Origin of the sequence: Hydrogenophaga defluvii (assembly GCF_042665235.1) — a bacterium.
Lineage (GTDB): Bacteria > Pseudomonadota > Gammaproteobacteria > Burkholderiales > Burkholderiaceae_C > Hydrogenophaga > Hydrogenophaga defluvii_A.
In genome coordinates this window covers 1-54673 of record NZ_JBHTBZ010000088.1, presented here as the reverse complement: position 1 = coordinate 54673, position 54673 = coordinate 1, and the positions used below count along the sequence as shown (strand labels likewise).

The following is a 54673-nucleotide window of genomic DNA, read 5'->3' as shown; positions in this document are numbered from 1 at the left end:
TACCCGTTCGCCACGGTACGGATGAGGCCGTCCGTTCTCAGGTTGCTGAGTGTGGCGTCCACAGTGGCAGACGACAGGCCGGTGATTTCCTGCAACCGCTGGCGGCTGGCCGGCTGGGAGTGTTCCGCTAGGTCCAGGATGGACTGCAAAACGATCTGACGGGATGTGCGGGGCTTGGGGTCGGTCATGCGCGTGGCCTCCTTGGCTGGGCGGGATTGTGCCGCAGGGGGGTCGGAAACTGTGTGTGCACCGGGGGTTTGGCCTGCTCGTAGGTCTTGCCGTTGCCGAAGCCGGCTGCTTTGGCGGCGAGGTCGCGGGTCTTGCCAGCCTTGAGTTCTTCCTCCACTTGCAACCGGAGATACCCGTCCAAAAGAACACATTTAGGGCATCAGTAATGGTGGAATTTTTTCCACCATTTCCGGGCCTGCCTACGCGGCCCTGCAACTCCCCCTCCAGCGCCTTGCCGATTTCCACGCGCTCGCTCACGGTGAAGTCTTGCACCGCAAGGGTTCAACAGGCGTTGACCACCCGTTGAACGGACGTTGAACAGCCGTTGCAGGTGCGTCACCTGAAACGTTACGGAGACGTTGCAGGTCCGTTTCAGGTTGCCCAGAATGTCCCGCTGCAGGACATTGGCAGCCGGTCAGGTCGAAACGGTAGACGCCACTTCCCTTTTGGCCAGCGGATCACCTTTTGATACGGCCGGGCCTCAGACTGCCGGCAAAGGAGATGCCGATGAAGCCGACAGAATTTTGGAGTTGGTCCCTCAAACGCGAGAATGGCCTTGGCCGACATGTCATGAGCGGAAAGTACACCGAAGTCATGGCCGCCACGTACTGGCCCGACCGCGCCCCGGAAAAGGTGCCCGGGTCAGTAGAGATTCGCAACCTGCCCGAGACACCCGAGGAAGTGCTGATGAACATGCCGGGGGCTTGGCGCAACTGCCCATCGGCACAGCCTCGAAACACTCAGGCGGCGCGCGAGTAAGGCAGACGGGCCATGTCATGAAGACCGATCAACCGCACCGGCTTTTCGATTTCGACCGCGAGCCGCTGGGCCTGCTGCCTGAGTCAATGAAAACCACCATCAAGGTGAACGACCAGCGAGCCATTGCCACCCTGCACGCGCCGAGGCGGCGGGCAGGGACCACAATGGAGACAAGCGGTCAGGGCCTCGGGCGGATGGCGCGGCTGCTTGGGGCTTTCGGCCGGCTGCTGCGGTGATCTGGCCTGCGGCAGACCGTTGCAAAGGGGTCACGATCCGTTTTGTCGGTATTTTTGACGGTACTCATCGATTGAAACTTGAAACAACCTAGTATTTATGCGGCCTTTAGCGATTCATTAGATTCCCATCACCGCTCCAGATCACCCCATCTGGCGCATCACAAACCTACAATCTTGTCACCATGCGCCGCTGGCTGACCGCGCTCATCGCCCTGCACTTCTTCGTTTGTGTGGGCTTTTTTGTGAACGCCCATGCCAGCACCCTGCCAGGTCCCGGGTTGGAGCAGGCGTCCCAGCAGCTCTCTGAGTTGTTGAGCCCACCCAGGGGCGACGACCTCCAGGGCCACACGCCCGATCAGGGCCTGAGTGATCCCCCGACCGAATCGCCTGAGTGGCTGGTGGTGGCCGATGCCACCCTGCCAGCCTCGCCGGCCTTGGCCACGCCCACGGCCCCATTGCGCCCACCCGTCGAGCCGCCCGCGCTTGAGGGGCCACAACGCCCGCCGCCCGCCGTCGCTCGCGTTTGACAACGGCCAGCCCGTTCAGGGCCGCGCCGATGCCGGTGGCGTTCCGCTGCCGATCACCTTTGTTTTTTTCGGGCCACTTTACCTATGGACTTCCTGCTGGATCCCAACATCTGGATTGCATTTGCCATGCTCACCGCACTTGAAATTGTGCTGGGCATCGACAACATCATCTTCATCTCCATCCTGGTGGGCCGTTTGCCACCCCACCTCAGAGACAAAGCCCGCCGCCTGGGTCTGGGATTTGCCATGCTGTCGCGCTTGGCGCTCCTGTTCACCCTCAGCTGGATCATGGGGCTGACCGCCGATCTGTTCTCGGTCATGGGCATGGGCATCAGCGGGCGCGATCTGGTGTTGCTGTTCGGTGGCCTGTTCCTGCTCTACAAAGCCTCGCACGAAATTTTTGTCGAGGTCGAGGCGCGTGAACAGGATGTGCCGCCACAAACCGATCCGGCCGCGATGAAGGCCGCCGGCACCAAGTTGTTCTGGGCCATCATCGGTCAGATCGCCATCATCGACATCGTGTTCTCACTCGACTCGGTCATCACAGCCGTCGGCATGGTGGACAACCTGTCCGTGATGGTGGCGGCGGTGGTGGTGTCGGTCGGTGTGATGCTGCTTGCCGCCAAACCGATCGGTGAATTTGTCGACAGCCACCCTTCCGTCAAGGTGCTGGCGCTGGCCTTCCTGGTGATGGTGGGCATGGCGCTGACCGCCGAGGCCTTCGACCAGGAAGTGCCCAAAGGCTACATTTACGCGGCCATGGCCTTTTCCCTGGTCGTGGAGGCGTTGAACCTGCGTGCCCGCGCCAAACGGCGGGCGCTTGAGGCCAACAACGCGGCAGGCCACTGACCCACACCGGCCTCACTTGAGAGGCTGGCCGTTGCTGTCAAACACCCGCAGCGCGATGGGCACGGCGGCACCCACGGTTTGGGTGACGGTGCAGTACTGCTCGAACGTGTCCAACACGCGCTGCAGGTGATCGAGCTGCGCGGCCGGCACGCCCAGGTGCATGTCGGCCGCCATGCTCAGCACACGCAGCCGCCCTTCGGCGTTGCGCCCGACTTCGGCCAACACCTGGGTGCGTATGGGCTCAGGCGCCTGCTTGAACTTGCGCAGCGCGAACAGCAATGAGTCGGACAGGCAGTTGCCCACCGAGGCCGCCAGCAGTTGCACCGGCGATGGCCCGGCAGAGGCACCCAGCGGTGGCGGCTCGTCGCCCACCAACGCGGGCACAGGCGCGCCGAACTCGATCAGAAAGCGGTAGTCCTGTTGTTGGGTCAGCGAAACGGAGACGGTGGTTTGGCTCATGGCGAAGGCCTGGTGGGCGCCCAAATCGCGAGCTTGTCGCTCAGCTCATCCGGGCGCATGGGTTTGGAGAGGTAGTCGTTCATGCCAGCGGCCAGGCAATCGTCGCGATCCCCTTGCATGGCGTTGGCGGTCATGGCAATGATGGGCACGGCCGGCCAACCCTTGAGCGCCTCGAGTGTGCGGATGTGGCGGGTGGCTTCGATGCCGTCCATCACAGGCATCTGCATGTCCATCAGCAGCAGGTCAAAGGGCTGGCCTGCACCCACGGCGTCAAGCGCTTCCTGGCCGTTGTGGGCCAGCGTCACCTGATGCCCCCAGCGTTGCAGCAAGTGCTTGGCCAGCTTTTGATTGACCGGGTGGTCTTCCACCAGCAAGACCCGCAGGCTGGCGGCGATGTGTGGCGCATCCACCGCCTGCGGCCCTTTGACCGGCGCCGCCGTGGCCTCGGCATCGCTCAGGCCCATGGGCAACAGCACGTCAAAGGTCGTGCCCTGCCCCGTCTGGCTCTGCACCCGCAACTGGCCGCCCATCAGGGTCACCAGCCGCTGGGTGATGGTCAGGCCCAGCCCGGTGCCACCGTATTGGCGGGTGGTGGAGGTGTCGGCCTGCGAAAACGCATCAAAAATGCTCTCCAGCTTGTCGGGTGCGATGCCTATGCCCGTGTCGCGCACGGTGAACCGGAGCAAGATGCCCGTCGCCATCGCTGGCCCCCAACCGATGTCGAGCACCACCTCACCACGGGCGGTGAACTTGATCGCGTTGCCGATCAGGTTGACCAGCACCTGGCGCAGCCGGGTCGGGTCACCCACCACCTGGCGTGGCAGCGCCTGGTCCACGCGGCAGGTCAGCACCAAGCCTTTTTCCTGCGCCCGCATGCGCAGGGCATGCAAGCCCAACTCAACACTGGCGCGCAAATCAAACGGCACCTGTTCCAGCGCCAGTTTGCCGGCTTCGATTTTCGAGAAGTCGAGGATGTCGTTGATGATGTCGAGCAGCGATTCGGCCGACTGCTTGACGATGAGCATGTGTTCGCGCCGCTCGTTGTCGCTGGGCGCCTCCAGCGCCAGTTGGCTCATCCCAATGATGCCGTTCATGGGCGTGCGGATTTCGTGGCTCATGTTGGCCAGAAAGGCGCCTTTGGCCAGGCTGGCGGCTTCGGCTAAGTCGCGGGCGATGCGCAATTCGCGCTGAGCCTCGCGCCGTTCCATGGCCTGGCCAATCTGCATCGCAATGCTCTCCAGCAGGGTCTGCTCCTCCGGCAGAAAAGGCTTGTCCACGCCCACGACGGGCTGACGAAACACCTCGACTTCGACCTGCCGATGGGCACTGGACAGCTGCGCCACCTGGCGCCATGGACTCTCGAAAAAATGGAGCGACGTGCACACCAGATCGCCCCAGCGCACCCGCGCACAGGTGGACGCCGGCACCAGCCAACCGGGCGGAATCAGGCCCACCACCGCCGACAAAGCCTGTGCATCGCTCAGCGCGTCGTCCTGCAGGGCCTGGGTCACGGCGTTGAGGCAGGTCCACTCCTTGACCCGCTCACCCAAATCCACGACCGTTTGTTGCAGCGAGCGTTGTGCCTGCTTCAGCGGTGTGATGTCGGTGCGAACCGAAACGTACTGGTAGGGCCGGCCGGATTCGTCGAGAAACGGCACGATGGTGGCGTTGACCCAGTACAGGCTGCCATTCTTGTGGCGGTTGCACACCTCACCCTTCCACACCTGCCCCGATGAGATGGTGCGCCACATGTCACGAAACAGCTCGGGTGGGTGCACACCCGAATTGACGATGCGGTGGCTGGCGCCGAGCAATTCCTCGCGGGAATAGCCACAGATGTCCACAAAGCGGTCGTTGGCGTAGACGATGTCGCCGGCTCGGTTGCTGGCGGAGGCAATGGTGTGTTGGTCGATCGCAAAGATCTGCTGCTCCTGCAGCCGCAGGATGGTTTGCAAACGCAGGTTCTCGGCCTCGACAGACTGCAGGCGCTGACGGCTTGCCTGCAGGGCGTGCGACTGCTCATCAAGCAAACGTCGCAGTTTGTCCAGCTCTTGCGTCATTGGCAGCGAGACTACACACAAGCCCCTCGGCCCGCACTGACCTTCGTCAGCCCAGGGCGTCCTTCACACACTTTTTCTCAAAGCTGTTCTTGGCGGCGCCATGCAGGTTCTTCTCTTTCGAAGCCGCCTGGCAGCTGGCCGTGGCGTCTTTTTCGCACTTCTTGAGAAAGGAGGTTTTGGCTGCGCCGGCCAGCTTCTTCTCGGCAGCGGCGGCATTGCAGGAGGGGCCTTCCGCCTGTGCGTGGGTGGACACGGCGGCAGAGACGGTGAGGGCGATCAGGCAGGCAAGGTGTTTGAACATGGGCGTGTCCCAAAAAGATCTCAAACTCCCTGTCCTTGAATTGTGGCGCAATAACGTTGCGAAAATTCGGTCAGCGGCAAGGCCTTGCTGTACAGCCAGCCCTGCCCCAGGTGGCAGCCGATGTCGCGCAGGTGGCTCAACTGCGCTTCGGTCTCCACACCCTCGGCCAGCACTTCGACGCCAAAATCACGGCCAAGCTCAACAATCATGGCCGCCAGTTTGCGCGCGCGCTCGTCATGCTCCAGCCCGCTGACCAGGCTCTGGTCAATTTTCAGTTCCTGAAAGCGCAGTTCGAACAAGCGCCCCAGGCTGGAGTGCCCGGTCCCGAAGTCGTCGATGGCAAGCTCGAAACCGTGGCCAATCAAAGCCTCCAGCGAGTCTTGCACCTGGCTGTGCTCCAGTGTGAAAGCGGTTTCGGTGATCTCCAGACGCAGGCGCCGAAACGGCACGTCGTGGGTTTCACACAAAGCCACCAACCAGTCGGCAAAGCTGCTTTCCTCCAACTGGCGCATGCTGACGTTGACCGAGATGCGCAGTGAGGATTGCGGCCAGCTCGCCAGCGTTTGAACCGCCTGCGCCGTCACGCGCTCGCCCAGGTCGCGGATGGCGCCGGTCTGTTCCGCCATGGGAATGAATTCAGCGGGCATCACCAGACTGCCGTCGCGCCGGCGCCAGCGCACCAGGGCTTCGGCCCCGATCGCCTGTCCATCGCTCAGGCGCACCTGGGGTTGCAACCACATCTCGATCCGGTTTTCCGCCAGTGCGTCCTGCAGATCGCTCAGCAAACGCACCCGGCTGCGGACTTCGTTGCCCAGCGCCTCCGTCCAGCGCCCGCTGCGCAACTGGCGCCCACCGGGCAGACGCGACACCACCAGGCCCGCCTCGTCGATGGCCTGTGTCACCGAATCGCCACCGACAGACCAACCCACCCCCATGGGCAGCTGCAGCTCCAGGCCAGCCACCGCCACGGGCCGCGCCAACACGGCCAGCACCCGTTCGCGGGCCATGCCCAGGTCGCCGGCCGGCAAGGCCAGCGCAATGCGGTCCCCGTTGACCCGCGCCACGCGGGCCTCGTGGCCCAGTTCCCGGGCCAGCCGGTGCCCGACCTCGGCGATCAGTTGTGAGGTCACGGCTTCGCCGAGCGTTCCGCGAATGTCCTCCAGTTCATCGATCTGCACCTGCGCAAACAAGCCCCCCAGCGGCTGCAGGCCACGGCGAAAACCGGCCCGGTTGGGCAACCCGGTTTCCACGTCGTGGTGGGCGAGGTGCTCCATGTCCTCGAACACTTGCACGTTGTCCAGACCCAGGGAGATGTTGTAGGCGAACACTTCGAGCATGTGGCGGGCCACGTCGTCCAGCGACGCCTGGGCGGTGAGCAGCACCACCAGGTCGTCACCGCTGACGGAATGGATGCGCACGGCCTCGAAGTCGGCGATGGTGGTGACCGAGCGGCCGAAATCCTGGCCCAGACAATGTTTCAATGGGGCTGGCAGGCGGTCCAGCGGCTGCCCGACCAGATCGCGGTAGACACCTGCGCCCGCCACCACGTGGCCGTCGCGCTGACCGGTGTCGCGCCCGCGCAGCACCACAGCCCCCTGCGGCAGGCATTCGCTGATGTCGCAGATCTGGGTCAACACCCCTTCGGCAAAACTTTGCATCGAGTGCCGCTGAGTGACCAGCGTGCCCGATGCCGCGACCACTTTTTCCAGCCCACGCTGGTGCGCCTGCAGCTTGACCAGTTGGTGGTAACCGCGAACCGCCACCGTCAACGAGGTGACCAGCCTCACCTGGCTGAGCTCGCCCTTGGTCTTGTAGTCGTTGATGTCGTAGCGGCGGATGATGTCCAGCTCCGGCGCGTAACCGGGCTGGCCGGTGCGCAGAATGATGCGCAGCGCCTCCCGCCCTGGCATGGCGCGTATGCGTTCGACGACCCTCAGCCCGGCGTCTTCGGACTCCATCACCACATCGAGCAGCACCACCGCGATGTTGGGTTCGTGGGCCACGGTCTCCAGCGCCTGGCGGGCCGAGCGCGCCTGAAGCAACTCCAGCGGGCGGTCGTCTATGTCCACGTCCCGCAGACTGAAGGCGGTGGCGCGGAACACATCCTCCTCGTCGTCCACCACCAGCACGCGCCAAGGGCTGCGGCCCTTGCTCAGGCTTTTGACCGTGATGGTCTCGTCCTCGAACAGCAAGATGTCATCCCCATCCGCCGGGGCGTCGTGGTTCGGATCGGCGCCCGCAGGGCCCAGGTCAGTGGATGGCATAGATCACGGCCTCCTGTGAATTTTGGGTGGGGTCGCGCTGAGGTGCGCTGGGCGGCAACTGGATGTCGATGCTGGTGCCGGCGCCCGCTTCGCTGCGCACCTGCAGCCGACCACCCAGCAGACCAACCACGATGTTGTGCACGATGGCCATGCCCAGGCCGCTGCCGCCGTGGCCCAGCCGCGTGGTGAAAAAGGGTTCGAAGACCCGGCTCAGGACCTCCTCACTCATGCCGCTGCCGTTGTCGCTGACGCGCAGTCCGATCAGCCCCGGCGCAGCCTCGAAACACACCAGCGAGACGCACCGCGCATGGGCTGGGTCAGGCTCCCCGTCCCCAAACGCATGGACCGCCGCGTTGTTGATCAGGTTGGTGACCACCTGTCCCAAGGCGCCTGGGTAGCTGTCGAGAGCAATGCCTGCGGGCACCTGCAGCTCCACGGCGATGCCTTTGCCGCGCAGGCTGGGCCGCAGCGAGGCCAGCACCTCATCCAGCGTGCCGGCCAGATCGAACCGCCGGCGCTGCGAGCCGGCGCGGTCCACCGACACCTGCTTGAAGCTGCGCACCAGGCCGGCCGCGCGGGCCAGGTTCTGTGTGAGCAAGTCGCTGGCTTGCTGCACGTCGGCAATAAAGCCGTCCAGCATGGAGCGCTTGATGCCCCCCTCGGCCAAGGCCGAGGCAAACCGTTTGCGCTTTTCCTCCAGGCTGCTGGCCACTTCCACCGACACCCCCAGCGGTGTGTTGAGTTCGTGCGCCACACCCGCCACCAGGCTGCCCAGCGAAGCCAGCTTTTCGGCCTCCACCAGCTCGGTCTGCGTGTCGCGCAGGCGCTGGCTGGCGGCCTGTTCCTCCTCCAGCAGTTGCTGACGCTGGCCCAGAAACTGCCGCACGCGGTTCATCTGATCCAACAGTTCGGAGAACTCGGCGCTCAAGGGGAAGCGGGGTTGTTGCACCGCCACGTCGCCCTCGGCCAGCCGCTGCAGAGAACGCGCCACCCATTCCACTGGCGCAATCACCCGCTGCGAAATGATCTTCAAAGCAAACATCGCCAGCAACAACATGAGCACCAACGCCAACGCGGCCAGCACGATGGCCCAGTGGGTCACCGTGCGGGCGCGGTTGAGGTTCTCCAGCGCCACGTCCACCTGAAGCTCGTACAAAGCCGTGAAGCGCTCATTGAAAATGCGCAGCGCGTAGACGTAGTAGGCACCGTCCTGGCCCGTGCCCAGGCTGCGGTCCAGGCCCACCTCCAGCAGGCGCTCGCGCAGGTCGTCCAGCGATGTGCGGGCCTGCGCCGCCAACGAGGCCTCCTTCGGCGTGAGATAGGTCAGCATGTAAGCACTCCACAGGGCTTCGATCTGTGCCCAATCGTCCACCGGGGACGGGCTCGCTGCGGCCTCGTATTCACCGCTGTGGTAACGCCCGGGAATGCGCACGTTGATGGTGTCGGCGATCAGCGTCAGGCTGCGCAACGGCACCACCCGGTCGTCGTAGACCGTGTTGAGCATGGCTATCTGAAACTGCCCGAACACCACCCACGCGGCAAACGCGATGATGGCCATGCCACCCAGGAGCGCGAATATCCAGCGAAGTGTGCGCTGCACCGACTGGTCCAGCCGGCGCTGTATGGCCACCATGTTGACGTCCTCCCAAACGGATATCCCGGCACGCCGCGCACTGCCGGTGTGAACCGGTGCGTCGTCAGCTCCCTGTGAACCGCAGCAAGGCGGCTCATTGCCAACAAATGTTAACAGGAAGCAGGGGAAATGGGCCCGGCCGTGGGCACCTTCCATGGGGACGCAACTCCCGGGGGTAGGACCGCTGCGCGCGAGCCACCCATCACTCGATGGCGCCGCCCGTGGTGCGGATATCGTCGCCCGCCGCCAGCGCGGCGCGCAGCGCCAGCCTCACCGCATCCACCTGCGTGGTCAAGGGCGTGTGGCTGAGCGCTGGAACATGCACAAAGCCGCAGCGCGGCGGCCTGGCCTGGGTGCTGGCCCAGTGCATCAAGCCATAAAACACATGGTTGCAGACGTAGGTGCCGGCGGTCTGGGACACCTCGGCACCCAAACCGGCAGCCTGAAGCTCGGACACCATGCGTTTGATGGGCAGGGTGCTGAACAGGCCCGCTGGTCCACCGGGCACCACCGGGCTGTCCACAGGTTGTTGCCCGGCGTTGTCGGGGATGCGGGCATCGTCGACGTTGATCGCAATTCGCTCGACAGAGAACACGGGCCTGCTGGCCGCCAGCCCCAGGCACAACACCACCGACCAGTCACGCAAGCGCAACTGCGCGCGCAGCAAGTCCAGCGACGCCCCAAAGACGCACGGCAACACGACACCAGTCACGTCGTGGCCACCCACACGTTGCCCGTTCAACGCCGTCACCACCTCCGCGGCTGGGTTGACGAGGTCACCCCCGAAGGGCTCGAAGCCCGTGAGCAACACGCCTGTCATTGCGGCAGCCCGAAGCCACCGCCGCCGGGGGTGTGGATCTCAAAGATGTCGCCTTCGGCCATCTCGGCCGAGCCGATGTGGGCCAGCGCCTCCACCCGACCATCAGCACGCACGACGCGGTTGATGCCGGGCGAACCGGGCTGCCCGCCGGCCTGGCCGAAGGCCGGGTGCACACGGCCGTTGGACAGGATGCTGGCGGTCATGGGCTCCAGAAAGCGCACGCGGCGCACGCCGCCGTCGCCGCCCTTCCAGCGCCCTGCACCACCCGAACCGGCGCGCACGGCGTAGCTCTCCAGCCGCACCGGGAAGCGGAATTCCAGCACCTCGGGATCGGTCAGGCGCGAGTTGGTCATATGGGTCTGCACAACACTGGTGCCGTCAAAGCCCCCGACGACACGGCCCGCGTCGTCGAACACGCCACCCGCACCGCTGCCGCCCGAAATGGTTTCGTAGTACTGGTGCCGCGCGTTGCCGAAGGTGAAGTTGTTCATGGTCGGCTGGCCGCCGGCCATCACACCCAACGCACCAAAGAGGGCGTTGGTGATACAGGTGGAGGTTTCCACGTTGCCCGCCACCACCGAGGCCGGCGGGTTGGGGTTGAGCATAGAGCCTGGCGGGATGATGACCTTCAGCGGCTTCAGGCACCCGGCATTGAGCGGGATGTCGTCGTCCACCAGCGTGCGGAACACGTACAGCACCGCCGCCATGCACACCGCCGTGGGGGCGTTGAAGTTGTTGGTCTGCTGCGCGCTGGTGCCACTGAAGTCAATCTCTGCGCTGCGCTCGGCCACGTTCACACGCACCGCCACGCTGATCTGCGCGCCGTTGTCCAGCGGCAAGGTGAACTGGCCGTTTTTAAGCCGTGTGATGACGCGGCGCACCGACTCCTCGGCGTTGTCCTGCACGTGGCCCATGTAGGCCAGCACCACATCCAGCCCAAACTGCGTCACCATCTTGCGCAGCTCCTGCACGCCCTTTTCGTTGGCGGCGATCTGCGCCTTGAGGTCGGCCATGTTCTGCTGTGGGTTGCGGCTGGGGTAGGCCCCACTTTGCAGCAAGGCGATCATTTCGGCCTCGCACAAGTGCCCCTGGTCCACCAGCTTGACGTTGTTGATCTGCACGCCCTCTTCTTCGATGCGGGTGGAGAACGGCGGCATGGAGCCCGGCGTGCTGCCACCGATGTCGGCGTGGTGGCCACGCGACCCGACATAAAACGTGGGCTGTGCTTCGTCGCCAATGTAGACCGGCGTGATCACCGTCACATCGGGCAGGTGGGTGCCGCCGTGGTAGGGGTCGTTGAGCACATACACATCGCCTGGTTTCATGCGCCCGGCGTTCTCCCGTATCACGGTCTTGATGCTCTCGCCCATGGAGCCCAGGTGCACCGGCATGTGCGGCGCGTTGGCGATCAGGTGGCCTTCGCTGTCGAACAGCGCGCAACTGAAGTCCAAGCGCTCCTTGATGTTGACCGAGTACGCCGTGTTCTGCAGTTGCAGGCCCATCTGCTCGGCGATGTTCATGAAGAGGTTGTTGAACACCTCCAGCAGCACCGGGTCGGCGGTGGTGCCCACGGCGTAGGTCTGGGCGCGGGCCACGCGGCGCTCCAGCAGCAGGTGGTCGCGTTCGGTCAGGCGTGCCACCCAGCCAGGCTCCACCACCGTGGTGGCGTTTTTCTCGGCAATGATGGCCGGGCCGGCAATTTCGTCGCCGGGGCGCAGGTCTTCGCGCACCACCAGGGCGGCGTCGAACCAGGCGCCTTCGCTGTAGAGACGCACGGTGTCGCGCTTTGGAAATGCGCGTTGCGGCTGCAGCGCCAGCATGGGTTCGGCCGGCGCGTCGCCCGCCAACACGGCCTCCACCGAAACGGCCTCCACCACCAGCGGCTTACCGGTCATGAGGAAGGCAAAACGCTGGCGGTAGGCGGCCTCAAACGCGAGCTGCATCGCAGCCACGTCGTCGGCAAATGCCACCACCAGCGCCGAATCGCTGCCCGCGTAGCGCACGTGCACGCGGCGGTGCACCGCGATGGCACCATCGCCAATGGCCTGTTGCTTCAGTTCGGTGCGCGCCTCGGTGGCCAGGGCCTCCAGCTGCGCGGCAATGCCCGGCAGTGCCTCGGGCGACAACGGCGCCTCCACCGCCTGTTCGCGCATCACTGTCTGATCGGCCAGGCCCATGCCGTAGGCACTGAGCACGCCGGCCAGCGGGTGCACCAGCACACGTGTCATGCCCAGGGCGTCGGCCACCAGGCAGGCGTGTTGCCCACCGGCGCCGCCAAAACACTGCAAGGTGTAGCGCGTCACATCGTAGCCACGCGCCACCGAAATCTTTTTGATGGCGTTGGCCATCTGCTGCACGGCGATGCGAATGAAGCCGTCGGCCACGTCCTCAGGGGTGCGGCCGGTCTGCGCGGCCAGTTCGGCAAACCTGGCGCGCACCACGTCGGCGTCCAGCGCCTCGGTTGCGGTGGGGCCAAACACCTTGGGAAACCAGGCGGGTTGCACCTTGCCCACCATCACGTTGGCATCGGTCACGGCCAGCGGGCCGCCGCGCCGGTAGCTGGCTGGGCCAGGGTTGGCGCCCGCACTCTCGGGACCTACACGAAAACGCGAACCGTCAAACGCTAGGATGGAGCCACCGCCTGCGGCGACGGTGTGGATGCTCATCATGGGCGCGCGCATGCGCACACCGGCCACCTGGGTTTCAAACTCGCGCTCAAAGCTGCCCGCGTAGTGGCTCACGTCGGTGCTGGTGCCGCCCATGTCAAAACCGATGACCTTGGGTTGATCCGCAATCTCCGCTGTCCGGGCCATGCCCACAATGCCACCGGCCGGGCCACTGAGGATGGCGTCCTTGCCCTGGAAGCGGTGGGCGTCGGTGAGGCCACCGGAGGACTGCATGAAGTACAGCGGCACCCCCGGCATCTCGCTGGCCACCTGCTCCACATAACGGCGCAGGATGGGCGAGAGGTAGGCATCCACCACGGTCGTGTCGCCACGGCTCACGAACTTCATCAGCGGGCTGGTGGCGTGCGAGGTGCTGACCTGGGTGAAGCCGACTTCGCGCGCCAGCTCGGCAGCGCGCGCCTCGTGTGCGGTGTAGCGGTAGCCGTGCATGAAGACGATGGCCACGCTGCGCAGGCCGGCGTCGAAGGCGGCCCACAGGCGCTCACGCAGGTGGGCTTCGTTCAAGGGTTCGATGGGTTCGCCATGTGCCCCCACGCGCTCCTGCGCTTCGATCACGCGGGTGTACAGCAGCTCGGGCAAGACAATGTGGCGGTCAAACAGGCGCGGGCGGTTTTGGTAGGCAATGCGCAGCGCATCACGAAAGCCGCGCGTTGTGATCAGCAGCGTGGGCTCGCCCTTGCGCTCCAGCAGCGCGTTGGTGGCCACGGTGGTGCCCATCTTCACGCATTCCACCTGCGCCGGCGTGACCACCTCGCCGGGCGCCAGGCCCAGCAGGTGGCGTATGCCGGCCACCGCCGCGTCGCGGTATTGCTCGGGGTTTTCGCTCAACAGCTTGTGTGTCAACAACGAACCATCGGGCCGTTTGGCCACGATGTCGGTGAAAGTGCCGCCACGGTCTATCCAGAACTGCCAGCGGGAGGTGGTGTGTGTGGTCATAGGGATGCGGCGGATCGGGCCGCCTGGTCGTAAATGCCGGAGAGCACGCGCAACAGACGCGCGAGTTCGCCGATGTCGTGGTTGAGCGCGTCGTCAGCACGCAGGGCGTTGATGAGGCAGTCCTCGCGGATTTCGCGGTAGCGCTCCACAAAAGCCCGCCCCTGCTCGGTGGGGCCGTAGGTCACTTCCTTGCCGTTCTTGCTGGACACCACCACACCCAGGCCTTGCAGCTTTTTGAGCGAGTAGTTGATGAGGTGGGTGTCTTCCACGTTCATGATGAAACACAGGTCGGCCAGGCGCTTGTCGCGCGCGCGGTGCGTCACGTGGTGCAGCACCAGCACGTCCAAAGGGGTGAGATCGCGCAGGCCGGCCGCACTCATGCAGTGCACGATCCAGCGGTGAAAGGCGTTGCCGGCCACGATGAGGCCAAATTCGAACTCGCTCATTTCGGCGCTGCGCGGCGACACCAGGTGCGCCGACGAGACGATGGGCACGGAATCTGCTCGTGTGGATTTGCGGGTCGAGGCCATGCCGGCGAGTCTAGTTATTTCACCAACAAATTGCCAACATTTTGTTGACATCAAGGGAAAATACGGAGCACACTGGCCCGCCACGCAGCTACATTCTGTGACGTCGGCGATGCCACCGAACACACACTTCACCCCATCCTTTTCTGGAGCCCTCATGAAGCGTCGCCTGTTCTCTGCCACCCTGCTTGCCTCGGCCATGGCCCTAGGCGCTGCCGCCCAAGCACAAACCAAGTGGGACCTGCCTGCCGCCTACCCGGCCACCAACTTCCACAGCCAGAACCTGGTCGAATTCGCCAACGACGTGGACAAGGCCACGGGCGGCAAACTCAAGATCACGGTGCACCCCAACGCAGCCCTGTTCAAGGCGCCCGAAATCAAACGTGCGGTGCAGGGCGGGCAGGCGCAGATCGGCGAAATCCTGCTGGTGAACTACCAGAACGAATGGCAAATGTTCGGCGCCGATGGCCTGCCCTTCCTGGCCGACAGCTACGACACCTCGATGAAGCTGTACCAGGCACAAAAGCCGCTGCTGGAGAAGAAACTGGCCGAACAGGGCATGTCGCTGCTGTACGCGGTGGCCTGGCCGCCACAAGGCATTTACGTCAAGAAGACCATCGCATCGGCCGCCGACCTCAAGGGTGTGAAGTGGCGCGCGTACAGCCCGGCCACGGCCCGCATCGCCGAACTGGTGGGCGCACAACCCGTCACCGTGCAAGCGGCCGAACTGTCGCAGGCCATGGCCACGGGCGTGGTGGAGAGCTACATGTCCTCGGGCTCCACCGGCTTTGACACCAAGACCTACGAGCACATCAAGAACTACTACGACACCCAGGCCTGGCTGCCCAAGAACGCGGTCATCGTCAACAAAAAGGCGTTTGACGCGCTCGACAAACCCACACAAGACGCCGTGCTCAAGGCCGCCGCCGACGCTGAAGTGCGCGGTTGGAACGCGTCGAAAAAGGTCAACGTGGAGTCGCTGGACAAGCTCAAGGCCAATGGCATGACCATCCACACACCGTCCGCGCAGCTCAAGGCCGACATGCAAAAGGTGGGCGAAACCATGCTCAAGGAATGGCTGGACAAAGCCGGCCCCGAAGGCCAGGCGCTGATGGGCGCGTACCGCAAGTAAGCGGCGCGCCAACGCGGCCACGGCACACAGCAGCCCGGAACACCCCCGGGCTGTTTTTTTGCAAGGATGACCCGGATGAGAAAACTGCTTGACGCTTTGTACGATGGCGCCGCCTGGCTGGCCGCGCTGTTCATGATCGGTGTGCTGTTGATGGTGCTGCTGTCCATCGTCAGCCGCCTGTTGCACTTTCACGTGCCCGGCACCGATGCCTACGCCGGCTACGCCATGGCGGGCGCGGGTTTTCTGGCCCTGGCGCACACGCTCAAACGCAATGAACACATCCGCGTCACGCTCATTCTGGGCAAGTTGCGGGGCAAGGCCAAACGCGCCCTGGAGCTGTGGTCGCTGAGCGCGGCCGTGCTGCTGGCCGGGTTGTTCGCCTTTTATTCGGTGCGTCTGGCTTGGCAATCGCACCAATTCCACGACATCTCCACCAGCAACGACGCCACCCCGCTGTGGATTCCCCAAATCATGATGGCCGTGGGCACGGCGGTGCTGTTCATCGCCTTCATCGACGAGTGGGTGCTGGAACTGCGCGGACAGCGCCACAACAACGAAGGCCAGGAGACCCACCATGAATGACATGGCCATCACCGCGCTGTTGATCGTCACCCTGTTTGCCCTGCTCGGCAGCGGCGTGTGGATTGGCCTCACCTTGGCAGGCGTGGCGTGGATCGGCATGGAGCTGTTCTCCAGCCGGCCGGCCGGCGACGCAATGGCCGTGACCATCTGGGGCAGCGCCAGCAGCTGGACGCTGACCGCGCTGCCGCTGTTTGTGTGGATGGGTGAAATTCTGTTCCGCACCAAGCTGTCGGAGAGCATGTTCCGGGGCCTGGCGCCGTGGGTGAACGCCCTGCCAGGCCGGCTACTGCACACCAACATCATTGGCAGCACCATCTTCGCGGCGGTCTCGGGCTCATCGGCCGCCACCTGCGCCACCATCGGCAAGATGACGGTGCCCGAACTCACCCGGCGCGGCTACCCGGCCGAAAAAATTGTCGGTTCGCTGGGCGGCGCCAGCACCCTGGGCCTGCTGATCCCGCCGTCCATCATCATGATCGTCTATGGTGTGGCGGCCGAGGTGTCGATTGCCAAACTGTTTGTGGGCGGCGTGTTGCCGGGGCTGATGCTGGCCGCGCTGTTCAGCGGGCACCTGATGGTCTGGGCGCTGCTCAACCCCAACAAAGTGCCCAAGGCCGATGCCAGCATGACGCTGGCGCAGAAGTTGGCCGAATCGCGCCACCTGATCCCGGTGGTGTTGCTGATCGCTGGCGTGATTGGCTCCATTTACACCGGCATTGCCACGGCCACCGAAGCCGCCGCCATCGGCGTGGTGGGTGCGCTCATCCTGTCGGCCGCGCAAGGCTCGCTCAACTGGGGCTCCTTCAAAGAATCGTTGCTGGGCGCCACACGGCTGTACTGCATGATTGCGCTGATCCTGGCGGGCGCGGCCTTCCTCACGCTGTCCATGGGTTACATCGGCCTGCCACGCCATCTGGCCGAGTTCGTCACCGGCCTGAACCTCTCGCCCGGCGTGTTGCTGATCGCGCTGGCGCTGTTCTACATCCTGCTGGGTTGTTTCCTCGATGGCATTTCCATGATCGTGTTGACCATGGGGGTGATCCTGCCCACGGTCACGGCCGCCGGCATTGACCTGATCTGGTTCGGCATCTTCATCGTCATCGTGGTGGAAATGGCGCAGATCACACCGCCCGTGGGCTTCAACCTGTTTGTGCTGCAAGGCATGACGAAGCGCGACATCACCTGGATCGCCAAGGTATGCATGCCCTACTTCTTCATCATGGTGCTGGCGCTGTTGCTGCTGTGGTGGTTTCCGGGCGTCGTCACCTGGATGCCCAGCCGGATGTAGGCCCCCACGCTCCGCCGCTGCGCAGGTCGCTGCCCCCAGGGGGGCGCGGCCTTGCTTGGGGCGGCCCGGCGCAGCGGCCCCGGGCAGCTCGTTAAGATAAGCGCCCCGCCTACCCCGGCGGGGCATTTTTTTGTTGCAAGGATTCGTGTGTTCAAGAACGTGATGGTGTACCGCCTGGGCGCAGAGTCGCTGCCCACGCTGGACGAGATGGAAGACGCGCTGGCGCAGGCACGTTTTGTCGAATGTGGCGCCTCGCAGGAAATGTCCATGGGCTGGGCCGTGCCGCGGGGCAAAGAACACGGCGCCCTGGTCGAATCCATCGCCGGCCAGCGCATCCTCAAATTCACGGTCGAAACCAAATCGGTGCCATCCACCGTGGTGCGGCGCAAGGCGGACGAGGAAATCGCCCGCATTGAGGCCACCACCGGACGCAAACCGGGAAAAAAGGAGACCCGCGATCTGCGCGAAGACGCCAAACGCGCCCTGCTGCCACAGGCGTTCAGCAAAGTGTCCAGCGTGTGGGTGTGGCTGGACGCGGAGCAGGATTTGCTGATCCTGGACGCTGGCAGCCAGTCGCGTGCGGATGCGGTGATCACCGCCTTGGTGGAGGCGGTGCCCGGTGTGGCCCCCCGCCTCTACAACACCCAGCGCACACCCCAAAGTGCCATGGCCCAGTGGCTGGCCGAGGGGGAAGCCGATGGCGCTTTCCAGATCGAACAGGAATGCGAACTCAAGTCCAGCGGTGAAGACCGCGCGGTGGTCAAGTACACCCGCCACACGCTGGACATCGACGAAGTCAAACAGCACATCGCACAGGGCAAGCTGCCCACCAAGCTGGCGCTCAACTGGCAAGGGCGTGTGGCCTTCACGCTGACGGAGTCGATGACGCTCAAAAAAGTGGGCCTGCTGGAAACCGTGTTCGAAGGTACGTCCAAAGAAAAGGAAGACAACTTCGACGCCGACGTGGCCATCAGCACCGGCGAACTCGGGCAGCTCATCCCCGAACTGGTGGAGGTGTTGGGCGGCGAGTTGCTGGAATTTGGCACCACACCTGCCGGTGTTGCCAGCGCTGGCGGTGCTGCCGGCACCGTCACCACCGGCCGCGCGCACCAGGCCACGGCGGCCGACCTGGCCACAGCCGACGACGGCAGCGCCCCGTTCTGAACGCTTGACACCCCGCAAGCCACATGAACCACGCACTGGCCATTTGTTTTGGGGCGTGTGTGGGTGCGCTGGCGCGCTGGCAGTTGGGCCTGTGGCTCAACCCCGGTGCGGCCCTGCCATGGGGCACCCTCGCCGCCAACTGGATCGGCGCCTACGCCGTTGGCCTGGCCGTGGTGTTCTTCCAGGCCCACGCCGGCATGGACCCGGCCTGGCGCCTGCTCATCGTCACCGGCCTGCTGGGCGCGCTGACCACCTTCTCCACCTTTTCAGCCGAGGCCATTGTGTTGTTGCAGCAAGCGCGTGTGGCCACCGCGTTGCTGCACACAGGCCTGCACCTGTTCGGCTCGCTGCTGCTGGCGTGGCTGGGGGTGCTTACGGGGCAGGCTTGGTGGGGCAAGCTGGGTTGATCATCCTCCGCCCCGCTGCATGTACAAGTCAAAGCGCTTCATGAACGCCTGCCGGGCTGCTTCGTCCACACCCTGAAAGTCGAACACCACATGCAGGCGCGGCATCCGCATGAGCGCGATGACACGCGGCGCACCCTCACGCCAACCGATGCTCAGCGATCCGTTGCCCACCGTGGCCAACACCACGGCACCCTCCTGTTGCCACGGCACATCGCCCATGGCGGCCGGCAGGGCGCGCAGCCATTCGGCTTCGGTGCAACCCATGTCGCGCTCCATGTGCGCTGGGTAGTGTGCAAACATGCGAGCCTGTTTCAGCCGCCGGCAATGGGTGGCCAGATGGCCAGCACATCACCGTCGTTCAGCGTGGTCGAGCCGCGCACCTCGGGCGCCACGTAGCGGCCGTTGACCAACACCAGGTGCACCAGCTTGGGTGGCAAGCCAAAGGGCTCGATGATGCGGGCGATGCTGTCGGTGGGCGCCACCTCCAGATCGAGCTGGTTGGCCCGCCGCGCTTCGGGCGGGAGGTAGTCGGTGAGAGTCGCAAACAATTTGAAGGTGATCTTCATACCCACCATCATGCCCTGCGACGGGTATCTTCAGCCCCGCTCCAGTGGCCTTGCGCCTGGGCAGCACCCAGGTAAGCGTCCATCAGGCGCGTGGGGTCGGCCAGCAGCTTGTCCTTCCAATCGCCCAGGTGCACCTGGCCCTCCACCAGGCCACGCATCACGCCCACGTGATCGGTCCAGCCCACGCTGTTGCACCCCACCAAAATATCGCCCTTGAACTGCAGGCTCAGGTGGCGGCCGGCGGCGGCATCGGTCAGCTCCACATGTTGGCCGCCGGGCACGCCTTCCCAGTTGCCAAAGCTGGTGGAGATCAGGCCCAGGGTGTCAAGCACGTTGATCTGGGTCACGCCTTTCAATTCGGCTTTCTGGCCCACCATGTTGAGCGCGGCCACACGCGCCTGCTCGGCGGCGTTGGGCTGGATGGCGCTGACGATGGTTTTGCCGCTGACCTTGTCGAAGGCTTCGGCACAGTCGCCGGCCGCATACACGCCGGGCACGTTGGTCTGCAGGTGTTCGTCGGTCAGCACACCCAGCAGGCAGGTGATGCCCGAGTCTTTCAGATAACCGATGGCCGGGCGCACGCCGGTGGCGCTGATGACCAGATCAGCCTCCACCGTGCGGCCGCCCGAGAGCTGCACCTTGAGCGGCGTGCCCGCTTGGATGGCCTCGACCTTGGTGCCGGTGAACACCTGCACACCTTGTGTTTCGCACCAGTCGCGGATCATGCCGCCGGCGGTGGGGCCCATCATGCGCGGCACCATGCGGTCGCCCATTTCCACCACGCTGAGCTGCACACCGCGCTGCTTGAGCGCTTCCATGATGATGCAGCCGATGAAGCCAGCGCCCATTTGCAGAACGCGCGCACCGGGCTGGGCCAGGCGGGCGATGGCGCGGGCGTCGTCCAGCGTCCAGCAGGGGTGCACACCCGCGCTGTCCATGCCGGGGATGGGCGGGCGCACCGGGTGCGAGCCGGTGGCGATCAGCAGCTTGTCGAAGCCCAGCGTCTGGCCGTTGTCCAGCGTGACGGTGCGTTTTGCGCTGTCCACCGCCGTGGCCTTGGCACGCACCTGGGTGATGCGCAGGCGCTCAAAGTGGTCGGCCGTTTTGCGCAGGTAGGTGCCGGGCTCGTCGATGTTGCCGATCAGCAGGTAGGGGATGGCCATGCGCGAGTACGGCGGCTCCGGCTCGTCGCCCACCAGGGTGATGGTGTCGGCAGGCGCGTGTTTGCGTAGGGTTTCGGCCGCGATGACACCGGCGGGGCCGGCGCCGAGGATGACGTGGTGGGTCATGAATCACTCCAGAAAGTGGAAGCGGCCCAGGCCCCATGGAGGACCGTGAGCCGCTTCGTGATGCGCGCTACCGCAAGATCAAGGGCAAGATCAAAGGCTCAGGCGCGCCTTGGTCTCGGCGGTCGGGCGACCCTCGCTGTCCCAGCCGCGCGCGGCATAGTACTTGGGCAGCATCTCGGGCAGCTTGCTGACCATGCCCTTGGAGCCACCGGTCTTGGCGGCTTCGGTGAGCAGGCGCTTGGGCAGCGAGTCGTCCTTGGCGGTGAAGCCGGCGGCGTTGTTGAACTCGCGTTCCATGTTCCAGATGCGCTCGCCGATCTTCTCCAGCTCTTCGGTGGTGTAGGCGTCGTCACACGCCGCTTGCAACTGGGGCGCCAGGTCGGGCAAGCTCCAGGCAAAGGTGGTGAAGATGCACAAGCCCGACGAGTCGAAAGCGGCGGTGGCATCCTGGAAGGCCTTCACCAGCTCTGGCTTGCCTTCGCTTTCGGTGGGCTCCGTCTTGACCGGGATGCCCAACACTTCCGATGCGATGGTGTAGCCCCGCAGGTGGCAGGCGCCGCGGTTGCTGGTGGCGTAGGCCAGGCCGATGCCCTGGATGGCGCGGCCGTCGTAGGCGGGGAATTCCTGGCCTTTGACGCTCATGGACAGGTCGGGGTGGCCATACTTGGCGGTCAGGCGCTTGGAGCCCTGGCCAATTTCCTTGCCAAAGCCCTCGCCCTTGGCGGTGATTTCAGCAAAGTAGGCCAAGGCCTGGGCCGAGCCAAACGGGGCCTCAATGCCCAACTGCTCCTTGGTGAGCACGCCCATTTCATACAGCTCCATCACCGCGCCCACGGTAGCGCCAAAGCTGATGGGGTCGAAGCCCTCTTCGTTGCACAAGAGGTTGGCGTATTGCAGCGCTTCCAGATCGTTCACGCCGTTGGCCGCGCCCAGCGCCCAGGCCGCTTCGTACTCCAGGCCGCCGCTGGCGCCCCAGTACTGCGGCTTGTTCTGCACGGTGAAGTGGCCTTCGTCCATCTTGCTGATGCGCCCGCAGGCGATGGTGCAGCCAAAGCAGGCCTGGTTGGTCACCAGGTGCTTCTTGCCATCGGTGGCGCGTGGCGTGGCCATGGCTTCGGCCGAGATGTCCTTGGCGCCTTCGAACTGCACGTCGCGGTGGTTGCGCGTGGGCAGGCCGCCGATTTCGTTGATGACGTTCATCAGCACCTGGGTGCCGTAGGCAGGCAGGCCCTGGCCGGTAACGGCGTTCTCGGCCAGGATCTTTTTCTTTTCCTTCGTGACCTGCATGAAGGCCTTGGGGTCACGCAGGTTGCCCACGCCCTTGGTGCCACGCACCGCAATGGCCTTGAGGTTTTTGCTGCCCATCACGGCACCCACACCCGAGCGGCCAGCCGCACGGTGCAGGTCGTTGACCACGGCGGCGTACAGCACACCCGTCTCACCCGACTTGCCGATGCTGGAGACGCGCAGCAGCGGATCTTGCAGGCTGGTCTTGAGCGCCTCTTCGGTTTTCCAAACGCTCTGGCCCCACAGGTGGCCGGCATCGCGCAGTTCGACGGTGTCGTCGTTGATGTAGAGGTAAACCGGCTTTGGGCTCTTGCCCTCAAAGATGATCATGTCCCAGCCGGCCATTTTGAGCTCAGCGCCCCAGTAGCCGCCCGAGTTGGAGCAGGCGATGGCGCCGGTCAGCGGCCCTTTGGTGATGACGGTGTAGCGCCCGCCGGTGGACGCCATGGTGCCGGTCAGCGGGCCGGTGGCCCAAATGATCTTGTTGTCCGGCGACAACGGATCGACCTTCGGGTCGATTTCGCTGATCAGGTATTTGCTGCCCAGCCCGCGCGAGCCGATGTAGGCGCGCGCCCAGTCCATGCGCAGCGGCTCCACGGCCACGGTGCCGGCGGTCAGGTTGACACGGAGGATTTTTCCAGCCCAAGACATGATGGTTCTCCTTAAGCGGCGGAAGGCTGGTTACCCAGCTTGTCGGCCCACTGCTGCATCTTGCTGATGCCGGTCCAGTTGGCGTCGATGAAGGTGATGGCGCCGGTGGGGCAGGCGTCGGCGCAGGCAGGTTCGCCACCGCACAGGTCGCACTTCTGCACCTTGCCGGTTTCCTGCACGTAGTTCACCGTGCCAAACGGGCAGGCGATGGTGCAGACCTTGCAACCCACACAGGTGGTTTCGTTCACCACCTTGGCGCCGGTGAGCTTGTCCACCGTGATGGCCTCCACCGGGCAGGCGTGCAGGCACCAAGCCTCGTCGCACTGGGTGCAGGTGTAGGGCACTTTTTTGCCGGTGTGGTGGAAGTCAAAGACCTTGATGCGCGATTTGGAGGTGGCGTAGGTGCCGTAGTTCTCGAAGGAACACGCCATTTCGCACTGCAAACAGCCGGTGCATTTGTCCGGGTTGATGTGCAGGACTTTCTGCATGAGAGGTCTCCTGGTTGGGTGGCAGCGAACCGCACCACTTATGCGCCGCTGTGCCTATGAACTTGATTGCACAAGCAATGTAAAAAACCCTCGCCCGAACACCCTTGGGGTAAACCCGAAAACCGCGTCGCCGCCCACAGAAATTCTCAAACTGAGACAGCCGGTCGCGCCAACAGACATCCGAGCGACTTGCTCAGGCTTGCGTCAACACCCACAATCGCGCAGCCAGCCGAACGCCAGCCACGCCCCCATGACCCCTTCGCCTACTGCCTCCCACGCCGAAGCCGCCCGCCTGGGGCACATTGCGCTGGCACGGCAGGCGGTGTTGGTGGAAGGGAGCTGGGCACCACACATCGAACCGTGGATACAGCGCTCTTGGCAGCGCTGTCTGGCCATTGGTCAGCGCGCTCAGGATCGCGTGCACTTTGACGCGGTGAGCGCGGCCGACATGCGGCGCATCAGTGATATCAACCAACCCCTGATACGCGCCGCCCAGCCGACACTGCACAAGCTGGCCCGCGCCATGGCCGACACGCGCTACTTCGCCATCCTCACCAACGCCCAGGGCATCGTGGTCACGGTGGACGGCCCCATCGACCCAGGAGAGCCTCGCGCCATGGCCATTGCCCGTGTGGGGGTCGATCTGTCGGAACAGGCGGTGGGCACCACCGCCATCGGTGCCGCGCTGGCCGAGCAACAGCCGGTGTGGTTGCACCGGGGCGAACATTTTTTTGAGGTCAACCGCCACTACAGCTGCGCCGGTGCCCCCGTGTGGGGGCCTCAGGGGGCGTGTGTGGGAATGCTTGACCTCACGGGTGTGGACGTGGCTGAACGCCCCGCCCTCAAACACCTGGTCACCCGCTCTGCGCGCAGCATTGAAAACGCACTGACGCTGGCGCAACCCCACGCCGTTTTGTTGCGTTTGGCCTGGCCCGGTCAGGCCTTTGGCGACGAAAGTGACGGGCTGGTCTGTGTGGACGCCGACGGCTTTGTGGTGGGACGCAACCATGCCGCCAGCGACATGCTCGCCCTGTCGCCAGCCGTCCCACAGCCACATTGCGCCGACCTGTTTGCCCTGCCTTGGGAACATCTGTTCGATGCCGCTCGCGCCCGCCGCCCCGCTGGCGAGCAGCCGCTGTGGTCGGGGTTGCGCCTGCAGGTGCTGGCCAGCCTCAACGGCGACGCAGCCGAACCGCTGTCGCACAGCGCCCCACACCACCCGCCCGCACCTGGCGCCGCACTCAAGGACATCGAAACCGCCCTGATCAAACAGGCGGTGCAGGCGGCACGTGGCAACGTGATGGAAGCGGCCCGCGCCCTGGGTATCAGCCGGGCCACGGTGTACCGCAAGCTCGGGCGGCGCGGCTGAGGGTCCGGCCCAGAGCCACCGGTGGGCGCGAGTTCTTGGGCGCCAGTTTTCGGTGCCCGCGTTATAATGCCGGGTTATCTGCACAGCCGGCCCGCATCCGCTTCCCGCCCGAGATGCCACCACCGCCACGCCAACGGTGGTCTGCCCCATGCGCAGCGCTGAGACCTGTTTCGCTCAGCGCCACCAGACATCCCACGGAACAAGCACACGAAGGAGCCACATGGCCAAGGAAGAACACATTGAAATGAGCGGCAAGGTCACCGAGGTCCTGCCCGACACCCGCTTTCGCGTCACGCTGGACAACGGCCACGAGCTGATCGCCTATTCGGCTGGCCGCATGAAGAAAAACCACATCCGCATCCTCGCGGGCGACAAGGTGTCGCTGGAAATGTCGCCCTACGACCTGACCAAGGGCCGCATCACCTTCCGCCACATCGAAGGCCGCGGCCCTTCGACCCCCGGCCCACGCCGGCGCTAAGCCGATTCACTGCGCACGAACGCGTGCGCCTGCGGGCTGATGCGCAGCAACTGCGCGTCATCAAAAAAGCGGGCCACTGGCACATCGGCCAGCACCCGGCCCCGCTCCAGATAGACCACCCGGCTGGCGAGGCGTTTCACCTGGCCCAGGTTGTGGCTGGCAAACACCAGTGTCATGGGCTGACCGGCGTGTCCGGCAGCAAATTCGGCAATCAAAGCCTCCACCTCGCGCTTGGCGTGCGGGTCCAGGCTGGCGGTGGGTTCGTCCAGCAGCAGTGCCTGCGGCTGCCGGGCCCAGGCCCTGGCCAGGGCCAGCCGCTGTTGCTGTCCGCCCGACAATTCCCTGCCCCGGCGCTGAGCCAAGTCGGCCATGCCCGTGCGCTGCAACGCTTCCAGGGCACGCACTTTGGCGTCGCGCCATGGCACGCCGGCCAGCCAAAGCCCCAGCGCCACGTTGTTGCGCGCGCTGGTGCGCAACAGAAACGGCCGCTGGAACAACATGGCCTGCGCATGCGAGGGCGGTACAAGGGCGCGGCCTTCGCTGGGTGGCAGCAGGCCATTGAGCACACGCAGCAGGCTGCTTTTGCCGCTGCCATTGGCCCCCACCAGCGCCACACGTTCGCCGGCGTGGATGTGCAAACTCACATCCTGCAGCGCCCGCACCCGGCCCAGCACCACGCACACCCGCTCCAGTTCGAACAAGGGCTTCATGCGATCCACCCCGCGCCCAGGTCGGCGGGCGACGACGCGGGGGCGCCTCGCTCACGCCAGCGCCGCAACGCCGACACGAGCGCATTGAGCAGCAGCATCACCGCCAGCAACACCAAGCCCAGGCCCAGCGCCAGCGGCAAGTCGCCTTTGCTGGTTTCCAGCGCGATGGCCGTGGTCATCACGCGGGTGAAGCCATCGATGTTGCCGCCCACGATCATGACCGCCCCCACCTCTGAGATGGCACGGCCAAAAGCGGTGATGGCCACGGTCAGCAGCGTGTAGCGCTCGTCCCAGGCCAGCAGCAGGCAACGCAGCAGCGGGCGCGCACCCAGCGAAGTCAGTTGTTCGCCGTGCTGGCGCTCGGCGTCGGCAACCACCTGCCGCACCAGCGCCGTGACCACCGGCAACACCAGAATGGCCTGGGCCAGCACCATGGCCTTGAAGCTGAACAGCCACCCCAAAAAGCCCATTGGCCCGGTGCGCGACAGCAGCAGGTACACCACCAAACCCACCACCACCGAGGGCACGGCCAGCCAGGTGTTGAGCAGGGTGAGCACCAGCTCGCGCCCGCGAAACCGCGCTGTGCCCAGCCAGGCACCCAGCACCAGGCCCACGCCGCCCGCGACCAGACAGGCACTGGCACTGACCGCAAGCGAGCGCCCCACCACCACCCACAAGGCGGGATCGAAGGAGACCACCAACGAGAGCGCGGTCCAGAGGCTGTCGGCGAATGTGTTCATGGGCAGGGTCACAAGCAGCCGCGATGCTAGACGCAGGACAGCGCGTCACCGTGCGAGGCGGTGAACGTATGCAACGTCATTCATACGTGGCGACTGCGGCACACTCGCGCCATGCGAAAAATCGCCCTCAGCTACCAACTCAGCGCCCAACGCGAGCGCGACACCCTGATTCGCAACCCCCTGATGGATTTGTTGCAGGCGGTGCGCACAGAGGGGTCGATATCCGGCGCGGCACGTGCACTGGACCTGTCGTACCGCCACGTGTGGGGCCAACTCAAAACCTGGGAACAGACGGTTGGCCAAGCCTTGATCGTGTGGGAGCGCGGGCAATCCGCCCAGCTCACACCTTTTGCCGACAAGCTGCTGTGGACCGAGCGCCTGGCGCAAGCCCGGCTGGCGCCCCAGATCGAAGCCCTGCGTGCCGAGCTGGAACGCACCCTGGCCCTGGCGTTTGACGAAGCCAGCCACGTGCTGAGTCTGTACGCCAGCCACGACGACGCCCTGCCGCTGCTGCTGGACCATGCCACCACGGCCCAGCTGCACCTCGACATCCGCTTTTGTGGCAGCGTGGACGCGATCCGCGCGCTCAACGAAGGCCGCAGCGTGTTGGCGGGTTTTCATGTGCGCGAAAAACCCGCCAACAACAGCCTGGCAGCCCAGGCCTACCGCCACCTGCTGCAACCCGGCCAGCACAAGCTGATCGGTTTTGCGCGCCGCACACAGGGCCTGATCGTTGCGCCCGGCAACCCGCTCAAGATCGACAGCCTGCGCCGCGCCGCACACTGGCGCGCGCGATTTGTGAACCGCGCGCTGGGCACGGGCACGCGGGTGCTGCTCGACGAATTGTTGGCAGAGGCGGACCTGACACCCGCCCAGCTGAGCGGCTACGAACGCAACGAACCCTCACACGCCGCCGTGGCACAAGCGGTGGCCAGCGGCAGCGCCGACGTGGGCCTGGGCACCGAGGCGTCGGCGCGCAAGCTGGGCCTGGGTTTTGTGCCGCTGGCGCATGAAAACTACCACCTCGTCTGCCTCAAAAGCGCACTCGACCAACCCGCCGTGCGTGCGCTGCGCGACCTGCTGGAGGCACCCGCCTGGCAGGCGCTGCTGGCGGGCGTGCCCGGCTGCGAGCCACAGCTCAGCGGCAAGGTGCTGTCGCTGCGCGAGGCCCTGCCCTGGTGGGACCTGCCACCGCGCAAGACCAAGGCCTAAAAGGCCTCCTTTTCGGCTTCCAGATAGGCCAGGCTCACGTACTTGCCGATGTTGGATTCAAAGCCGTCCATGGTGGGCGCACGTTTGGCCACACGCGGGTCTTTGAGCACAGCGGCCCTGGCCACGTCCACAGGCTGCCCATCCTTGACGGCTTTCAGGCAGGGCTCGTAGATGCCGGCCATGAAGTCGCCGTAGTCTTTGAGCAGCGTCTTGCCAGCCTGCCCGTGGCCAGGCACCCACAACTGCTCGCCAGCGGCTTTCTGCAAAGCCTCGTAGTACTTGAAGGTGCCCACGTAGGAGCCATCGTCGATGTTGGCGATGCGGTTGCCCATGGCGATATCGCCCACATACGTGAGCTTGTCCTGCACCACCTCCACACACAGGTCGGACGGTGTGTGGGCCGTACCGTAGTGGTGCATGCGCAGCGTCACGTCGCCAAAGGTGTAGGTTTTGCCATTTTCGGTGGCCTGGTTGGGCGCCACCACCTGGGTGCCCAGAGTGGCCTGGTTGGTCCAGCGTTCCATCAGGCTGCGCCACAGGCTGCCCTCATGGCCCTTGATCTGCGCCATGGTGTGTGGCAACGCGTAAATGGGCAGTTGGGCGCCATAAGCCTCGGCAAAGGCGTGGTTGCCCAGCCAGTGGTCGCCGTGGTAGTGGCTGTTGAACACGGCGACCACCGGCTTGTCGGTCACGGTCTTGATCATGCGGATGGCCATGCGGCCGATCTGCACCGACGCGCCGGTGTCCAGCATCACCACGCCGGCCGATGTGACGACAAAAATGATGGAGGCCATCAGGCCCTGGTTTTCGGCGGTGGGAAAACCGTCCTTGGCGTACACCATCCAGACATGGGCCGAGAGCTGCACCGGTTTGACGTCAGGCACCGGCGGGCCGGCGATGAACTCCTGAACCTGCTGGGCAAACAGCCGCACTTCGGGCGTGGCCGCCAGGCCCACACCGGCCAGCGCGCCAGCACCCAGCCAGCGCCTGCGTGTGATGCCCGAAAGTTGACGTGTGGCCGGGGCCGAAAAATCGAAGGGTTGCATGCCTGGCTCCTGATGGGGTCAGGCCAGATTATCGATTAATAAGCAACCACAAATAAATACAGGCAAACCCCGGTCAACGGGGCAAACGCTGGGCGATCTCCGACACCAACTGGCGCGCCAGAGCCAGCTTGCCGGCATGCGGCAACTCCCGCGTGCCCTCCGCATCCACCAACAACAGGGCGTTTTCGTCCTGCCCAAACGTGGCCGGGCCGATGTTGCCCACCAGCAGAGGCACGCCCTTGCGTTCGCGTTTGACCTTGGCGTGGTGGGCCAGGTCGTGGCTCTCGGCGGCAAAACCGACACAAAACAGGGCCCCGCTGCGGGCGCGTTCGCTGGCCGCGACGCGGGCCAGGATGTCGGGGTTTTCTTCAAAAGCGAGTGCCGGCACCTGGCCGCTGCCGTCTTTTTTGATCTTTTGCGTGGCGGCGTTGGCCGGGCGCCAGTCGGCCACCGCCGCCGTGGCCACAAACACGGTGGCCTGCGGCACGGCGGCTTCCACCGCCAACAGCATGTCCTGGGCCGAGGCCACATCCACCCGGCGCACGCCACGCGGCGTGGGCAAGGCCACCGGGCCGGCCACCAGCGTCACTTCAGCGCCCGCCTCGCGCGCAGCACGTGCAATGGCAAATCCCATCTTGCCGCTGGATTTGTTGGTGATGCCGCGCACAGGGTCGATGGCCTCGAAGGTGGGGCCGGCGCTCACCAGCACGTGCTGGCCGAGCAGCGTCTTGGGCTGGAAGAAGTGCACCAGATCGTGCAGCAGCTCGTCGGGCTCCAGCATGCGGCCATCGCCGGTTTCGCCACACGCCTGGTCACCCTGCCCCACGGCCAACACGGTGGCACCGTCGGCGCGCACCTGGGCCACGTTGCGCTGGGTGGCGGGGTGGGCCCACATTTCGCGGTTCATGGCCGGCGCCAGCAACAGCGGCACACGCTCGATGGGTCGGGCCAGGCACATCAAACCCAACAACTCCTGCGACTGCCCCAGCGCCAACTGGGCAATGAAATCGGCGCTGGCCGGCGCCACCAGAATGGCATCGGCGTCGCGGCTGAGGTTGATGTGGGGCATGGCATTGGGTTCGCGCGTGTCCCATTGCGAGGTGTGCACCGCCCGCCCCGACAAGGCCTGCATGGTGGTCGCGGTGATGAACCGTTCCGCGCCTGCCGTCATCACCACCTGCACGGTGGCGCCGGCCTTGATCAGCTGGCGGCACAGCTCGGCCGACTTGTAACAGGCGATGCCCCCTGTGAGGCCCAGGACGATGTGTTTGCCAGCGAGGTCGTTCATGGGCGGCAATGTAGCAGTTCCGCAGGCGGCGGCAGCCGGCACCGCGCCCGACCAAGCCGAGCCTGGGCATACCCGCCCATTTATAATCTCGATTTCCATCTCCGCGAGCGTTCAGCTCGCCCGAGTCATGACCAAATTTGTGTTCGTCACTGGCGGTGTGGTGTCTTCCCTGGGCAAGGGAATCGCCTCCGCCTCCCTTGCTGCGTTGCTGGAGTCGCGCGGCCTCTCCGTCACCCTCATCAAGCTCGACCCCTACCTCAACGTGGACCCGGGCACCATGTCGCCCTTCCAGCACGGCGAGGTGTTCGTCACCGACGACGGCGCCGAAACCGACCTCGACCTGGGCCACTACGAGCGCTTCATCAACACCCGGATGAAGCGGGCCAACAACTTCACCACCGGCCAGATCTACAAAAGTGTTCTTGAAAAAGAGCGCCGTGGCGACTACCTGGGCAAAACCGTGCAGGTCATCCCGCACGTCACCAACGAAATCCAGGACTACGTCAAGCGCGGCGCCGGTTTTGATACGCCTGACGCGGTGGACGTGGCCATCGTTGAAATCGGTGGCACCGTGGGCGACATCGAGTCCTTGCCCTTCCTGGAGGCCGTGCGCCAACTGAGCCTGCGGCTGGGCCCCAACAACACCGCCTTCGTGCACCTGACCTACGTGCCCTGGATCGCGGCCGCTGGCGAACTCAAGACCAAGCCCACCCAACACACGGTGCAAAAGCTGCGCGAAATCGGCATCCAGCCCGACGCCCTGCTGTGCCGTGCCGACCGCACCATCCCCGACGACGAGCGCGAGAAGATCAGCCTGTTCACCAACGTGGCGCAGTGGGGCGTGATCTCCATGCCCGACGTGGACACCATCTACAAAGTGCCGCGTGTGCTGCACGAGCAAGGGCTGGACGGTCTGATCTGCGACAAGCTGCGCCTGAACACGCCACCGGCCAACCTCAAGCGCTGGGACGACCTGGTGTTTGAGACCGCCCACCCGCGCGGCGAGGTGAAGATCGCCATGGTGGGCAAATACGTCGATCTGTCGGACAGCTACAAGTCGGTCAACGAGGCGCTGCGCCACGCCGGCATGAAAAACCATGTGCGGGTCAAGATCGAGCACATCGACTCGGAAACCATGGAAGGTGACCCGTCTGCACAGCTGGCCCAATACGACGCCATCCTGGTGCCCGGCGGTTTTGGCAAACGCGGCATCGAAGGCAAGATTGCCACCGCCCGCTACGCCCGCGAGCACAAGGTGCCCTACCTGGGCATCTGCCTGGGCATGCAGGTGGCCACCATCGAATATGCCCGCAACAAAGCCGGCCTGAAAGACGCCAACTCCACCGAGTTCGAACCCGAGACGCCCCACCCCGTGATCGCCCTGATCACCGAGTGGAAAGACGCCGACGGCAGCATCAAGGTGCGCGACGAAAACTCCGACCTGGGCGGCACCATGCGCCTCGGGGCACAAAGCTCTGACGTGCAAAAAGGCACGCTGGCGCACGACATCTACGGCGACGTGGTGACCGAACGCCACCGCCACCGCTACGAAGCCAACGTCAACTACCTCGACAAGTTGCGTGAAGCCGGGCTGGTGATTTCGGCCCTCACCCAACGCGAGCATCTGACCGAAATCGTCGAGCTGCCCAAAGACCAGCACCCCTGGTTCATCGGCGTGCAGTTCCACCCCGAGTTCAAGTCCACGCCTTGGGACGGCCACCCGCTGTTCAACGCCTTCGTCAAGGCGGCGCTGGACCACCAACAAAAGGCTTGACATGAAACTCTGCGGCTTTGACGTCGGGCTGGAGCACCGGTTTTTCCTGATCGCGGGCACCTGCTCCATTGAAGGGCTGCAGATGTCGCTGGACGTGGCAGGTCAGCTCAAGGAGGCATGTGACCCACTGGGCATTCCACTCATCTACAAGGGCTCGTTCGACAAAGCCAACCGGTCATCTGGCACGTCCCAGCGGGGCGTGGGCCTCGACGCTGGCCTGAAGATCCTCGACGAGGTGCGGCGCCAGCTTCATCTGCCCATCCTGACCGACGTGCACGAGGCCGATCAGGTGGCCGAGGTGGCCAGCGTGGTGGATGTGCTGCAGACGCCCGCCTTTCTGTGCCGCCAGACCGACTTCATCCGCGCGGTGGCGCAGTCGGGCAAACCGGTCAACATCAAGAAGGGCCAGTTCCTCGCGCCCTGGGACATGAAAAACGTGATCGACAAGGCCCGCGCCGCCGCCAAGGAAGTGGGCTTGTCGGAAGACCGTTTCCTGGCCTGCGAGCGTGGCGTGAGCTTTGGCTACAACAACCTGGTGGCCGACATGACCAGCCTGGCCGAGATGCGCAAATCCGGCGCACCGGTGGTGTTCGACGTCACCCACTCGGTGCAGAAACCCGGTGGCCTGGGTGGCACCAGTGGCGGCGCCCGCGAGATGGTGCCCGTCCTGGCCCGCGCGGGTGTGGCGGTCGGCGTGGCCGGCCTGTTCATGGAAACCCACCCCAAGCCGGCCGAGGCCTGGTCTGACGGCCCGAATGCCGTGCCCCTCAAACACATGAAGGCGCTGCTGGAAACGCTGGTGGCGCTGGACAGCGTGACCAAACAAAGTGGCTTCCTCGAAGACCACTTCAACGCCTGATCCCCTTTCGCAGGACCTCATATGACACCCGCCTACATCATCGTTGACATGCAAGTCACCGACCCCGAGCAGTACAAGCAGTACATGGCCGCAGCCCCCGCCGCCGTGAAAGCCGCTGGCGGTGAATACCTGGTGCGCGGCGGCCGCTTTGAGGTCATGGAAGGCAACTGGCAGCCGGCACGCATCGCGATGCTTCGCTTCCCCAGCTTCGAAGTGGCCAAGGCCTTCTACGACGATGAGTTGTACAACCAGGCCCGCGCCCAACGCGCCGGTGCCACCGCGTTTTTCAACATGGTTTTGGTCGAAGGCGTGGCCGCGCCCGTCTTCTGACCCACACGTTTTTTGAAATCAATCTGAAAGGACAACAATGAGCGCAATCGTTGACATCGTCGGCCGTGAGGTGCTGGACAGCCGAGGCAACCCCACCGTCGAATGCGACGTGCTGCTGGAAAGCGGCGTCATGGGCCGCGCGGCTGTGCCGTCGGGCGCCTCCACCGGCAGCCGCGAGGCCATCGAGCTGCGCGACGGTGACAAGAAGCGCTACCTGGGCAAAGGCGTGCTCAAGGCCGTGGAGCACATCAACACCGAGATCAGCGAGGCCGTGCTGGGCCTGGACGCCTCCGAGCAGGCCTTCCTGGACAAGACCCTGATCGACCTGGACGGCACGGAAAACAAGAGCCGCCTGGGTGCCAACGCCATGCTGGCGGTCTCCATGGCCGTGGCGCGCGCTGCCGCCGAAGAGGCCGGCCTGCCGCTGTACCGTTACTTCGGTGGCAGCGCTGCCATGCAAATGCCGGTGCCGATGATGAACGTCATCAACGGTGGCGCACACGCCAACAACAACCTGGACTTGCAAGAGTTCATGATCATTCCCGTGGGTGCGCCCAGCTTCCGCGAAGCCGTGCGTTACGGTGCCGAGGTCTTCCACGCGCTCAAGAAAATCATCCACGACAAGGGCATGAGCATTGCCGTGGGCGACGAAGGTGGTTTTGCCCCCAGCGTGCCCAGCCACGAAGCGGCCATCCAGATGATCCTGGAAGCCATCGCCGCTGCCGGCTATGTGGCCGGTGAGCAGATCGCCATTGGCCTGGACTGCGCCGCCAGCGAGTTTTACAAGGACGGCAAGTACCACCTCGAAGGCGAAGGCCTGGTGCTGAGTGCCGAAGAGTGGACCAACATCCTGGCCACCTGGGTCGACAAGTACCCCATCATCAGCATCGAAGACGGCATGGCCGAAGGCGACTGGGATGGCTGGAAACACCTGACCGAGCGCCTGGGCAAAAACGTGCAAATCGTGGGCGACGACCTGTTCGTCACCAACACCAAGATCCTGAAGGAAGGCATCAGCAAGGGCATTGCCAACTCCATCCTGATCAAGATCAACCAGATCGGCACGCTCAGCGAAACCTTCGCCGCCATCGAGATGGCCAAGCGCGCCGGCTACACCGCCGTCATCAGCCACCGCTCTGGCGAGACCGAGGACAGCACCATCGCCGACATCGCCGTGGGCCTGAACGCGCTGCAGATCAAAACAGGCTCCATGAGCCGTTCGGACCGCATGGCCAAGTACAACCAGCTGCTGCGGATTGAAGAGGATTTGGGCGACATCGCGAGCTACCCCGGCCGCGATGCGTTCTACAACCTCCGCTGATACGGCTTGATGGGCAACCGCCTCGTCCCGCTGCTCCTGCTGGCCTTGCTGGGCATCGTCCATGCCCAGCTGTGGCTGGGGCGCGGCAGCGTGCCGCAGGTCAATGCCCTGAAGCAGCAGTTGAGCGAGCAGGAGCAGCTCAACCGCGCCGCGCAGTGGCGCAACGAGCAGTTGGCCAGCGAGGTGCGCGACCTCAAGGAAGGCCAGGACATGGTGGAAGAACTGGCCCGCCAGGAACTGGGCATGGTCAAGCCCAACGAGGTCTTCGTCCAGATTGCCCAGCCCAAGAAGTGAACGCCGCGCCGTTCACCGTCGCCTTGCTGGGGGCCGAATCCACCGGCAAGAGCCATCTCACCCAAGCATTGGCGCAACAACTCCACGGCACACACGGCCTGCGGGTAGACGTGGTCGAGGAACACCTGCGCGGCTGGTGTGAACAGCATGGCCGCGCACCGGTGCAACACGAACAAACCGCGCTGGCACACACCCAAAGCCAACTCATTGCCCTCGCCCGCGCCAGGCCCGGCGTGCAGGTGGTGGTGGCCGACACCACAGCGCTGATGGTGGCGGCCTACAGCGAACAGTATTTCAACGACCTGTCCTTGTGGCCCAGGGCACTGGCCGATCACTCAACCTGCGACCTCACGCTGCTGATGGGCCTGGACCTGCCCTGGGTGGACGATGGCCTGTGCCGCGACAGTCCGGCTGCCCGCCAGGCCACCGACGCCATCCTGCGCACCCGGCTGGAGCAGGCCGGCGTGACCTACCAGACGGTTTACGGCCAGGGCGACAGCCGAACGTCACAGGCCCTGCGCACGGTGAGCGCCCGCATGGGCCTCACGTTGAGCGCGCAAGACCCGTTCTGGGAGCAGGGCCGGCGGCCCTGGAACTGCGAGAAATGCAGCGACCCGGCGTGTGAACACCGGCTGTTCCGCGATCTCATCGCGCAACGCCAGCCGGGCGGCTGAAGCTCACTGCACGCTGCTGGTGCCCGGCGGCATCTGCGCCTGTTGCAGGAAAACGCTGGCCGCGTCCACTGGGTCGTAGCGGTACTGCGCACCACAAAAATCGCAGGCCACCTCCACCTGCCCTTGTTCGGCCAGGATGGACTCCACCTCGTCGCGCCCCAGGGTTCGCAACATGCCCGAGACCCGCTCGCGCGAGCAGGTGCAGGCGAAACGCGGCGCATGGGCACCGTCCTGCGGCGCAAAACGCAGCACCTGCTCTTCCCAGAACAGGCGGTGCAGGATGGTGTCGGCGTCCAGGCCCAGCAATTCCTCGCGCTTGAGGCTCTTGGCCAGGATGGCGATGCGGTTGTAGTCTTCGTTGCGCCCAATCTGATCCTCGTCCGCCCGGCCCACGCCACTGCCAGAGAGGTTGGCCTCGCCTTGCAGCGGCAGGCGCTGGATCAGCAGGCCCGCGGCCATGTGCTCGTCGGCCGCCAGCACCAGGGTGGTGTCCAGCTGCTCGCTTTGCAGCATGTAGTGCTCCAGCACCTCGCTCACCTTCTCCAGCTTCTCCTTGCGGTCGCCATGCAGCGGCACCACACCCTGGTAAGGCTGCTGGCCGGGCTGGCGGTCCTGCGGGTCCAGGGTGATGGCACAACGGCCCTGGTTGTTGACGTTGACCATGTGCGAGAGCGGCGCGTCCAGCGCCACCTCACCATTGACGGTGGCGGTGGCGCGCAGTCGCAAATCGGACTGCACCTCCACCACGGCCAGCTTGACCGGGCCATCGCCATGCACCTGCAGCACCAGCGCGCCGTTGAACTTGATGTTGGCCTGCATCAGCACGGCGGCGGCCGTCATCTCGCCCAGCAGCTCGGTCACGGCGGGTGGGTAGGCCCCGCTTTGCTTGCGGCGCTGCAGCATGTCGCGCCAGGCGTCGTCCAGACGCACCAGCATGCCACGCACCGGCATGCCGTCGAAGATGAATTTGTGGAGTTCTGACACGCGTTGGCCTTCTTTCGCAAAGGGTGGCAAATGGGGTTCAGCCGAGCTTCTTCAAGCCTTTGCGGTAGCGGTCCGCGTTCTCGGTGTAGTGCAACGCGCTGCGCTTGAGGCCCTCGATCTGCTCGGGCGTGAGCTGGCGAACCGCCTTGGCCGGGCTGCCGATGATCATCGAGCCCTCGGGGAATTCCTTGCCTTCGGTCACCAGCGCACCAGCGCCCACCAGGCAGTGTTTGCCAATCTTGGCGCCATTGAGCACCACCGCCCCGATGCCGATCAGCGATTCGTCGCCGATGGTGCAGCCGTGCAGCATGACCTGGTGGCCCACCGTCACACGTTCGCCGATCACGAGCGGAAAACCATGGTCGGCGTGCAGCACGCTGGCGTCCTGGATGTTGCTGCCCGCGCCGACGGTGATGGTTTCGGTGTCGCCCCGGATCACCGCACCAAACCACACACTGCTGCCCTCGGCCAGCGCCACGTTGCCCATCACCTGTGCGCTGTCGGCCACCCAGGCCGAGTCAGCCACCTGCGGGGCCACACCATCGAGTTCGTAAATCGCCATCGCTGCCCTTGTCTGTGCGGGTGAAAACCTAGAATTGTAGGGATGAGTGCCCCCGCCGACATCCGCCAGCGCGCCTTGGCCGCCCTGTGCGAAAACGATCCCAAGCAAAAAGTCGATGCGGTGCATGCGCTCTGGCTCGACCTGCCCCAGGCGCCGCTGGACGCATCGGCCACGCTGACCCCCGCCGCCGCCCTGCCCGGGCGCCCTGCCCGCCCGCGGCTGCTGCCACCCATGCAGGTGCCCACGCGCAGCCCCTTCACGCCCGAAGGCCTGGCGGCGCTGCTGCACGCCATCACCCACATCGAGTTCAACGCCATCAACCTTGCGCTGGACGCGGCCTGGCGCTTCCCTGGCATGCCAGCCGAGTTTTACCGCGACTGGCTGCGCGTGGCCGACGAGGAGGCCACCCACTTCGGCCTGCTGCGCGACCACCTGCTGAGCCTGGGCCACCCCTATGGGGACTTCGACGCCCACGACGGCCTGTGGACCATGTGCGTGAAAACGCAGGACGACATCACCGCGCGCATGGCCCTGGTGCCGCGCACCCTGGAGGCACGCGGGCTGGACGCCACGCCACAAATTCAGGCCAAGCTGCGCAAAGCCGGCACACCGGACGCGTTGAAAGCGGTGGACATCCTGGACATCATCCTGCGCGATGAAATTGGCCACGTGGCCATCGGCAACCGCTGGTACAGGTGGTTGTGCGCCCAACAAGGGCTGGACGCCATCGCCCACTACCGCGTGCTGGTGCGCCGCCACGAGGCGCCCCGCCTGCGCCCGCCCTTCAACGAAGCGGCGCGCCGCCAAGCGGGCTTCAGCACCGAAGAGCTGGACTACCTGCTTGGCGCCTGACAAAGCCGCCACAAAATTGTCAGCAAACGTACAGTTTGGCGTCAGTCCAGGGTAATCCCGCAGGCCTACATTCCCCCAACTCCTGCGAGGGCTTGGTGCCTGTCACTTGACACACGTGATGGCAATCACTTCGGGACAGGAGCCATCCATCTGTCTGAGGGGAGAACACTCATGGAAACCACGTTGGCGGACAAAATCGCCGCGCACCCGAAATACCGGGAACTCAAGGCCAAGCGCTCGAGCTTCGGCTGGACACTCACCATCCTGATGATGATCGTGTACTACGGCTTCATCCTGCTGGTGGCCTTCAACAAGCCCTTTCTGCTGCAGAAGCTGGGCAGCGGCGTCATGACCCTGGGCATGCCCATTGGTCTGGGCGTGATCATTTTCACCATCGTCATCACCGGCATTTACGTGCGCCGCGCGAACAGCGAGTTCGACGACCTGACAGAAGAAATCAAAAAGGCGGTGCTGTGATGAATCCGATGTTCAAACGTTCGTTTGCGCTGCTCGCGCTTCTGGCCGCAGCGGGTGCCGCGCTGGCCGCTGGCGCCGACCTCGGCCAGGCCGAAAAACAGGCCACCAATTGGACCGCCATCGGCATGTTCGGCGCCTTCGTGGCCGCCACCATGTTCATCACCAAATGGGCCGCCGCCAAAACGCGCTCGGCCGCCGACTTCTACACCGGCGGTGGTGGCATCACCGGGTTCCAGAACGGTCTGGCCATTGCCGGCGACTACATGTCCGCCGCGTCCTTCCTGGGTATTTCCGCAGCGGTGATGGCCTCGGGCTTTGACGGCCTGATCTACTCCATCGGCTTCCTGGTGGGCTGGCCCGTGGTCACCTTCCTGATGGCCGAGCGCCTGCGCAACCTGGGCAAGTTCACCTTCGCCGATGTGGCGGCCTTCCGCTTCAGCCAAACGCCCATCCGCGTGTTCGCTGCGTCGGGCACGCTGGTGGTGGTGGCCTTCTACCTGATCGCACAAATGGTCGGTGCCGGCCAGCTCATCAAGCTGCTGTTCGGTCTGGAGTACTACATCGCCGTCATCATCGTGGGCGCACTCATGATGGTCTACGTGCTGTTCGGCGGCATGACGGCCACCACCTGGGTGCAAATCATCAAGGCCTGCCTGCTGCTGGGCGGTGCGTCCTTCATGGCCTTCATGGTGATGTGGAACTTCGGTTTCAGCCCCGAAGCCATGTTCGCCAAAGCGGTGGAAATCAAGACCGGCCTGGCCTCGGCTGCGGGCAAGTCGCCCGAGGAAGCGGCTGCCACGGGTTTCTCCATCATGGGCCCGGGCAACTTCGTGAAAGACCCGATCTCGGCCATCAGCTTCGGCATGGCCCTGATGTTCGGCACCGCCGGCCTGCCCCACATCCTGATGCGCTTCTTCACGGTGCCCAACGCCAAGGAAGCGCGCAAGTCGGTGTTGTGGGCCACCACCTGGATCGGCTACTTCTACATCCTGACCTTCATCATCGGCTTCGGCGCCATCACCTTCGTGCTGACCAACCCGCAGTTCCTCGACGCCAAGGGCGGCCTGATCGGCGGTGGCAACATGGCCGCCATCCACCTGGCCAACGCCGTGGGCGGCAACGTGTTCCTGGGCTTCATCTCGGCCGTGGCCTTCGCCACCATCCTGGCCGTGGTGGCCGGTCTCACGCTTTCGGGCGCATCGGCCGTGTCGCACGACATCTATGCCACCGTGATCAAGAAGGGCAAGGCCGACAGCGCCTCCGAACTCAAGGTCTCGCGCATCACCACCATCGCGCTGGGCATCATCGCCGTCACGCTGGGCATCGCCTTCGAGAAGCAGAACATCGCCTTCATGGTGTCGCTGGCCTTCGCCATCGCCGCTTCGGCCAACTTCCCCGTGCTCTTCATGAGCGTGTTGTGGAAAGGGTGCACCACACGCGGCGCGGTCATCGGCGGCTTCCTGGGCCTGATCTCCTCGGTGGTGCTGACCGTGTTGTCGGCCTCGGTGTGGGAAGCCGTGCTGGGCAACGCCAAAGGCAGCGCGCCCTTCCCCTACACCTCGCCCGCCCTGTTCTCCATGACCATCGGGTTTGTGGGCATCTGGCTGTTCTCGGTGTTGGACAACAGCAAGCGCGCCCAGATCGACAAGGCTGGGTTCCTGGCGCAGCAAGTGCGTTCTGAAACCGGCATCGGTGCTTCCGGCGCCTCGGGCCACTGAACCTAGACGGGCCGTTCCACTGCCAACAGTGCCGGCCCGTCGATAATTGGGGATGACCGTTTCCTCCCCGACCGATTTCGCCTCCCTGCCCCTGTCACCGGCCACCCTGGCCAACCTGGTGACCCTGGGTTACCAGCAGATGACGCCCATCCAGGCGGCCAGCCTGCCGGCCGCCCTGCTGGGCAAGGACATCATCGCGCAAGCCAAAACCGGCAGCGGCAAAACCGCTGCCTTTGCGCTCACCCTGCTGGCCAACCTCAATCCCCGCCGATTTGCGGTGCAAAGCCTGGTGTTGTGCCCCACGCGCGAACTGGCCGACCAAGTGACCCTGGAGGTCCGGCGCCTCGCCCGGGCCGACGACAACATCAAGGTCGTCACCCTGTGTGGCGGCGTGCCGCTGCGCGGCCAGCTGGCCACGCTGGAGCACGGCGCCCACATCGTGGTGGGCACGCCCGGGCGCGTGATGGACCACCTGGAGCGCCAAAGCCTGCAACTCGACGCCATGAACACCCTGGTGCTGGACGAAGCCGACCGCATGTTGGACATGGGTTTCTTCGACGACATTGTGAAAGTGGCCCGGCAGTGCCCCAAAGAACGCCAGACCCTGCTGTTCTCGGCCACCTACCCCGAAGGCATCGCCAAGCTGGCCGCACAGTTCATGCGCGAACCGCTGACCGTGACGGTGGAAGCTCAGCACAGCGGTGGCCAGATCGAGCAGCGCTGGTACGAGGTAAAGGACAAAGACCGCCTGCACGCCGTCGGCCAATTGCTGATGCACTTCCGCCCGGCCAGCACCCTGGCCTTTTGCAACACCAAGGTCCAGTGCCGCGACCTCGTGGACGTGCTGCACGCCCAAGGCATCAGCGCGCTGGCCTTGCACGGCGACCTGGAGCAGCGCGACCGCGACCAGGTGCTGGTGCGTTTTGCCAACCGCAGCTGCTCGGTGCTGGTGGCCACCGACGTGGCCGCGCGTGGGCTGGACATTGCGAGCCTCGCCGCCGTCATCAACGTCGACGTGACGCCCGACCCCGAGGTGCACATCCACCGCATCGGCCGCACCGGGCGCGCCGGTGAAAGTGGCCTGGCGCTGAACCTGGCCAGCCTCGATGAAATGGGCGCGGTGGGCCGCATCGAACAACTGCAGAAGCAAGAGTCGGTGTGGCACCCGCTGGACGAGCTCAAGCCCACCGGCAGCGGCCCGCTGCTGGCGCCCATGGTCACCTTGCACATCCAGGGCGGGCGCAAGGAAAAAATCCGCCCCGGCGACGTGCTGGGCGCCCTCACCGCCGACCTGGGCTACACCCGCGAACAGGTGGGCAAGATCAACGTCAACGAGTGGTCCACCTACATCGCGGTGGACCGCGCCATCGCCGAGCAGGTGGCGAACCGGCTCAGCCGCATCAAGGGCAAAAACGTCAAGGCACGCCTGCTCGAAGACTGAAGCCCCAAACATTCATCACACACAAAGGTACGCAGCATGGGCGCGCAATGGAAAGCGAAACACAAGGACCTGGCGGCCAACGCCAAGGGGCGCTTGTTCGGCAAACTGGTCAAGGACATCATGATCGCGGCGCGCGATGGCGCCGACCCCAACGCCAACGCGCGCCTGCGCCTGGCGGTGGAGCAGGCCCGCAAGGCATCGATGCCCAAAGACACGCTGGACCGCGCGATCAAGAAAGGCGCGGGCCTCAGCGGTGAAGTCGTGCATTTCGAGCATGTGATCTACGAAGGGTTTGCCCCGCACCGCGTGCCGGTGATGGTGGAATGCCAGACCGACAACGTGAACCGCGCCGCCTCCGAGATGCGGGTGCTGTTCCGCAAGGGCCAACTGGGCACCTCGGGTTCTGTCGCCTGGGATTTTGACCACGTGGGCCTGATCGAAGCCGAACCGGCCACGCCCGGCGCCGACCCCGAACTGGCCGCGATCGAGGCCGGCGCGCAGGACTTCGAGCCCGCCGATGAGGACGGTGCAACCCTGTTCATCACCGCGCCCACCGACCTCGATCTGGTGGGCCGCGCCCTGCCCGCCCATGGCTTCAAGTTGCTGTCGTCCAAGCTGGGCTACCGGCCCAAGAACCCGGTCAGCGCCGCCAGTCTCACGCCCGCGCAACTGGACGAGGTGGAAAGTTTCCTGGCGGCGCTGGACGCCAACGAAGACGTGCAAAACGTGTTTGCGGGATTGGTCGGCCGACCTGTACTGCGGCACACATCGAACCAAGGCGAAGACAACGGCGCAGTGTTTACAATGCGCTCGTTGGTGCTCGCGGCCCGCCTCTTGGGCCGCAGTTCAACGGGAAGCTGGGGGGAACCGGCCTGTAACACAGGCCACTCCTAACCAGCGCTGCCCCCGCAACGGTAAGCGGACGGGGTGATCCTCACCCCCGCATCCCTCACTGCCACTGGCCGCCCGCAAGGCGACTGGGAAGGCGACGGATGTTGCTCCGCCAGCCCGGATACCGGCCAACAAGGGGGTGCCACGCCTGCATCGCAAGCGCGGCACCGTAAGGTCCATTCACCGTCGGGGAAGGCGGTGCGGACATCCTGGCTTGTTCTTGTTCATGAAAACCCGCTCTCTCCGCGCGCACCGTGCCGCGTGGGCCTTGGCCGCCTGTGCCTCACCGTTGTGCCACGCCCAAACCTCGGCCGAGGTCACTGTGGCCGCCCTGTCCGAAACCCTGGTCACCGCCACCCGCGTTGTGCAGCCGCTGACCGACGTGGTGGCCGACGTCACCCTGATTGACCGCGAGGCGTTGGAACGCAGCGGCGCCACCGGCATTGCCGACGTGCTGGCCCGCCAGCCCGGCATCACCATCGCCCGCAACGGTGGCCCTGGCGCCACCACCAGCGTGTTTGTGCGCGGGGCCGAAAGCCGCTTCACCACCGTGCTGGTGGACGGCGTGCGGGTGGACTCGCAATCCACCGGCGGCGCCACCTGGAACGCCATCCCGCTGGCGCAGATCGATCGCATCGAGATCGTCCGAGGTCCGGCCGCCGCGGTCTACGGCTCCGACGCCCTCGGTGGTGTCATCCAGATCTTTACCCGCCGGGGCGAAGCCGGCTTCAACCCGAGCGTGGGCATGGGGGTGGGCAGCCATGGCACGCGCCAGGTGGAGGCGGGCCTCAGTGGTCGCGAAGGCGCCTTCGACTACGCACTTTCGCTCAGCCGCGACAGCAGCCAGGGCTTCAACGTGCAGCCCAGTGGCAACCCCGACCGCGACGGGTATGAGCATGAGGCCCTCAGTGCGCGTCTGGGCTGGCAGCTCCACCGCGAACACCGGCTGGAAGCCACGACGCTGCACACCCGTCAGGACACGCAATACGACGCGTCCACCCCGGGCCGGGACGACCATGCCTTGCACCGGCTGAACACCCTGGGCCTGCAATGGCTGGCGCAATGGAGCCCCAGCCACAACAGCCGCCTGAGCGTGAACCGCAGCCGCGACCGCTACGAGACCCGACCTTCGCCCTACGTGACCGACACCCACATCACAAGCTACCTGCTGCACAACAGCTGGCATGCCGGCGGACAACAGTGGTCGGTGGACCTGGAGCGCCGCGAGGATGAGCTGGACAACGCCAGCACCACCCCCACTCGCACCCGTCGTTCGCAGGACGCGCTGGCCCTGGGCCACGGCCGCCGCTGGGATGGGCACAGCCTGCAGCTTAACCTGCGCCACGACCAGGACAGCGAGTTCGGCGGCAAGACCACCGGCAGCGCGGCCTACGCCTACGAGCTGTCGCCCCAGTGGCGCGCCAGCGCCTCGGCCGGCACGGCCTTCCGTGTGCCCACGCTGTACCAGCGCTTCAGCATCTACGGCACGCCGGACCTGAAGGCCGAGTCCGGCCGCAACATCGAGTTCGGACTGAAGCACGACACGCCCACGCGCCACTTCGCCGTGGTGGCCTACCGCAACCGGGTGGACAACCTCATCACCTATGTGAGCGGTCCCGGCAGCTGCGTCAACGGCACGGGCAGGCTACCCGGCTGCTACGGCAACACCGCGCGCGCGCAGTACCAGGGCGTCACCTTCAGCGGCGACCAGCGCCTGGGCCACACCGTGCTGCGCGCCTCGCTGGACCTGCTGGACCCGCGCGACCTCGACACCGGCAAACAGCTCGCCCGCCGCGCCCGCCGCCAGGCCACCCTGGGCCTGGACCAGCGGCTGGCCGACTGGCAACTCGGTGCCGAGGTGCAACTGGTGGCCCACCGCTACAACAACGCAACCAACACCCAGCGCCTGGGCGGCTACGGCTTGTTCAACTTGAGCGCCACCAAACCACTGGGCCGCGACTGGCGCCTGATCGCCCGTGTGGACAACCTGGGCGACAAGGCCTACGAAACCGCACGCGGCTACGCCACCGCGGGCCGCACCGTGTACATCGGCCTCAAGTGGGCACCTCAATGAGCGCGGCGTCGGTCTCCTGCCCGGCCGTGCTGGTGGCCGCGCCCGCCTCGGGCCAGGGCAAAACCACCGTGGCCGCCGCCCTGGCACGCCTGCACACGCGCGCTGGGCGCCGCGTGCGCGCCTTCAAGTGTGGGCCCGACTTTCTGGACCCACACTGGCTCACGTTGGCCAGCGGCCACCCGGTGGACAACCTGGACCTGTGGATGACCGGCGAGGCCGAATGCCGCGCCCGCTTGCACGCCGCCGCCGTTGACGCCGACCTGCTGGTCATCGAAGGCGTGATGGGCCTGTTCGACGGCACGCCGAGCGCGGCCGACCTGGCCCAGCGTTTCGGCTTGCCCGTGCTGGCGGTGATCGACGCCTCGGCCATGGCAGGCACCTTCGGCGCGCTGGCCCACGGCCTGCGGCATTACCGCCCCGGCCTGCCCTGGGCCGGTGTGCTGTCCAATCGCGTGGCCAGCGCAGGCCACGCACAGATGCTGGAAGCAGCCCTGCCCACCGACGACAGTGGTTGGCTGGGCGCCGTGCCACGCGACGCCGCCTTCACCCTGCCCGAACGCCACCTGGGCCTGACCGTGGCCAGCGAACTGCCCGACGCCCTGGCCCGCCTCGATGCCGCCGCCGACGCCCTGGCCGCCACCCCGCTGGGCCAGATGGACACAGCCGCGCTGGCGCGTTGGGCGGTGCCGTTCGAAACACCTGCGGCGTCAACCACCCCACCTCCGCTGCTGGCCGGCCGCACCATCGCCGTGGCCCGCGACGCCGCCTTCTGCTTCATCTACCCGGCCAACCTGGACACACTGCAAGCGCTCGGCGCCGAGCTGGTGTTTTTCTCGCCCCTGGCCAACGAGCCCCTGCCCACCTGCGACGCGGTCTGGCTGCCGGGTGGCTACCCCGAATTACACGCCCAGACACTGAAGCAATCGGCCCTGTGCCGCGCCAGTCTGCTGGCGCACGTGGCGGCCAACAAGCCGGTGTGGGCCGAGTGTGGCGGCATGATGGTGCTGTTCGAATTGCTGCTCCATGTCGACGGCCAAACCCACCCGCAATGGGGCCTGCTGCCCGGCCAGGTGAGCATGCAAAAGCGGCTGACGGCGCTGGGCCCGCAGCAGCTCACCCTGCCAGCCGGCGCGCTGCGCGGCCACACCTTCCACTACTCGCGGTGCGACACACCTCTGGCGCCCGTGGCCCACACCGAAGCGGTGCGCGGTGGCGTCACGAAACCCGGCGAGGCGGTCTACCAACGGGGCAGCGTGCGCGCGAGCTACTTCCACGCCTGGTTTGCCTCCGCACCTGAGGCCACCGCCAGCTTGTTCATGGAGGCACCGTTGTGAACAGCCTCTTTGCCCGCAGCGAACTCGTTCTGGGTGGACAGAAAAGTGGCAAATCGCGCCACGCCGAAGAACGGGCGCATGCCTGGCTGCAGGGCGACCCCCACCACGAAGCGGTGCTGATTGCGACCGCTAGGCCCTGGGACAACGAGATGCGCGAACGCATCGCCCGCCATCAGCGTGACCGCGCCCAACGTGTGCCTGGCCTGCGCACCGTTGAACATGCCCACGCCCTGGGCGACAAGCTGCTGGCATCGAGCTTGCCACACCGCATGGTGTTGGTCGACTGCCTCACCTTGTGGCTGACCCACCACCTGATGCCGCCGCCCGGCCAAGCGCCCCACACGCCCGAAGCCACCCAAGACGAGGTGAACCGGCTGTGCCAGGCCATTGCCTGTGCCTCGGGGCCGGTGGTGCTGGTCGGCAACGAGATCGGACTCGGTGTGATTCCAATGGGCCGCGAGGTGCGCGCTTTTGTGGATGCGCTGGGCCAGTTGAACCAGGCCGTGGCCGCACAGTGCGAACGCGTCACGCTCATGGCCGCCGGACTGCCTTTGACCTTGAAAGGCGCGCCATGAAACGCCTGTTGCTGGCCTGTGTGCTCCTCTGCTCGAACCTCCAAGCACAGGCCTTGGAGGTCACCGACGACCGGGGCGTGCGTGTGCGCTGGGACACGCCCCCACAACGCATCGTCTCGCTGCTGCCCTCGCTGACCGAAAGCCTGTGCGAACTGGGCCAGTGCCACAAGCTGGTGGCGGTGGACCGCTATTCCAACTGGCCGGCGCAGATCGCCACCCTGCCCCGCGTGGGCGGTGGGCTGGACCCGAACATCGAGGCCATCGTGGCCTTGCGGCCCGATGTGGTGCTGCTGGCCCACTCGTCACGCGCCATTCCCCGGCTCGAAGCGCTGGGCCTCAAGGTGGTGGCGCTGGAGCCCAAGACCCACACCGACGTGCAGCGGGTGCTGAGCAAAGTGGCCACCGTGGCCGGCCTGGACGAGGCCGCCGCACAAGCCGTGTGGCGGCACATCGACGCGGCGGTGTCGGCGGCGGCGCAATCGCTGCCACCGCACGCGCGGCGCACGCGGGTGTATTTCGAGGTCAACCGCGCACCCTACGCGGCCGGCACCTCGTCCTTCATCGGCGAAACCCTCACCCGACTGGGCGTGGCCAACATCGTGCCGGCCGCGCTGGGGCCCTTTCCCAAACTCAATCCCGAGTTTGTGGTGCGGGCCAACCCCGACCTCATCATGGTGGGCGCCCGCAACGCCGAGGGCCTGACCGCGCGCCCCGGCTGGCACACCGTGCGTGCGGTGCGAGAGCGGCGCCTGTGCATCTTTCCCAACGAGGCGTCGGACGTGCTGGTGCGCCCCGGCCCCCGCATGGCCGAAGCCGCGCGGCTGATGGCGCGCTGCCTACAGGAGAAAGCGCCATGAGCACCGCTGCACTGGATGTGCGCCTGCCGCGACCAGCCCGCCAGCACCCGATCGGGCTGGCCGTGGTCTTGCTGCTGTGCGCTGTGTTGCTGGCGCTGCTGGGCCTGGGCGTGGGCAGCACCGGGCTGCAAAGCCTGCGCGCGCTGACGGCCGACCCCACGGCCACCGCCATCGTGTGGGAGATACGCGCGCCGCGCACGCTGGGCGCGGGCCTCACCGGCGCGCTGCTGGGCCTGGCGGGCGCCATCGCGCAGGGCCTGTTCCGCAACCCCCTGGCCGACCCCTTTTTGATGGGCAGCGCTTCGGGCGCCTCGCTGGGCGTGGCCTTGTGCCTGGCCCTGTTGGGCACCACATCCGTGGCCGCGCCGTGGCTGCTGCGCCTGGGCCTCACGGGGGCCGCGTTTCTGGGCGCCATGGCCGCTGTGGCGCTCACGCTGGCGCTGGCGCGTGGCGTGGCCCACACCCTGCGCCTGCTGCTGGCGGGGGTGGTGGTGGGCGTGGTGTTGGGCGCACTCACCTCGCTCATCACGCTGGCTGTGCCCGAGGTGTTGCAGGCCATGCAAGCCTTCCTGCTGGGGTCCACCGGTTACCTGGGTTGGCCCGCGTGTGTGCTGATGGCGGGCGTGGCCGCGCCCTGTGTTGTGGTGGCCTGGGGCCTGTCGCGGGTACTCGACGGACTGGCGCTGGGCGAGGCCACCGCCCAGAGCCTGGGGCTTCCGCTGCTGCCGCTGCGCGTTGCGCTCGTGGCCATCATGGCCCTGGCCACCGGCACCGCCGTGGCCCAGGCTGGCCTGATTGCCTTCGTTGGTCTGGCTGCGCCACACCTCGTGCGCGGGGCCGTCAAAACCACCCACGCCTGGCTGTTGCCGCTGGCCACGCTCATGGGTGCGGTGCTGCTCATGGCCGCCGACCTGTTGGCGCGTGGCGCGCTGGCACCACAAGAACTGCCCGTGGGCGTGGTGACATCCATTCTGGGCGGCAGCTACCTGCTGTGGCTCATGCACCGCCGTGCCCATTGACGCCATGAACAACCCACCCGCTCTGCAAGCCAGCCAACTGAGCGTCTCGCTCGGCAACGGCTCTGCGCGCCGGCAAGTGCTCTGCGGCCTCAACCTCACGCTGCGCGCCGGCGCCTGGACCGCCATCGTCGGCCCCAACGGCGCGGGCAAGTCCACCTTGCTGCGCGCGCTGGCGCAAGTCATCCCCCACCAAGGTGATCTCAAACTGCTCGGCTGTGCGCTGGCGCCCATGGCTCCCCGCGACCGAGCGCGCGCACTCGCCTGGCTGGCCCAGAGTGGCGCCGGTGAAACCAGCGCCGACGACCTCACGGTCTATGACGTGGCCCTGCTCGGCCGCCTGCCCCACCAGGCCTGGCTGGCGCCGCCCAGCGCCGCCGACCACGCCGCCGTGGAAACCGCGCTGCGCCAGTCCCAGGCCTGGGACTGGCGCACCCGTGCGCTGGGCGAACTGTCGGGCGGTGAGCGCCAGCGTGTTTTGCTGGCGCGCCTGCTGGCGGTGCAGGCTCCGGTGATGCTGATGGACGAACCATTGGCCAACCTCGACCCGCCCCACCAGGCCGACTGGATTGCCCTGGTGCGCGCGCTGGTGGCCGAAGGCCACACCGTGGTCAGCGTGTTGCATGAGATCACCCTGGCCCTGATGGCCAACGACCTGGTGGTGATGCGCCAGGGCCACATCGATTACGTCGGCCCGGCTCACGATCTGGTCGCGCACCGCTGCCTCGAAACCGTTTTTGACCACCGCATCGCCATCCACCCCCTGAACCACCAATGGGTGGCACTGCCACGCTGACCGGAGACACCATGCAACTCGAATCACCGCCCACCGAAAAACGCTACGACAAACCCGAGGGCGAACGCCGTGGCCTGGTCATCGTCCACACCGGCGACGGCAAGGGCAAAAGCACGGCCGCTTTCGGTCTCGCACTGCGCGCCTTTGGCCGCACCCATGTGCACCACAAGCAGGTGCGCATTTTCCAGTTCATGAAGGTGCCTTCTGCCCGTTTTGGCGAGCACCGCATGTTCGAACAGTTGGGCTTGCGCATCGAAGGGTTGGGCGACGGCTTCAGCTGGAAAAGCCAGGACCTGGAGCACTCCGCCCAACTGGCGCGCGACGGCTGGCTCAAGGCGCGCGAGGCCATTCTCAGCGGCGAGTGCTTCATGGTCACACTCGACGAACTGACCTACCCACTCATCTATGGCTGGCTGCCGCTGGACGACGTGCTCGACACCCTGCGCCAGCGCCCGCGCCATGTGCATGTGGTCATCACCGGCCGCCGCTGCCCGCCCGAAATCATCGAACTGGCCGACACCGTGACCGAGATGACGCTGGTCAAACACGCCTTCAAGGCGGGCATACCGGCGCAACGCGGCATCGAGGACTGATGGCGGTCACCGCGTTGGCCATGCTCATTGCCCTGGCGGTGGACCGGCTGTGGGGCGAACCGCCCGCGCGCTGGCACCCGGTGGTGGCCATGGGCCGTTACCTGGGTTGCACAGGCGCGCGTGTTGCGCCCACAACCGGCCAAACCCACCGGCCCTGGCGGGTGTTCCTGCTGGGCGCGCTGGCCTGGGCGCTTGGTGCCACGCTGGTGGTGGTGCTTGCAGCGGGTGTTGTGACGCTGGTGCGTGAGGCGCCGCCCCTGTGGCAAGCCCTGCTGCTGGGCCTGCTGCTCAAGCCCTTGCTGGCCTGGCGCCTGCTGCACGAGGAGGTGTGGGCCGTGGAAACCGCGCTGGCCCAATCGCTGGACGCTGGTCGCGCACGCCTGGCCTGGTTGGTGAGCCGCGACGTGACAGCACTGACCGACGCCGAGGTGCGCGAAAGCGCCATCGAATCGCTGGCCGAGAACCTCAACGACTCGGTGGTGGCGCCACTCTTCTGGTTTGTGATTGGCGGCCTGCCGGGCGCGGCGTTGTACCGTTTCGCCAACACCGCCGACGCGATGTGGGGCTACCAGGAGGAACGCCAGGGCCGCGACTGGACCTGGGCCGGCAAATGGGCGGCGCGGGCCGATGATGTGTTGTCGTGGGTGCCAGCCCGCCTGACCGCGTTGCTGCTCGTGCTGTGGCGGCCGTGGCGCATGTGGTGGCACCTGCCACGCGAAGCCCGCCTCACGCCATCGCCCAACAGCGGCTGGCCCATGGCCGCCATGGCACTCAGTCTGGGCGTGCGCCTGGGCAAACCTGGCGTGTACACCTTGAACGCTGAGGGCCGCGCGCCTGGGGCCGCCGACACAGAACCGGCCATCCTCCGTGCCACACGCGCCGTGCAAACGGTGTGCGCGGGCGCCCTGCTGTGCCTGGTGTGGGAAGGCTTGCAATGAACCGCCACCACGGTGGCCCCGACGCGGCCGGCGTGCCACGTTGGGACTTCTCCACCAACAGCAATGCCTGTGGCCCCTGCCCCACCGCGCTGGCGGCGGTGCAGGCGGCCGACGCCACGCGCTACCCCGACCCGGCGTACACCGAACTGCGCACGGCGCTGGCCCAGTTCCACGGTGTGGCCGAAGCGCGCATCGTGCCGGGCAGCAGCAGCAGCGAACTCATTGCCCGCCTGACGGCCTGGGTGGCGCGTGGTGGTGGCCGCACGGTGTGGTTGCCAACCGAGGCCTACGGCGACTACGCCCATGCGGCCGCGCAGTGGCGATTGACACGCGTAGCGACACCGACGCAAGCCGATCTGGCCTGGTGCTGTACGCCCAGCAGCCCGCGTGGTGTGGCAGAACCCACGCCCTGGGCCGACCTACGCCAGGCCCGTGTGCTCGCGCTCGATCGCGCCTACGAACCCCTGCGCCTGAGCGAGTCGCCGCCATCCGCCGCATGCTGCGACGACGCCTGGCAGCTGTGGTCGCCCAACAAGGCACTGGGGCTGACGGGCGTGCGCGGCGCCTACGCCATCGCGCCCGCGGGGGCCACGGCGCAAGCGGCAGAACTGATGGACATGGCCGCATCCTGGCCACTCGGCGCGCACGCCGTGGCCCAGCTGACGGCCTGGACACGCACCGACACCCAGCGCTGGCTGCACAACAGCCGCGCGCAACTGCGTGTGTGGAAGGGGGAGCAGATCGGCATGCTGCAAAGCCTGGGCTGGACCTGCCTGCCCAGCAACACGCCCTACTTCTGCGCCCAAGCCCCTCACCCCATCGACGGCGACGCTTTGCGCCACCACGGCGTCAAGCTGCGCCCCACCCACAACATGGGCCTGGCCGCCCACTGGCGGCTCAGCGTCCAGCCCCCCCCCGCGCAAGCGGCACTTCATCAAGCCCTGCTGCAACACCCATGAACCTCGCCCAACAACTCCAGGCCTGCCTGGACAACAAAACCAAACCCGTGGGCTCGCTCGGCCGCCTCGAAGCGCTGGCGCTGCGCCTGGGGCTCATCCTTCAAAGCACCACCCCCGAACTGCGCGCGCCACAGATGCTGGTGTGCGCGGGCGACCACGGCCTGGCCGCGCGCGGCGTGTCGGCCTACCCCAGCGACGTCACCTGGCAGATGGTGGAAAACTTCCTGGCCGGTGGCGCGGCGGTGAGCGTGCTCGCGCGCCAGCACGGCATTGCCCTCACCGTGGTGGACTGCGGCGTGCGCCACGATTTCGCGCCCCGCCCCGGTCTGCTCGTGCGCAAGATCGCGCCGGGCACCGCCGACGCGCTGGACGGCCCCGCCATGACCGACGCGCAGTGCCAAACCGCCCTGGCCAATGGCCGCGCCGTGGTGCAAGGCCTGCCCGGCAACGCGCTGCTGCTGGGCGAGATGGGCATAGGCAACACCTCGGCCGCGTCGCTGCTGCTGGCCCGCCTGGGCGGGCTGGACATCAGGGACGTGACCGGCGCCGGCACCGGGCTGGACGCGCCCGGTGTGCAACGCAAGATCGCGGTGCTGCGCCAGGTGCTGGCGCGCCACGCCACCGCCACCGCGCCACTGCAGGCGCTGGCTGCCTTCGGTGGCTTCGAGATCGCCACCCTGGTGGGCGCGGTGTTGCAAGCCACACAGGAACACCGCGTCATCGTCGTCGATGGTTTCATCGCCAGCGCCGCCGTGCTGGTGGCCAGCCGCCTGGACGCCACGGTGCTGGCGCATTGCGTGTTCGCCCACCGCTCCGGCGAGCCCGGCCACGCTTTGATGCTGGCCCTGCTGCGCGCTGAGCCGCTGTTGGACCTGGGCCTGCGCCTGGGCGAAGGCTCGGGCTCGGCCCTGGCCTGGCCGCTGCTGGTGTCGGCCTGTGCCATCCTGCGCGAGATGGCCAGTTTCGAGGCGGCAGGCGTGGCGCGCGCGGCCACCGAGGTGCAGCCCACGTGACACAAGCGGTGCGTCATTTCCTGCTCGCCCTGCAGTTCTTCACCCGCATCCCGGTGACGGGGCGGCTGGCGGCCTGGGTGGGCTACAGCCCGGCCATGCTGCGGGCCAGCGCGGTGCACTTTCCCGGGGTGGGCTGGGTGGTGGGCATGCTCAGCAGCGCGGTGTTTTGGGGGTTGTGCTGGGCTTTGCCGCCCCTGCCCGCGGCACCTTGGGTGGCAGCGGCACTGAGCACGGTGTTCAGCGTGCTGCTGACGGGGGCCTTCCACGAAGACGGCCTGGCCGACCTGGCCGATGGCCTGGGCGGCAGCCTGGACCGCGAGCGCGCGCTGGACATCATGAAGGACTCGCGCATCGGCAGCTACGGTGCGCTGGCCCTGGTGCTGGCCGGTGCCACCAAACTGGGCCTGCTGGCGCTGATCGCCCAGCACAGCGTGGCACTGGCCGGCGCGGCGCTGTTCGGTGCCCACGTGCTCTCCCGCCTGCTGCCGCTGTGGACCGTGTACCGCTTGCCACATGTGGGGGACACCTCACGCTCCAAGTCCAAACCGCTGGCCGATGCCCTGGGTGGCTGGGCCCTGCTGCGCGCCAGCCTGTGGTGGTGGCCCGCACTCGCGGTGCTGTACGCACGCTTGCCGCAGGGGCCCTGGTGGCAGGCCATGCTCGGGGCCATGCTGGGTATGGCGTGGGTGCACCGGCTGCTGCACCGCCGCCTGGGCGGCTTCACCGGTGACGGGCTGGGCACCGCCCAGCAGGTGAGCGAGGCAGGCTTTTACCTGGGCCTGGCACTGGGTTTGGCGGCATGAAGCTGTGGCTGCTGCGCCATGCCCGCGTGTTGGCTGCACCCGGCCTGTGCTACGGCGCCAGCGACCTGCCCGCCGCCCCCGAGGCCACACATGCCGCCGCACAGGCCGCTGCAGCCGTGTTGCCCGCCGGCCTGCCGGTGTGGGTGTCGGGACTGCAGCGGGCGCAACAGTTGGCGCACGACCTGCACACGCTGCGCCCCGACCTGGGCGCCCCCCGCCGCGACCTGCGCCTCAACGAAATGGACTTTGGCTGCTGGGAAGGGCACACCTGGGCCCACATCCCACGCACCGCGGTGGACGCCTGGACCGCCGACTTCGCCCACCACCGATTTGGTGGCGCGGAGAGCACCCAGCAGGTGATTGACCGTGTGGCCACCGCGCTGGCGGACGTCGTCGCCCAGGTGGGCCAGGACGGCGAGGCCCTGTGGGTCACGCACGCGGGTGTGACAAAGGCGGTGATGTACCTGAAGGCGCAAGGCGCGAGGCCCATTCGGTCGGCGGCCGAATGGCCGACAACAGGCATCGGCCACGGCGAGTTGTTGTCGGTGGTTTGGTTATAGTCAATAACCAAAATACCCCCTCGCAGGAGACGCGCATGGACCACCAGAACCTGATCGCCATCGACATCCACACCCACGCCGAGGTGAGTTGCTGGAACCCCTTCGACAACTACGGCGAGGCATACGACCGCGCGGCGGACAAGTATTTCGGCAGCAACCGCCGGCCCACCATCGCAGAAACCATTGCCTACTACCGCGAGCGCAAGATCGGGCTGGTGATGTTCACGGTGGACAGCGAGTCCAAGCTGGGCCGCCGACGCATCCCCAACGAAGAGATCGCGCAAGCCGCGCGCGAGAACAGCGACATGATGATGGCCTTCGCCAGCATCGACCCGCACAAGGGCAAGATGGGCGCACGCGAGGCCGAGCGGCTGATCAAGGAAGAAGGTGTCAGGGGCTTCAAGTTCCACCCCACGGTGCAGGGCTACCACCCCTACGACAAGATGGCCTGGCCCATCTACGAGGTCATCAACGCCCACAAGCTGCCAGCCATCTTCCACACCGGGCACAGCGGCATCGGCAGTGGCATGCGCTGCGGCGGTGGCCTGCGGCTGGAGTACAGCAACCCCATGCACCTGGACGACGTGGCCATCGATTTCCCCGACATGCAGATCGTCATGGCCCACCCCAGCTTTCCCTGGCAGGACGAGGCGCTGAGTGTGGCCACACACAAACCCAACGTGTGGATCGACCTGTCGGGCTGGAGCCCCAAGTATTTTCCAAAGCAGCTGGTGCAGTACGCCAACACGCTGCTGAAAGACCGCATCCTGTTCGGCAGCGACTACCCACTCATCACGCCCGAGCGCTGGATGAAGGACTTCGAGGTGGCGGGCTTCAAGCCCGAGGTGATGCCGGGCATCCTCAAGGGCAACGCGGTTCGGCTGCTGGGGCTGGACCAGGCTGGCACAGCCCCTTGGAGTTGACCGGGTTCCGTGGACACATCATTCTTTGTGTTCAAGGAGTCGCAAATGTCCAAAGTACGACCGCCGTACCCG

The 54673-nt window shown here is 66.0% G+C and carries 55 protein-coding genes, 1 pseudogene and 1 riboswitch (1 of these 57 cut by a window edge); of the genes and pseudogenes, 36 read left to right on the top strand and 20 right to left on the bottom strand.

The features are described 5' to 3' along the window. Positions 1–188, bottom strand: the beginning of a protein-coding gene (locus tag ACFQU0_RS20920) for a hypothetical protein (protein WP_382204055.1). The gene continues 214 nt to the left of window position 1, outside the view; only the first 188 of its 402 coding nucleotides appear in the window; it begins with the start codon at positions 186–188; its stop codon lies beyond the left edge, outside the window. Between the two features lie 547 nt (positions 189–735). On the opposite strand from ACFQU0_RS20920, the gene ACFQU0_RS20915 reads away from it, so the two are divergent. The 4 genes from ACFQU0_RS20915 to ACFQU0_RS20900 all read left to right on the top strand — a co-directional run bounded on the left by ACFQU0_RS20915 (position 736) and on the right by ACFQU0_RS20900 (position 2599). Next, positions 736–987, top strand: coding sequence for a hypothetical protein (locus tag ACFQU0_RS20915; RefSeq protein ID WP_382204053.1), 252 nt, complete (start codon positions 736–738; stop codon positions 985–987). A 17-nt stretch (positions 988–1004) separates the two neighbouring features. Further along, complete coding sequence (locus ACFQU0_RS20910; RefSeq protein ID WP_382204051.1) at positions 1005–1223, top strand: hypothetical protein; 219 nt, start codon at positions 1005–1007, stop codon at positions 1221–1223. A gap of 182 nt (positions 1224–1405) precedes the next feature. Continuing rightward, on the top strand, positions 1406–1750 hold the full coding sequence (locus ACFQU0_RS20905; RefSeq protein WP_382204050.1) for a hypothetical protein: 345 nt from the start codon (positions 1406–1408) through the stop codon (positions 1748–1750). Between the two features lie 84 nt (positions 1751–1834). Further along, positions 1835–2599, top strand: a complete 765-nt coding sequence (locus ACFQU0_RS20900; protein WP_382204048.1) for a TerC family protein — start codon at positions 1835–1837, stop codon at positions 2597–2599. 12 nt (positions 2600–2611) lie between these two features. Here the strand turns inward: ACFQU0_RS20900 and ACFQU0_RS20895 are convergent, their stop codons facing one another. From ACFQU0_RS20895 to ACFQU0_RS20860, 8 genes are all read right to left on the bottom strand, one after another. Further along, positions 2612–3058 (bottom strand): OsmC family protein, encoded by a 447-nt coding sequence (locus tag ACFQU0_RS20895; protein ID WP_382204046.1) that lies wholly within the window; start codon positions 3056–3058, stop codon positions 2612–2614. Further along, entirely contained in the window at positions 3055–5118 is a 2064-nt protein-coding gene (locus ACFQU0_RS20890; protein WP_382204044.1) for a PAS domain-containing hybrid sensor histidine kinase/response regulator, read from the bottom strand. The genes ACFQU0_RS20895 and ACFQU0_RS20890 overlap by 4 nt, the downstream gene beginning before the upstream one ends. Positions 5119–5164: 46 nt before the next feature. After that, positions 5165–5419 (bottom strand): PsiF family protein, encoded by a 255-nt coding sequence (locus ACFQU0_RS20885; protein ID WP_382204042.1) that lies wholly within the window; start codon positions 5417–5419, stop codon positions 5165–5167. Positions 5420–5439: 20 nt separating this feature from the next. Further along, the gene (locus ACFQU0_RS20880; protein WP_382204040.1) at positions 5440–7683 is read right to left on the bottom strand and encodes an EAL domain-containing response regulator; all 2244 of its coding nucleotides are present in this window, start codon (positions 7681–7683) and stop codon (positions 5440–5442) included. Continuing rightward, positions 7670–9316 carry an ATP-binding protein gene (locus ACFQU0_RS20875; RefSeq protein ID WP_382204038.1) on the bottom strand — a complete coding sequence of 549 codons (1647 nt, stop codon included), beginning with the start codon at positions 9314–9316 and terminating at the stop codon, positions 7670–7672. Before ACFQU0_RS20875 ends, ACFQU0_RS20880 begins: the two co-directional genes overlap by 14 nt. 202 nt (positions 9317–9518) lie before the next feature. Then, positions 9519–10136, bottom strand: a complete 618-nt coding sequence (pcp, locus tag ACFQU0_RS20870; protein WP_382204036.1) for a pyroglutamyl-peptidase I — start codon at positions 10134–10136, stop codon at positions 9519–9521. Next, positions 10133–13759, bottom strand: a complete 3627-nt coding sequence (locus ACFQU0_RS20865; RefSeq protein ID WP_382204034.1) for a hydantoinase B/oxoprolinase family protein — start codon at positions 13757–13759, stop codon at positions 10133–10135. Before ACFQU0_RS20865 ends, pcp begins: the two co-directional genes overlap by 4 nt. Further along, positions 13756–14289 carry a winged helix DNA-binding protein gene (locus tag ACFQU0_RS20860; protein ID WP_382204033.1) on the bottom strand — a complete coding sequence of 178 codons (534 nt, stop codon included), beginning with the start codon at positions 14287–14289 and terminating at the stop codon, positions 13756–13758. Before ACFQU0_RS20860 ends, ACFQU0_RS20865 begins: the two co-directional genes overlap by 4 nt. Before the next feature lie 154 nt (positions 14290–14443). Here ACFQU0_RS20860 and ACFQU0_RS20855 point away from each other — a divergent pair, with 154 nt between their 5' ends. The 5 genes from ACFQU0_RS20855 to crcB all read left to right on the top strand — a co-directional run bounded on the left by ACFQU0_RS20855 (position 14444) and on the right by crcB (position 18859). Further along, positions 14444–15418: a TRAP transporter substrate-binding protein gene (locus ACFQU0_RS20855; protein WP_382204031.1), complete on the top strand. Its 975-nt coding sequence runs from the start codon at positions 14444–14446 to the stop codon at positions 15416–15418. Positions 15419–15493: 75 nt separating this feature from the next. Further along, positions 15494–16000 (top strand): TRAP transporter small permease, encoded by a 507-nt coding sequence (locus ACFQU0_RS20850; RefSeq protein ID WP_382204029.1) that lies wholly within the window; start codon positions 15494–15496, stop codon positions 15998–16000. Beyond that, complete coding sequence (locus ACFQU0_RS20845) at positions 15993–17288, top strand: TRAP transporter large permease (protein WP_382204027.1); 1296 nt, start codon at positions 15993–15995, stop codon at positions 17286–17288. Before ACFQU0_RS20850 ends, ACFQU0_RS20845 begins: the two co-directional genes overlap by 8 nt. A 147-nt stretch (positions 17289–17435) precedes the next feature. Next, the gene (locus tag ACFQU0_RS20840; RefSeq protein ID WP_382204025.1) at positions 17436–18452 is read left to right on the top strand and encodes a recombination-associated protein RdgC; all 1017 of its coding nucleotides are present in this window, start codon (positions 17436–17438) and stop codon (positions 18450–18452) included. Positions 18453–18475: 23 nt separating this feature from the next. After that, positions 18476–18859 carry a fluoride efflux transporter CrcB gene (crcB, locus tag ACFQU0_RS20835; RefSeq protein WP_382204023.1) on the top strand — a complete coding sequence of 128 codons (384 nt, stop codon included), beginning with the start codon at positions 18476–18478 and terminating at the stop codon, positions 18857–18859. On the opposite strand, the gene ACFQU0_RS20830 is transcribed toward crcB, so the two are convergent. The 5 genes from ACFQU0_RS20830 to ACFQU0_RS20810 form a co-directional block, all read right to left on the bottom strand. Continuing rightward, positions 18860–19159, bottom strand: coding sequence for a hypothetical protein (locus ACFQU0_RS20830; RefSeq protein ID WP_382204021.1), 300 nt, complete (start codon positions 19157–19159; stop codon positions 18860–18862). 11 nt (positions 19160–19170) lie between these two features. Then, positions 19171–19425, bottom strand: coding sequence for a sulfur carrier protein ThiS (gene thiS / locus ACFQU0_RS20825; protein ID WP_382204019.1), 255 nt, complete (start codon positions 19423–19425; stop codon positions 19171–19173). 8 nt (positions 19426–19433) lie between these two features. Then, positions 19434–20714 carry an NAD(P)/FAD-dependent oxidoreductase gene (locus ACFQU0_RS20820; RefSeq protein ID WP_382204018.1) on the bottom strand — a complete coding sequence of 427 codons (1281 nt, stop codon included), beginning with the start codon at positions 20712–20714 and terminating at the stop codon, positions 19434–19436. A gap of 90 nt (positions 20715–20804) precedes the next feature. Further along, the gene (locus ACFQU0_RS20815; RefSeq protein WP_382204016.1) at positions 20805–22652 is read right to left on the bottom strand and encodes an aldehyde ferredoxin oxidoreductase family protein; all 1848 of its coding nucleotides are present in this window, start codon (positions 22650–22652) and stop codon (positions 20805–20807) included. 11 nt (positions 22653–22663) lie between these two features. Then, positions 22664–23140, bottom strand: a complete 477-nt coding sequence (locus ACFQU0_RS20810; protein WP_382204014.1) for a 4Fe-4S dicluster domain-containing protein — start codon at positions 23138–23140, stop codon at positions 22664–22666. Between the two features lie 250 nt (positions 23141–23390). Between ACFQU0_RS20810 and ACFQU0_RS20805 the strand changes: the two genes are divergently transcribed. Both ACFQU0_RS20805 and infA read left to right on the top strand, forming a co-directional pair. Continuing rightward, on the top strand, positions 23391–24509 hold the full coding sequence (locus ACFQU0_RS20805; RefSeq protein WP_382204012.1) for a helix-turn-helix domain-containing protein: 1119 nt from the start codon (positions 23391–23393) through the stop codon (positions 24507–24509). Between the two features lie 220 nt (positions 24510–24729). After that, a complete protein-coding gene (gene infA / locus ACFQU0_RS20800; protein ID WP_382204010.1) occupies positions 24730–24987 on the top strand; it encodes a translation initiation factor IF-1 in 258 nt (85 codons plus the stop codon). Here the strand turns inward: infA and ACFQU0_RS20795 are convergent. Together ACFQU0_RS20795 and ACFQU0_RS20790 are read right to left on the bottom strand one after the other, a co-directional pair. Next, the gene (locus tag ACFQU0_RS20795) at positions 24984–25697 is read right to left on the bottom strand and encodes an ATP-binding cassette domain-containing protein (protein WP_382204008.1); all 714 of its coding nucleotides are present in this window, start codon (positions 25695–25697) and stop codon (positions 24984–24986) included. The two genes, infA and ACFQU0_RS20795, sit on opposite strands and share 4 nt — an antisense overlap. Then, positions 25694–26437, bottom strand: a complete 744-nt coding sequence (locus tag ACFQU0_RS20790) for an ABC transporter permease (protein WP_382204006.1) — start codon at positions 26435–26437, stop codon at positions 25694–25696. The genes ACFQU0_RS20795 and ACFQU0_RS20790 overlap by 4 nt, the downstream gene beginning before the upstream one ends. Before the next feature lie 111 nt (positions 26438–26548). On the opposite strand from ACFQU0_RS20790, the gene ACFQU0_RS20785 reads away from it, so the two are divergent. After that, on the top strand, positions 26549–27649 hold the full coding sequence (locus tag ACFQU0_RS20785; protein ID WP_382204004.1) for a substrate-binding domain-containing protein: 1101 nt from the start codon (positions 26549–26551) through the stop codon (positions 27647–27649). On the opposite strand, the gene ACFQU0_RS20780 is transcribed toward ACFQU0_RS20785, so the two are convergent. Then, complete coding sequence (locus tag ACFQU0_RS20780; protein ID WP_382204002.1) at positions 27646–28695, bottom strand: MBL fold metallo-hydrolase; 1050 nt, start codon at positions 28693–28695, stop codon at positions 27646–27648. The genes ACFQU0_RS20785 and ACFQU0_RS20780 overlap by 4 nt on opposite strands. A gap of 73 nt (positions 28696–28768) precedes the next feature. Next, positions 28769–29983 (bottom strand): bifunctional phosphopantothenoylcysteine decarboxylase/phosphopantothenate--cysteine ligase CoaBC, encoded by a 1215-nt coding sequence (gene coaBC / locus ACFQU0_RS20775; protein WP_382204000.1) that lies wholly within the window; start codon positions 29981–29983, stop codon positions 28769–28771. A gap of 127 nt (positions 29984–30110) precedes the next feature. Here coaBC and ACFQU0_RS20770 point away from each other — a divergent pair, with 127 nt between their 5' ends. The 6 genes from ACFQU0_RS20770 to ACFQU0_RS20745 are packed head-to-tail and all read left to right on the top strand — an operon-like array spanning position 30111 to position 35235. Beyond that, the gene (locus tag ACFQU0_RS20770) at positions 30111–31757 is read left to right on the top strand and encodes a CTP synthase (protein WP_382203998.1); all 1647 of its coding nucleotides are present in this window, start codon (positions 30111–30113) and stop codon (positions 31755–31757) included. A 1-nt stretch (position 31758) separates the two neighbouring features. After that, positions 31759–32616: a 3-deoxy-8-phosphooctulonate synthase gene (gene kdsA, locus ACFQU0_RS20765; RefSeq protein WP_382203996.1), complete on the top strand. Its 858-nt coding sequence runs from the start codon at positions 31759–31761 to the stop codon at positions 32614–32616. Positions 32617–32637: 21 nt separating this feature from the next. Continuing rightward, positions 32638–32946: a DUF1330 domain-containing protein gene (locus ACFQU0_RS20760; RefSeq protein ID WP_382203994.1), complete on the top strand. Its 309-nt coding sequence runs from the start codon at positions 32638–32640 to the stop codon at positions 32944–32946. A gap of 37 nt (positions 32947–32983) precedes the next feature. Next, entirely contained in the window at positions 32984–34267 is a 1284-nt protein-coding gene (gene eno, locus ACFQU0_RS20755) for a phosphopyruvate hydratase (RefSeq protein WP_382203992.1), read from the top strand. Positions 34268–34276: 9 nt separating this feature from the next. Then, on the top strand, positions 34277–34561 hold the full coding sequence (gene ftsB, locus ACFQU0_RS20750) for a cell division protein FtsB (RefSeq protein WP_382203990.1): 285 nt from the start codon (positions 34277–34279) through the stop codon (positions 34559–34561). Continuing rightward, on the top strand, positions 34558–35235 hold the full coding sequence (locus tag ACFQU0_RS20745; RefSeq protein WP_382203989.1) for an AAA family ATPase: 678 nt from the start codon (positions 34558–34560) through the stop codon (positions 35233–35235). The genes ftsB and ACFQU0_RS20745 overlap by 4 nt, the downstream gene beginning before the upstream one ends. A 3-nt stretch (positions 35236–35238) precedes the next feature. Here ACFQU0_RS20745 and hslO read toward each other — a convergent pair whose 3' ends face one another. Beyond that, the gene (gene hslO / locus ACFQU0_RS20740) at positions 35239–36219 is read right to left on the bottom strand and encodes an Hsp33 family molecular chaperone HslO (protein WP_382203987.1); all 981 of its coding nucleotides are present in this window, start codon (positions 36217–36219) and stop codon (positions 35239–35241) included. A 37-nt stretch (positions 36220–36256) separates the two neighbouring features. Further along, on the bottom strand, positions 36257–36781 hold the full coding sequence (locus ACFQU0_RS20735; RefSeq protein ID WP_382203985.1) for a gamma carbonic anhydrase family protein: 525 nt from the start codon (positions 36779–36781) through the stop codon (positions 36257–36259). 42 nt (positions 36782–36823) lie between these two features. Between ACFQU0_RS20735 and ACFQU0_RS20730 the strand changes: the two genes are divergently transcribed. From ACFQU0_RS20730 to ACFQU0_RS20645, 18 genes and pseudogenes are all read left to right on the top strand, one after another. Further along, complete coding sequence (locus ACFQU0_RS20730; protein ID WP_382203983.1) at positions 36824–37633, top strand: ferritin-like domain-containing protein; 810 nt, start codon at positions 36824–36826, stop codon at positions 37631–37633. Positions 37634–37804: 171 nt separating this feature from the next. Beyond that, positions 37805–38110, top strand: a complete 306-nt coding sequence (locus ACFQU0_RS20725; protein WP_382203982.1) for a DUF485 domain-containing protein — start codon at positions 37805–37807, stop codon at positions 38108–38110. Beyond that, positions 38110–39828, top strand: a complete 1719-nt coding sequence (locus ACFQU0_RS20720; RefSeq protein ID WP_382203980.1) for a cation acetate symporter — start codon at positions 38110–38112, stop codon at positions 39826–39828. Before ACFQU0_RS20725 ends, ACFQU0_RS20720 begins: the two co-directional genes overlap by 1 nt. A 52-nt stretch (positions 39829–39880) precedes the next feature. After that, complete coding sequence (gene dbpA, locus ACFQU0_RS20715) at positions 39881–41269, top strand: ATP-dependent RNA helicase DbpA (protein ID WP_382203978.1); 1389 nt, start codon at positions 39881–39883, stop codon at positions 41267–41269. Positions 41270–41305: 36 nt separating this feature from the next. Then, positions 41306–42016, top strand: a pseudogene (locus ACFQU0_RS20710) (YebC/PmpR family DNA-binding transcriptional regulator); the annotation flags it as partial. 50 nt (positions 42017–42066) lie between these two features. Beyond that, a riboswitch (cobalamin riboswitch) is annotated at positions 42067–42307 on the top strand. 79 nt (positions 42308–42386) lie between these two features. After that, the gene (locus ACFQU0_RS20705; protein WP_382203977.1) at positions 42387–44234 is read left to right on the top strand and encodes a TonB-dependent receptor domain-containing protein; all 1848 of its coding nucleotides are present in this window, start codon (positions 42387–42389) and stop codon (positions 44232–44234) included. Next, entirely contained in the window at positions 44231–45568 is a 1338-nt protein-coding gene (locus ACFQU0_RS20700; RefSeq protein WP_382203975.1) for a cobyrinate a,c-diamide synthase, read from the top strand. The genes ACFQU0_RS20705 and ACFQU0_RS20700 overlap by 4 nt, the downstream gene beginning before the upstream one ends. Continuing rightward, positions 45565–46143, top strand: a complete 579-nt coding sequence (locus ACFQU0_RS20695) for a bifunctional adenosylcobinamide kinase/adenosylcobinamide-phosphate guanylyltransferase (RefSeq protein ID WP_382203973.1) — start codon at positions 45565–45567, stop codon at positions 46141–46143. Before ACFQU0_RS20700 ends, ACFQU0_RS20695 begins: the two co-directional genes overlap by 4 nt. Beyond that, the gene (locus ACFQU0_RS20690; protein WP_382203971.1) at positions 46140–47000 is read left to right on the top strand and encodes an ABC transporter substrate-binding protein; all 861 of its coding nucleotides are present in this window, start codon (positions 46140–46142) and stop codon (positions 46998–47000) included. Before ACFQU0_RS20695 ends, ACFQU0_RS20690 begins: the two co-directional genes overlap by 4 nt. Next, positions 46997–48019, top strand: a complete 1023-nt coding sequence (locus ACFQU0_RS20685) for a FecCD family ABC transporter permease (RefSeq protein WP_382203969.1) — start codon at positions 46997–46999, stop codon at positions 48017–48019. Before ACFQU0_RS20690 ends, ACFQU0_RS20685 begins: the two co-directional genes overlap by 4 nt. Before the next feature lie 4 nt (positions 48020–48023). Further along, positions 48024–48812, top strand: a complete 789-nt coding sequence (locus tag ACFQU0_RS20680) for an ABC transporter ATP-binding protein (protein WP_382203967.1) — start codon at positions 48024–48026, stop codon at positions 48810–48812. A gap of 11 nt (positions 48813–48823) precedes the next feature. Further along, positions 48824–49405, top strand: coding sequence for a cob(I)yrinic acid a,c-diamide adenosyltransferase (gene cobO / locus ACFQU0_RS20675; protein WP_382203965.1), 582 nt, complete (start codon positions 48824–48826; stop codon positions 49403–49405). Next, a complete protein-coding gene (gene cbiB, locus ACFQU0_RS20670; protein WP_382203963.1) occupies positions 49405–50343 on the top strand; it encodes an adenosylcobinamide-phosphate synthase CbiB in 939 nt (312 codons plus the stop codon). The genes cobO and cbiB overlap by 1 nt, the downstream gene beginning before the upstream one ends. Continuing rightward, entirely contained in the window at positions 50340–51302 is a 963-nt protein-coding gene (locus ACFQU0_RS20665; protein WP_382203961.1) for an aminotransferase class I/II-fold pyridoxal phosphate-dependent enzyme, read from the top strand. The genes cbiB and ACFQU0_RS20665 overlap by 4 nt, the downstream gene beginning before the upstream one ends. Continuing rightward, positions 51299–52315, top strand: a complete 1017-nt coding sequence (gene cobT / locus ACFQU0_RS20660) for a nicotinate-nucleotide--dimethylbenzimidazole phosphoribosyltransferase (RefSeq protein ID WP_382203959.1) — start codon at positions 51299–51301, stop codon at positions 52313–52315. The genes ACFQU0_RS20665 and cobT overlap by 4 nt, the downstream gene beginning before the upstream one ends. Further along, positions 52312–53118 (top strand): adenosylcobinamide-GDP ribazoletransferase, encoded by an 807-nt coding sequence (locus ACFQU0_RS20655; RefSeq protein WP_382203957.1) that lies wholly within the window; start codon positions 52312–52314, stop codon positions 53116–53118. Before cobT ends, ACFQU0_RS20655 begins: the two co-directional genes overlap by 4 nt. Beyond that, a complete protein-coding gene (locus ACFQU0_RS20650; protein ID WP_382203955.1) occupies positions 53115–53678 on the top strand; it encodes a histidine phosphatase family protein in 564 nt (187 codons plus the stop codon). The genes ACFQU0_RS20655 and ACFQU0_RS20650 overlap by 4 nt, the downstream gene beginning before the upstream one ends. 35 nt (positions 53679–53713) lie before the next feature. Continuing rightward, entirely contained in the window at positions 53714–54601 is an 888-nt protein-coding gene (locus tag ACFQU0_RS20645) for an amidohydrolase family protein (protein WP_382203953.1), read from the top strand. Positions 54602–54673: the final 72 nt, after the last annotated feature.

Excerpts from the sequence above, each read along its gene's own strand:
- ACFQU0_RS20860 (WP_382204033.1), bottom strand. The coding sequence starts at position 14,289 with ATGGCCTCGACCCGCAAATCCACACGAGCAGATTCCGTGCCCATCGTC.
- ACFQU0_RS20875 (WP_382204038.1), bottom strand. The coding sequence starts at position 9,316 with ATGGTGGCCATACAGCGCCGGCTGGACCAGTCGGTGCAGCGCACACTT.
- ACFQU0_RS20890 (WP_382204044.1), bottom strand. The coding sequence starts at position 5,118 with ATGACGCAAGAGCTGGACAAACTGCGACGTTTGCTTGATGAGCAGTCG.
- ACFQU0_RS20905 (WP_382204050.1), top strand. The coding sequence starts at position 1,406 with ATGCGCCGCTGGCTGACCGCGCTCATCGCCCTGCACTTCTTCGTTTGT.
- ACFQU0_RS20665 (WP_382203961.1), top strand. The coding sequence starts at position 50,340 with ATGAACCGCCACCACGGTGGCCCCGACGCGGCCGGCGTGCCACGTTGG.
- ACFQU0_RS20880 (WP_382204040.1), bottom strand. The coding sequence starts at position 7,683 with ATGCCATCCACTGACCTGGGCCCTGCGGGCGCCGATCCGAACCACGAC.
- ACFQU0_RS20865 (WP_382204034.1), bottom strand. The coding sequence starts at position 13,759 with ATGACCACACACACCACCTCCCGCTGGCAGTTCTGGATAGACCGTGGC.
- ACFQU0_RS20795 (WP_382204008.1), bottom strand. The coding sequence starts at position 25,697 with ATGAAGCCCTTGTTCGAACTGGAGCGGGTGTGCGTGGTGCTGGGCCGG.
- coaBC (WP_382204000.1), bottom strand. The coding sequence starts at position 29,983 with ATGAACGACCTCGCTGGCAAACACATCGTCCTGGGCCTCACAGGGGGC.
- ACFQU0_RS20735 (WP_382203985.1), bottom strand. The coding sequence starts at position 36,781 with ATGGCGATTTACGAACTCGATGGTGTGGCCCCGCAGGTGGCTGACTCG.
- ACFQU0_RS20650 (WP_382203955.1), top strand. The coding sequence starts at position 53,115 with ATGAAGCTGTGGCTGCTGCGCCATGCCCGCGTGTTGGCTGCACCCGGC.
- pcp (WP_382204036.1), bottom strand. The coding sequence starts at position 10,136 with ATGACAGGCGTGTTGCTCACGGGCTTCGAGCCCTTCGGGGGTGACCTC.
- ACFQU0_RS20855 (WP_382204031.1), top strand. The coding sequence starts at position 14,444 with ATGAAGCGTCGCCTGTTCTCTGCCACCCTGCTTGCCTCGGCCATGGCC.
- eno (WP_382203992.1), top strand. The coding sequence starts at position 32,984 with ATGAGCGCAATCGTTGACATCGTCGGCCGTGAGGTGCTGGACAGCCGA.
- ACFQU0_RS20845 (WP_382204027.1), top strand. The coding sequence starts at position 15,993 with ATGAATGACATGGCCATCACCGCGCTGTTGATCGTCACCCTGTTTGCC.
- cobO (WP_382203965.1), top strand. The coding sequence starts at position 48,824 with ATGCAACTCGAATCACCGCCCACCGAAAAACGCTACGACAAACCCGAG.
- ACFQU0_RS20815 (WP_382204016.1), bottom strand. The coding sequence starts at position 22,652 with ATGTCTTGGGCTGGAAAAATCCTCCGTGTCAACCTGACCGCCGGCACC.
- infA (WP_382204010.1), top strand. The coding sequence starts at position 24,730 with ATGGCCAAGGAAGAACACATTGAAATGAGCGGCAAGGTCACCGAGGTC.
- ACFQU0_RS20780 (WP_382204002.1), bottom strand. The coding sequence starts at position 28,695 with ATGCAACCCTTCGATTTTTCGGCCCCGGCCACACGTCAACTTTCGGGC.
- ACFQU0_RS20900 (WP_382204048.1), top strand. The coding sequence starts at position 1,835 with ATGGACTTCCTGCTGGATCCCAACATCTGGATTGCATTTGCCATGCTC.
- ACFQU0_RS20680 (WP_382203967.1), top strand. The coding sequence starts at position 48,024 with ATGAACAACCCACCCGCTCTGCAAGCCAGCCAACTGAGCGTCTCGCTC.
- ACFQU0_RS20790 (WP_382204006.1), bottom strand. The coding sequence starts at position 26,437 with ATGAACACATTCGCCGACAGCCTCTGGACCGCGCTCTCGTTGGTGGTC.
- ACFQU0_RS20720 (WP_382203980.1), top strand. The coding sequence starts at position 38,110 with ATGAATCCGATGTTCAAACGTTCGTTTGCGCTGCTCGCGCTTCTGGCC.
- ACFQU0_RS20785 (WP_382204004.1), top strand. The coding sequence starts at position 26,549 with ATGCGAAAAATCGCCCTCAGCTACCAACTCAGCGCCCAACGCGAGCGC.
- ACFQU0_RS20910 (WP_382204051.1), top strand. The coding sequence starts at position 1,005 with ATGAAGACCGATCAACCGCACCGGCTTTTCGATTTCGACCGCGAGCCG.
- ACFQU0_RS20830 (WP_382204021.1), bottom strand. The coding sequence starts at position 19,159 with ATGTTTGCACACTACCCAGCGCACATGGAGCGCGACATGGGTTGCACC.
- crcB (WP_382204023.1), top strand. The coding sequence starts at position 18,476 with ATGAACCACGCACTGGCCATTTGTTTTGGGGCGTGTGTGGGTGCGCTG.
- ACFQU0_RS20730 (WP_382203983.1), top strand. The coding sequence starts at position 36,824 with ATGAGTGCCCCCGCCGACATCCGCCAGCGCGCCTTGGCCGCCCTGTGC.
- ACFQU0_RS20685 (WP_382203969.1), top strand. The coding sequence starts at position 46,997 with ATGAGCACCGCTGCACTGGATGTGCGCCTGCCGCGACCAGCCCGCCAG.
- ACFQU0_RS20885 (WP_382204042.1), bottom strand. The coding sequence starts at position 5,419 with ATGTTCAAACACCTTGCCTGCCTGATCGCCCTCACCGTCTCTGCCGCC.
- ACFQU0_RS20725 (WP_382203982.1), top strand. The coding sequence starts at position 37,805 with ATGGAAACCACGTTGGCGGACAAAATCGCCGCGCACCCGAAATACCGG.
- ACFQU0_RS20820 (WP_382204018.1), bottom strand. The coding sequence starts at position 20,714 with ATGACCCACCACGTCATCCTCGGCGCCGGCCCCGCCGGTGTCATCGCG.
- kdsA (WP_382203996.1), top strand. The coding sequence starts at position 31,759 with ATGAAACTCTGCGGCTTTGACGTCGGGCTGGAGCACCGGTTTTTCCTG.
- ACFQU0_RS20705 (WP_382203977.1), top strand. The coding sequence starts at position 42,387 with ATGAAAACCCGCTCTCTCCGCGCGCACCGTGCCGCGTGGGCCTTGGCC.
- ACFQU0_RS20895 (WP_382204046.1), bottom strand. The coding sequence starts at position 3,058 with ATGAGCCAAACCACCGTCTCCGTTTCGCTGACCCAACAACAGGACTAC.
- ACFQU0_RS20690 (WP_382203971.1), top strand. The coding sequence starts at position 46,140 with ATGAAACGCCTGTTGCTGGCCTGTGTGCTCCTCTGCTCGAACCTCCAA.
- ACFQU0_RS20770 (WP_382203998.1), top strand. The coding sequence starts at position 30,111 with ATGACCAAATTTGTGTTCGTCACTGGCGGTGTGGTGTCTTCCCTGGGC.
- dbpA (WP_382203978.1), top strand. The coding sequence starts at position 39,881 with ATGACCGTTTCCTCCCCGACCGATTTCGCCTCCCTGCCCCTGTCACCG.
- ACFQU0_RS20760 (WP_382203994.1), top strand. The coding sequence starts at position 32,638 with ATGACACCCGCCTACATCATCGTTGACATGCAAGTCACCGACCCCGAG.
- ACFQU0_RS20915 (WP_382204053.1), top strand. The coding sequence starts at position 736 with ATGAAGCCGACAGAATTTTGGAGTTGGTCCCTCAAACGCGAGAATGGC.
- ACFQU0_RS20850 (WP_382204029.1), top strand. The coding sequence starts at position 15,494 with ATGAGAAAACTGCTTGACGCTTTGTACGATGGCGCCGCCTGGCTGGCC.
- ACFQU0_RS20805 (WP_382204012.1), top strand. The coding sequence starts at position 23,391 with ATGACCCCTTCGCCTACTGCCTCCCACGCCGAAGCCGCCCGCCTGGGG.
- thiS (WP_382204019.1), bottom strand. The coding sequence starts at position 19,425 with ATGAAGATCACCTTCAAATTGTTTGCGACTCTCACCGACTACCTCCCG.
- ACFQU0_RS20645 (WP_382203953.1), top strand. The coding sequence starts at position 53,714 with ATGGACCACCAGAACCTGATCGCCATCGACATCCACACCCACGCCGAG.
- ACFQU0_RS20700 (WP_382203975.1), top strand. The coding sequence starts at position 44,231 with ATGAGCGCGGCGTCGGTCTCCTGCCCGGCCGTGCTGGTGGCCGCGCCC.
- cobT (WP_382203959.1), top strand. The coding sequence starts at position 51,299 with ATGAACCTCGCCCAACAACTCCAGGCCTGCCTGGACAACAAAACCAAA.
- ACFQU0_RS20810 (WP_382204014.1), bottom strand. The coding sequence starts at position 23,140 with ATGCAGAAAGTCCTGCACATCAACCCGGACAAATGCACCGGCTGTTTG.
- cbiB (WP_382203963.1), top strand. The coding sequence starts at position 49,405 with ATGGCGGTCACCGCGTTGGCCATGCTCATTGCCCTGGCGGTGGACCGG.
- ftsB (WP_382203990.1), top strand. The coding sequence starts at position 34,277 with ATGGGCAACCGCCTCGTCCCGCTGCTCCTGCTGGCCTTGCTGGGCATC.